The organism is Paracoccus broussonetiae, from assembly GCF_031854425.1.
Taxonomy (GTDB): domain Bacteria; phylum Pseudomonadota; class Alphaproteobacteria; order Rhodobacterales; family Rhodobacteraceae; genus Paracoccus; species Paracoccus broussonetiae.
Genome location: NZ_JAVRQI010000008.1, coordinates 168092 through 224206 on the forward strand (window position 1 = coordinate 168092; position 56115 = coordinate 224206).

At 63.8% G+C, this 56115-nt stretch carries 54 protein-coding genes (1 of these 54 running past the window's edge); 12 read left to right on the forward strand and 42 right to left on the reverse strand.

Annotation, left to right across the window (positions count from 1 at the left end):
- The first annotated feature begins 46 nt into the window (after window positions 1-46).
- Window positions 47-1435, forward strand: coding sequence for an MFS transporter (locus RM190_RS12045; RefSeq protein ID WP_311759695.1), 1389 nt, complete (start codon window positions 47-49; stop codon window positions 1433-1435).
- Window positions 1436-1599: 164 nt separating this feature from the next.
- Entirely contained in the window at window positions 1600-2055 is a 456-nt protein-coding gene (locus RM190_RS12050) for a universal stress protein (RefSeq protein ID WP_311759696.1), read from the forward strand.
- Between the two features lie 77 nt (window positions 2056-2132).
- Here RM190_RS12050 and RM190_RS12055 read toward each other — a convergent pair whose 3' ends face one another.
- The 8 genes from RM190_RS12055 to RM190_RS12090 all read right to left on the reverse strand — a co-directional run bounded on the left by RM190_RS12055 (window position 2133) and on the right by RM190_RS12090 (window position 10370).
- Window positions 2133-3380: an MFS transporter gene (locus RM190_RS12055; protein WP_311759697.1), complete on the reverse strand. Its 1248-nt coding sequence runs from the start codon at window positions 3378-3380 to the stop codon at window positions 2133-2135.
- 248 nt (window positions 3381-3628) lie between these two features.
- Window positions 3629-3940, reverse strand: coding sequence for a hypothetical protein (locus tag RM190_RS12060; protein ID WP_311759698.1), 312 nt, complete (start codon window positions 3938-3940; stop codon window positions 3629-3631).
- Between the two features lie 85 nt (window positions 3941-4025).
- Window positions 4026-4697, reverse strand: a complete 672-nt coding sequence (locus RM190_RS12065) for an orotate phosphoribosyltransferase (protein ID WP_311759699.1) — start codon at window positions 4695-4697, stop codon at window positions 4026-4028.
- 172 nt (window positions 4698-4869) lie between these two features.
- The gene (locus tag RM190_RS12070) at window positions 4870-6189 is read right to left on the reverse strand and encodes a Zn-dependent hydrolase (protein WP_311759700.1); all 1320 of its coding nucleotides are present in this window, start codon (window positions 6187-6189) and stop codon (window positions 4870-4872) included.
- A complete protein-coding gene (locus RM190_RS12075) occupies window positions 6162-7127 on the reverse strand; it encodes a dihydroorotate dehydrogenase (protein ID WP_311759701.1) in 966 nt (321 codons plus the stop codon). The genes RM190_RS12070 and RM190_RS12075 overlap by 28 nt, the downstream gene beginning before the upstream one ends.
- A complete protein-coding gene (locus tag RM190_RS12080) occupies window positions 7124-7990 on the reverse strand; it encodes a dihydroorotate dehydrogenase electron transfer subunit (protein WP_311759702.1) in 867 nt (288 codons plus the stop codon). Before RM190_RS12080 ends, RM190_RS12075 begins: the two co-directional genes overlap by 4 nt.
- 12 nt (window positions 7991-8002) lie before the next feature.
- Entirely contained in the window at window positions 8003-9247 is a 1245-nt protein-coding gene (locus RM190_RS12085; protein WP_311759703.1) for an MFS transporter, read from the reverse strand.
- A gap of 226 nt (window positions 9248-9473) precedes the next feature.
- Window positions 9474-10370 carry a helix-turn-helix domain-containing protein gene (locus RM190_RS12090; RefSeq protein ID WP_311759704.1) on the reverse strand — a complete coding sequence of 299 codons (897 nt, stop codon included), beginning with the start codon at window positions 10368-10370 and terminating at the stop codon, window positions 9474-9476.
- Between the two features lie 371 nt (window positions 10371-10741).
- Between RM190_RS12090 and RM190_RS12095 the strand changes: the two genes are divergently transcribed.
- Window positions 10742-12142 carry a DUF1254 domain-containing protein gene (locus tag RM190_RS12095; RefSeq protein WP_311759705.1) on the forward strand — a complete coding sequence of 467 codons (1401 nt, stop codon included), beginning with the start codon at window positions 10742-10744 and terminating at the stop codon, window positions 12140-12142.
- Between the two features lie 33 nt (window positions 12143-12175).
- Here the strand turns inward: RM190_RS12095 and RM190_RS12100 are convergent, their stop codons facing one another.
- Window positions 12176-13066 (reverse strand): LysR family transcriptional regulator, encoded by an 891-nt coding sequence (locus RM190_RS12100; RefSeq protein ID WP_311759706.1) that lies wholly within the window; start codon window positions 13064-13066, stop codon window positions 12176-12178.
- Window positions 13067-13236: 170 nt separating this feature from the next.
- On the opposite strand from RM190_RS12100, the gene RM190_RS12105 reads away from it, so the two are divergent.
- On the forward strand, window positions 13237-14133 hold the full coding sequence (locus tag RM190_RS12105) for a DMT family transporter (RefSeq protein WP_311759707.1): 897 nt from the start codon (window positions 13237-13239) through the stop codon (window positions 14131-14133).
- 52 nt (window positions 14134-14185) lie between these two features.
- Here the strand turns inward: RM190_RS12105 and RM190_RS12110 are convergent, their stop codons facing one another.
- Window positions 14186-14476 (reverse strand): hypothetical protein, encoded by a 291-nt coding sequence (locus RM190_RS12110; protein ID WP_311759708.1) that lies wholly within the window; start codon window positions 14474-14476, stop codon window positions 14186-14188.
- Window positions 14477-14583: 107 nt separating this feature from the next.
- Between RM190_RS12110 and RM190_RS12115 the strand changes: the two genes are divergently transcribed.
- The gene (locus RM190_RS12115) at window positions 14584-15513 is read left to right on the forward strand and encodes a LysR family transcriptional regulator (RefSeq protein WP_311759709.1); all 930 of its coding nucleotides are present in this window, start codon (window positions 14584-14586) and stop codon (window positions 15511-15513) included.
- On the opposite strand, the gene RM190_RS12120 is transcribed toward RM190_RS12115, so the two are convergent.
- From RM190_RS12120 to RM190_RS12130, 3 genes are read right to left on the reverse strand one after another with little or no spacing between them, the layout of a single operon-like run.
- Complete coding sequence (locus RM190_RS12120) at window positions 15510-16514, reverse strand: zinc-dependent alcohol dehydrogenase family protein (RefSeq protein WP_311759710.1); 1005 nt, start codon at window positions 16512-16514, stop codon at window positions 15510-15512. The genes RM190_RS12115 and RM190_RS12120 overlap by 4 nt on opposite strands.
- 32 nt (window positions 16515-16546) lie before the next feature.
- On the reverse strand, window positions 16547-16801 hold the full coding sequence (locus RM190_RS12125; RefSeq protein WP_390908330.1) for a helix-turn-helix transcriptional regulator: 255 nt from the start codon (window positions 16799-16801) through the stop codon (window positions 16547-16549).
- Window positions 16735-17388, reverse strand: a complete 654-nt coding sequence (locus RM190_RS12130; RefSeq protein ID WP_311759712.1) for a hypothetical protein — start codon at window positions 17386-17388, stop codon at window positions 16735-16737. The genes RM190_RS12125 and RM190_RS12130 overlap by 67 nt, the downstream gene beginning before the upstream one ends.
- A gap of 103 nt (window positions 17389-17491) precedes the next feature.
- Between RM190_RS12130 and RM190_RS12135 the strand changes: the two genes are divergently transcribed.
- Complete coding sequence (locus tag RM190_RS12135) at window positions 17492-18385, forward strand: DMT family transporter (RefSeq protein ID WP_311759713.1); 894 nt, start codon at window positions 17492-17494, stop codon at window positions 18383-18385.
- Between the two features lie 15 nt (window positions 18386-18400).
- On the opposite strand, the gene RM190_RS12140 is transcribed toward RM190_RS12135, so the two are convergent.
- Window positions 18401-19477, reverse strand: a complete 1077-nt coding sequence (locus RM190_RS12140) for an NAD(P)H-dependent flavin oxidoreductase (RefSeq protein WP_311759714.1) — start codon at window positions 19475-19477, stop codon at window positions 18401-18403.
- A gap of 194 nt (window positions 19478-19671) precedes the next feature.
- Here RM190_RS12140 and RM190_RS12145 point away from each other — a divergent pair, with 194 nt between their 5' ends.
- Window positions 19672-21279: an ABC-F family ATP-binding cassette domain-containing protein gene (locus RM190_RS12145; RefSeq protein ID WP_311759715.1), complete on the forward strand. Its 1608-nt coding sequence runs from the start codon at window positions 19672-19674 to the stop codon at window positions 21277-21279.
- Here the strand turns inward: RM190_RS12145 and RM190_RS12150 are convergent.
- Complete coding sequence (locus RM190_RS12150; RefSeq protein ID WP_311759716.1) at window positions 21269-21904, reverse strand: class I SAM-dependent methyltransferase; 636 nt, start codon at window positions 21902-21904, stop codon at window positions 21269-21271. The two genes, RM190_RS12145 and RM190_RS12150, sit on opposite strands and share 11 nt — an antisense overlap.
- A gap of 137 nt (window positions 21905-22041) precedes the next feature.
- Here RM190_RS12150 and RM190_RS12155 point away from each other — a divergent pair, with 137 nt between their 5' ends.
- On the forward strand, window positions 22042-22485 hold the full coding sequence (locus RM190_RS12155) for an RrF2 family transcriptional regulator (protein ID WP_311759717.1): 444 nt from the start codon (window positions 22042-22044) through the stop codon (window positions 22483-22485).
- Window positions 22486-22541: 56 nt separating this feature from the next.
- Here RM190_RS12155 and RM190_RS12160 read toward each other — a convergent pair whose 3' ends face one another.
- Genes RM190_RS12160 through RM190_RS12170 form a run of 3 tightly spaced genes read right to left on the reverse strand, consistent with a single transcriptional unit; the run spans window position 22542 to window position 25757 of the window.
- Window positions 22542-23489, reverse strand: a complete 948-nt coding sequence (locus tag RM190_RS12160) for a hypothetical protein (protein ID WP_311759718.1) — start codon at window positions 23487-23489, stop codon at window positions 22542-22544.
- Window positions 23490-23500: 11 nt separating this feature from the next.
- On the reverse strand, window positions 23501-24184 hold the full coding sequence (locus tag RM190_RS12165) for an iron-sulfur cluster-binding protein (protein ID WP_311759719.1): 684 nt from the start codon (window positions 24182-24184) through the stop codon (window positions 23501-23503).
- A 4-nt stretch (window positions 24185-24188) separates the two neighbouring features.
- Window positions 24189-25757 (reverse strand): AbgT family transporter, encoded by a 1569-nt coding sequence (locus RM190_RS12170; RefSeq protein WP_311759720.1) that lies wholly within the window; start codon window positions 25755-25757, stop codon window positions 24189-24191.
- 281 nt (window positions 25758-26038) lie between these two features.
- Between RM190_RS12170 and panB the strand changes: the two genes are divergently transcribed.
- A complete protein-coding gene (panB, locus tag RM190_RS12175; protein ID WP_311759721.1) occupies window positions 26039-26863 on the forward strand; it encodes a 3-methyl-2-oxobutanoate hydroxymethyltransferase in 825 nt (274 codons plus the stop codon).
- Entirely contained in the window at window positions 26860-27711 is an 852-nt protein-coding gene (gene panC, locus RM190_RS12180; protein ID WP_311759722.1) for a pantoate--beta-alanine ligase, read from the forward strand. Before panB ends, panC begins: the two co-directional genes overlap by 4 nt.
- Window positions 27712-27724: 13 nt before the next feature.
- Here panC and RM190_RS12185 read toward each other — a convergent pair whose 3' ends face one another.
- The 4 genes from RM190_RS12185 to RM190_RS12200 form a co-directional block, all read right to left on the reverse strand.
- Window positions 27725-28582: a sigma-70 family RNA polymerase sigma factor gene (locus RM190_RS12185; RefSeq protein ID WP_311759723.1), complete on the reverse strand. Its 858-nt coding sequence runs from the start codon at window positions 28580-28582 to the stop codon at window positions 27725-27727.
- Window positions 28572-29045 (reverse strand): carboxymuconolactone decarboxylase family protein, encoded by a 474-nt coding sequence (locus RM190_RS12190; RefSeq protein ID WP_311759724.1) that lies wholly within the window; start codon window positions 29043-29045, stop codon window positions 28572-28574. The genes RM190_RS12185 and RM190_RS12190 overlap by 11 nt, the downstream gene beginning before the upstream one ends.
- Before the next feature lie 114 nt (window positions 29046-29159).
- Window positions 29160-30332 carry an MFS transporter gene (locus RM190_RS12195; protein ID WP_311759725.1) on the reverse strand — a complete coding sequence of 391 codons (1173 nt, stop codon included), beginning with the start codon at window positions 30330-30332 and terminating at the stop codon, window positions 29160-29162.
- 1 nt (window position 30333) lies between these two features.
- Entirely contained in the window at window positions 30334-31245 is a 912-nt protein-coding gene (locus RM190_RS12200) for an aldo/keto reductase (RefSeq protein WP_311759726.1), read from the reverse strand.
- A gap of 40 nt (window positions 31246-31285) precedes the next feature.
- Here RM190_RS12200 and RM190_RS12205 point away from each other — a divergent pair, with 40 nt between their 5' ends.
- Window positions 31286-32194 carry a LysR family transcriptional regulator gene (locus RM190_RS12205; protein WP_311759727.1) on the forward strand — a complete coding sequence of 303 codons (909 nt, stop codon included), beginning with the start codon at window positions 31286-31288 and terminating at the stop codon, window positions 32192-32194.
- 3 nt (window positions 32195-32197) lie between these two features.
- Here the strand turns inward: RM190_RS12205 and RM190_RS12210 are convergent, their stop codons facing one another.
- Complete coding sequence (locus tag RM190_RS12210) at window positions 32198-33466, reverse strand: amidohydrolase family protein (RefSeq protein WP_311759728.1); 1269 nt, start codon at window positions 33464-33466, stop codon at window positions 32198-32200.
- 114 nt (window positions 33467-33580) lie between these two features.
- Here RM190_RS12210 and RM190_RS12215 point away from each other — a divergent pair, with 114 nt between their 5' ends.
- A complete protein-coding gene (locus tag RM190_RS12215; protein WP_311759729.1) occupies window positions 33581-33949 on the forward strand; it encodes a nuclear transport factor 2 family protein in 369 nt (122 codons plus the stop codon).
- Here the strand turns inward: RM190_RS12215 and RM190_RS12220 are convergent, their stop codons facing one another.
- The 19 genes from RM190_RS12220 to RM190_RS12310 form a co-directional block, all read right to left on the reverse strand.
- Window positions 33950-34657: a GntR family transcriptional regulator gene (locus RM190_RS12220; RefSeq protein ID WP_311759730.1), complete on the reverse strand. Its 708-nt coding sequence runs from the start codon at window positions 34655-34657 to the stop codon at window positions 33950-33952. It lies immediately after the preceding gene.
- Window positions 34658-35004: 347 nt separating this feature from the next.
- Window positions 35005-35883, reverse strand: a complete 879-nt coding sequence (locus RM190_RS12225) for an oxidoreductase (RefSeq protein ID WP_311759731.1) — start codon at window positions 35881-35883, stop codon at window positions 35005-35007.
- A gap of 84 nt (window positions 35884-35967) precedes the next feature.
- The gene (gene iolB / locus RM190_RS12230) at window positions 35968-36756 is read right to left on the reverse strand and encodes a 5-deoxy-glucuronate isomerase (RefSeq protein ID WP_311759732.1); all 789 of its coding nucleotides are present in this window, start codon (window positions 36754-36756) and stop codon (window positions 35968-35970) included.
- Window positions 36757-36772: 16 nt separating this feature from the next.
- The gene (gene iolE, locus RM190_RS12235) at window positions 36773-37690 is read right to left on the reverse strand and encodes a myo-inosose-2 dehydratase (RefSeq protein WP_311759733.1); all 918 of its coding nucleotides are present in this window, start codon (window positions 37688-37690) and stop codon (window positions 36773-36775) included.
- A gap of 11 nt (window positions 37691-37701) precedes the next feature.
- Complete coding sequence (iolD, locus tag RM190_RS12240) at window positions 37702-39534, reverse strand: 3D-(3,5/4)-trihydroxycyclohexane-1,2-dione acylhydrolase (decyclizing) (RefSeq protein WP_311759734.1); 1833 nt, start codon at window positions 39532-39534, stop codon at window positions 37702-37704.
- Complete coding sequence (locus RM190_RS12245) at window positions 39531-41444, reverse strand: bifunctional 5-dehydro-2-deoxygluconokinase/5-dehydro-2-deoxyphosphogluconate aldolase (RefSeq protein WP_311759735.1); 1914 nt, start codon at window positions 41442-41444, stop codon at window positions 39531-39533. Before RM190_RS12245 ends, iolD begins: the two co-directional genes overlap by 4 nt.
- 10 nt (window positions 41445-41454) lie before the next feature.
- On the reverse strand, window positions 41455-42567 hold the full coding sequence (locus RM190_RS12250) for a Gfo/Idh/MocA family protein (protein ID WP_311759736.1): 1113 nt from the start codon (window positions 42565-42567) through the stop codon (window positions 41455-41457).
- Between the two features lie 10 nt (window positions 42568-42577).
- Window positions 42578-43363, reverse strand: coding sequence for a TIM barrel protein (locus tag RM190_RS12255; RefSeq protein ID WP_311759737.1), 786 nt, complete (start codon window positions 43361-43363; stop codon window positions 42578-42580).
- Window positions 43364-43372: 9 nt separating this feature from the next.
- Window positions 43373-44383, reverse strand: coding sequence for a Gfo/Idh/MocA family protein (locus tag RM190_RS12260; RefSeq protein WP_311759738.1), 1011 nt, complete (start codon window positions 44381-44383; stop codon window positions 43373-43375).
- Between the two features lie 10 nt (window positions 44384-44393).
- Window positions 44394-45293, reverse strand: coding sequence for a sugar phosphate isomerase/epimerase family protein (locus RM190_RS12265; RefSeq protein WP_311759739.1), 900 nt, complete (start codon window positions 45291-45293; stop codon window positions 44394-44396).
- Between the two features lie 48 nt (window positions 45294-45341).
- Window positions 45342-46268, reverse strand: coding sequence for a substrate-binding domain-containing protein (locus RM190_RS12270; RefSeq protein WP_311759740.1), 927 nt, complete (start codon window positions 46266-46268; stop codon window positions 45342-45344).
- A 75-nt stretch (window positions 46269-46343) separates the two neighbouring features.
- A complete protein-coding gene (locus tag RM190_RS12275; RefSeq protein ID WP_311759741.1) occupies window positions 46344-47360 on the reverse strand; it encodes an ABC transporter permease in 1017 nt (338 codons plus the stop codon).
- 16 nt (window positions 47361-47376) lie between these two features.
- Window positions 47377-48915 carry a sugar ABC transporter ATP-binding protein gene (locus tag RM190_RS12280; RefSeq protein ID WP_311759742.1) on the reverse strand — a complete coding sequence of 513 codons (1539 nt, stop codon included), beginning with the start codon at window positions 48913-48915 and terminating at the stop codon, window positions 47377-47379.
- 71 nt (window positions 48916-48986) lie between these two features.
- On the reverse strand, window positions 48987-49931 hold the full coding sequence (locus RM190_RS12285) for a sugar ABC transporter substrate-binding protein (RefSeq protein ID WP_311759743.1): 945 nt from the start codon (window positions 49929-49931) through the stop codon (window positions 48987-48989).
- Between the two features lie 229 nt (window positions 49932-50160).
- Window positions 50161-51189: a LacI family DNA-binding transcriptional regulator gene (locus RM190_RS12290; protein ID WP_311759744.1), complete on the reverse strand. Its 1029-nt coding sequence runs from the start codon at window positions 51187-51189 to the stop codon at window positions 50161-50163.
- Between the two features lie 259 nt (window positions 51190-51448).
- Entirely contained in the window at window positions 51449-52360 is a 912-nt protein-coding gene (locus tag RM190_RS12295; protein ID WP_311759745.1) for a DUF2950 family protein, read from the reverse strand.
- A 1-nt stretch (window position 52361) separates the two neighbouring features.
- On the reverse strand, window positions 52362-54008 hold the full coding sequence (locus RM190_RS12300; RefSeq protein WP_311759746.1) for a DUF3300 domain-containing protein: 1647 nt from the start codon (window positions 54006-54008) through the stop codon (window positions 52362-52364).
- Between the two features lie 131 nt (window positions 54009-54139).
- Window positions 54140-55795, reverse strand: a complete 1656-nt coding sequence (locus tag RM190_RS12305; RefSeq protein ID WP_311759747.1) for a bifunctional aspartate transaminase/aspartate 4-decarboxylase — start codon at window positions 55793-55795, stop codon at window positions 54140-54142.
- Window positions 55796-55843: 48 nt separating this feature from the next.
- A protein-coding gene (locus tag RM190_RS12310; protein WP_311759748.1) for a potassium channel family protein crosses the window boundary here: on the reverse strand, window positions 55844-56115 show its 3' portion. It continues 103 nt past the right edge of the window; only the last 272 of its 375 coding nucleotides appear in the window; the start codon falls outside the window, past its right edge; its stop codon occupies window positions 55844-55846.

A 56115-nucleotide genomic window follows, 5' to 3' on the forward strand; every position in this document is an offset into this window, starting at 1 on the left:
CAGCCACAGCGCCTGAGGAGCCGGCGCCGCAATCTGGGAGGTTATCATGACCGCTTCAAACCCCGTGTCCGCGCGGGCCAAGAGCCAGTCGAGCAAGGCTGCGGCCAGCGGCTGGATCGGCTCGGCACTGGAGTATTACGACTTCTTCATCTACGCGACCGCCGCCTCGCTGGTGTTCCCGCAGATCTTCTTCCCGTCCGAAAATCAGCGCGTGGCGATCATCGCCTCGCTTGCGACCTATGGCGTGGGCTATGTCGCGCGGCCTATCGGCGCCTTCGTGCTGGGCCATTGGGGCGACACGCATGGGCGCAAGAACGTGCTGATCCTGTGCATGTTCATGATGGGTATCTCGACCCTGCTGGTCGGCCTGCTGCCGACCTACAGCCAGGTCGGAATTCTGGCGCCGATCCTGCTGGTCGTGCTGCGACTGGTCCAGGGCTTCGCCGTCGCGGGCGAGATTTCGGGGGCCAGTTCAATGGTGCTTGAACATGCGCCCTTCGGACGTCGCGGATTCTTTGCCAGCTTCACCCTGCAGGGCGTGCAGGCGGGCCAGATCCTGGCCGCGGCCGTCTTCCTGCCGCTGGCGCATTTCATGCCCGACGACGCCTTCAACAGCTGGGGTTGGCGCATTCCCTTCCTGCTGAGCTTCGTGGTCATCGTCGCCGGCTGGATCATCCGCCGCGAGGTCGACGAAACCCCGGCCTTCCAGAAGGAAGAAGCCCAGCAGGCGACCGCGCGCTCGCCCGTGGTCGAGGCGATCCGCACCAGCTGGCCCGACATGATCCGCGTGATCTGCATGGCGCTGATGAACACGATCCCTGTCGTCGCCACTGTCTTTGGCGCGGCCTATGCGGTGCAGGCGGCCTATGGCATCGGCTTCCACAAGGACGTCTATCTGTGGATCCCGGTCATGGGCAACATCCTGGCCTGTGCGGTGATCCCCTTTGTCGGCAACCTGTCGGACAAGATCGGCCGCCGGCCCCCGATCATCGTCGGCGCGCTGGGTTCGGGACTGCTGGCCTTTGGCTATCTTTACGCGATCTCGATCCATTCGGTGCCGCTGGCGATCCTGATGTCGCTGCTGATGTGGGGCATCGTCTATCAGGGCTATAACGCGATCTTCCCAAGCTTCTATCCCGAGCTGTTCCCGACCCGGACGCGCGTGTCCTCAATGGCGATCTCGCAGAATATCGGCACGACGATCACCGCCCTGCTGCCGGCGCTGTTCGCCACCGTCGCACCCCCCGGTTCGACCAACGTGCCGATGGTGGTGGGCTCGATCGCCTTCGCGATCACCGTGATCGCCGCCGCCGCCGCCTGGTCCGCGCGCGAGACCTATCGCGTCCGCATGGAGGATCTGGGCAACCCCGATGCCATCCCGGTGCCGCAAACCGAATATGTCCGCCTGCGCGGCGAGGCTCTGGCCAGCCGCTGACCCCGGGACATGTGGCCCCGCCCGGGGCCACCCATGCAGCGAACTTCCTCACCTGCCGGATCGTCGACCCCGACGGTCCGGCTTTTTCTTGGCGAATGCTTCGGGCGGCGTCTCCTGCAATTGCCTCTGCGTCCTCGAAACTCGGTGACAAACTGATCGGGCAGATGCAACACTTGCCCAGGGATTGGACCGAGGGAGAAATCAAGTTGATTGGCAAGGTTCTGACGACGACGGACGGAATGCCCCATTCCGACATCGCAATTCAATATGCAGCGCAACTGGCCGCGAAATATGGCGCGCCTTTGACCATCTGCGTGGTCAATATTGCGCATGGGGGACCGCGCGGCCCGATGATCCAACATTGGAGCGATCAGGAAATCGCCGGAATCTTCGACCATGCCGCTTCAATCGCGCGCGAAAATGGGGTCGCGGAACCCAAGCAGGTCAGCCTTGTCAGCCGTGAAGCAGCAGCCGGGATCGTCGCCTATGCCGAGGATAACGGCTACGACCAGATCGTCGTGGGCACCGGCAACAAGCGCGGATTGTCACGGCTGATGATCGGATCGGTCGCCGCCGACGTGGTCGCACGCGCCCATGTCACGGTCACGGTAGCGCGCTAGCAGCGACGGCGGGGGCAAAGCCGACTCGTCAGCGTCCGCTGTCAAACTACGGCGGCCGCGAGCGGTCGTCTTTGCCCTCAGCTGCCGTCCAGTCTTTCAACGCGGCGCAGGACCGGAAATGCGGTCATCCAGATCGCGACCACGGCAAGGGTTCCAAGCCCGCCGATCACACCTGCGGCGACCGGTCCCAGCCAGCCCGCCATCATGCCGCTTTCGAATTCGCCAAGCTGGTTCGACGTCCCGATGAAAAGCGAATTCACGGCATTGACCCTGCCCCGCATCTCGTCCGGCGTCATCAGCTGCACAAGGGATGAACGCACCACCACGCTGATATTGTCCGAGGCCCCGACGACCAGCAGCGCGAGAATTGAAACAGCGACGCTTTTCGACAGTGCGAAGAGGATGGTGGCCAGCCCGAAAACTGCGACTGCCGCGAACATCTTTCGGCCCGCGCCGCTCGTAATCGGGGCTCGCCCCAGATAGATCGACATGCCAAGTGCGCCAACCGCCGGCGCTGCACGCAGCAGGCCAAGGCCCAGCGGTCCCGCCTGCAGGATGTCCGAGGCAAAGATCGGCAGCAGCGCCGTTGCACCGCCCAGCAGAACCGCGAACAGGTCCAGCGAGATCATCCCCAGCACCGCCGGTGTCCGCCGGATAAAGCCTACCCCCGCAAACACCGTTCGCAGCGTGACCGGCGGTCGCGCGGCCTGCGCGACGTTCAACACCTTAATTGTGCCGACGCTGTAACCCGCCGCAAGAAACAGCACGCCTGAGAAGATGAAGGGCAGGATGTGCCAGAAGCCGTAGAGCACGCCACCCAAGGCCGGACCGACGATCAGCGCGGTCTGCATGAACGAGGTCGAAGTGGCGATTGCGCGTTGCAGCATTCCCGGCCCCACGATCCCCGGCACCAACGAGGCCATCGTCGGACGTTCGAATGCCTGAGCCGCCCCCAGAACTGCCACCGCGACTAGGATGCCGGTTGGGGTCAGGCTTTGCTGCCAGACCAGAAGTCCCAGGACGATTACCGTCGCCGCTTCGACCCATTGGCAGACAAGCCCGATGCGGCGGCGGTCATAGCGGTCGGCGACCGCGCCCACGACGAAGGTCAAGATGAGCATCGGCAGGAACTGGAAGAACCCGACCCATCCCAGCATCCAGGCCGAGCCCGTCAGCTCATAGATCATCCAGCCCATCGCGACCGTCAGGGACTGGAAAGCAAGCGATGAACAGGTCCGAGAGGCGATGAAATGCCGATAGTTCTGGTTTTGCAAAACCGATTGCGACTGCGCTTCATGCGCGCCCGCAAAATCCTGTGTCGTCATGCCGAGGTCCTGAAATGTCGCGATGCCTGTATGTCGCGACTCCGCATGCCGCGATAATCAAAATTGAAAGCCAGAGGCAAGGTGAAGTTCGCAGATCACGCGGGCTTGCACAGGATTGCCAGGAAATAACACCGCGGCCTTGAAGCGCGCAGGTGGGCGGATGCGCGCCGGCTATCGAGCGGATCAGGCAGCAGGTGGCGAGATTGAGGGGCGCGCCACCGATCGCGCGCCCCACAGGGGAGTTGGCGTCACTCGGGCGAGATCTCGGCAAGCGCGAGTTCATTGATCAGCGCAAGCTTGTCCTCGGCGCTGGCATTCTGGACAGCGATGATGCGCTCAAGCCAGGATTTCAGGATCTGCATGGCCGCGCGGTCGACGGCCGAGGGCAAGGGTTCGCGATCGACTGTTTCGACAAAGCGGCCGGTCAGTTCCGCCAGCAGGCGCGCGACGCCCGCATTCGCCGGATCACCCGGCAGCGCCTTCAGGATGCGCTCGTTCAGGGCGACATAGGTGCCGATGCCGCCGGGCTGGGTCTGCAGCCAGTTCAGGACTTCTTTCATGGGTCTATCCTTCCATCCTTCCGAAGTTTCCTTACCCGCCGGCTCCCCGGTCCGGGTGGAATGGTGTGCCCTGCCGCGCGGGGCCTCAGCCTGCCGGCCTGTCCGCCCGACCGCCGTGGCGCGCGGACCAGACCACCGGATCGGCAAGAAATTCTTCGACCACAGCGCGATGCGGGGCGGGCAAATTGCTCTTCAAGGCGAGCACATCCTGCCAGGTTGCAAGACTATGCAGGCCCAGACCGGCATTGGCCAGACGCTCACGCGTGCCTGGGAATGCGTCGTGATAGAAGATCGTGAGAACGTCCGTGACCACCGCGCCCGCGCTGCGCAGGCCGCGCGCAAAGCTAAGCTTGCTGCTGCCGTCGGTGGTCAGGTCATCCAGAAGCAGAACCCTGCGCCCGTCGACCGGGCCACCTTCGACCTGAGCATTGTGCCCCGCGCCCAAGGGCCGCTTGCGCACATGGCGCAAGTCCATGTCCAACCGATCGGCAAGGGTGGTCGCGAAGGGCATGCCCGCCGTCTCGGCCCCGGCAATGGCGTCAAATCCGTGCCCCGCCAGTGGTCCGGCAAGGAAATCTGCGGCAAGATCGGTCACGACGCGCCGTGTCGCCGCCGCACCGAAAAGCAGCCTTACATCCACATAGACCGGGCTGGCCCAGCCGGCGGCCAGAAAGAAGGGGCGATCCGTGCTGACATGAACGGCCCCGGCATCGATCAGCATTTCGGCGACGGTCCGACCAGCTTCCTGTGCGCTCATCGGCTTTCCTCCTGCAACGACCCGGACGGGACTGCGCCGCCCCCATAAACTACAATATCGCCCGCGAGACGCGGGACGCGCCCGGCAGGCCACACGGGGCGCGCAACCGGCCTAAGCCGGTCATTCGCGGGGCGCAAGGCACGGACTGCGCCACGATCAAGGATTTGGCGGATCATTGCAGCGCGTCGCGGATAGCGATGCGCATGACCGCGATCCCGGCCAGAAAATCGTCGATCTCCATCGCCTCTTGCGGGTTGTGCGAGCCATGTTCGTTGCGCACGAAGACCATTGCCGAGGGGATCCCCGCATTGGCGAAGACCGCCGCGTCATGCCCCGCCCCGCTGGGGATTTCCTCGGCAGGCAGGCCAAGCGCCTCGGCCGCAGATTTCAATCGCGCGATCCAGCCTGCATCCAGCAAAGCGGGTTTCGATTCAACCCGACGGTCGAACTCGAAGCTCACGCCGCGTTCCTCGCTGATCATGGCGCATTCCGAGCGGAAGATGTCGTAGAAGGTTTCCAGCGTCTCGGCATTCTGACTGCGCACCTCGAAGCTGAAACGGGTGGTGCCAGGAATGCGGGCAATGGCGTGTTCGCGCGGATCGGTCCCCATTTCACCGCAGGTGACGACAAGGTCACGCCCGCGCTCAAGCAGGGTGCGCCAATGTCGGTCCAGATGCCCGATAAGCTCGGCTGTCGCAAAGACCGCGTCACGCCGCAGCCAGCGCGGCACCGCCCCTGAATGCCCCGCCTCTCCACGGCACTCGACCGCGCGATGGCGCAGGTTGCCCCGGATCCCGGTCACGATTCCGACCGGCAGGTCGCGCGCGACCAGCACCGGGCCCTGTTCGATGTGCAGCTCGATCCAGCCTGCCACCTGTGCCGGGTCCAGCAGGTACTCGCCCCGCCGCACCCTTGCGACATCGATGCCAAGCGCGGCCATGCTGTCAGCCAGCGTGGCGCCGTGCCGGTCGCGAGCGTCAAGCTCTTCGGGGCGCAGCGCGCCCAGAAGCGCGCTCGACCCCATATATGCCCGACCAAAGCGCGAGCTTTCCTCTCCACGCAGTCCAAAGACCTTCAGGCTGCGGCGGGGGCGGAAGCCCTCGGCCTTGAACCCCGCAAGGATCGCGAGTCCCGCGATCACCCCGGCGGCACCGTCGTAGTTTCCACCCTGAGGGACGGAATCCAGATGCGACCCACAAGCAAGGAAAGGCAGCTCCGGTTCGGTCCCCTCCAGCGTGATCACAAGGTTCGCACCCGCATCGCGTTCCGTCGACAGGCCAAGCGCGCGGGCCTTATCCTCGACAATGTCCAGCGCCAGGGACTCGCGCGCGGAATAGGCTTCGCGCGTGATGCCGGTGCCGTCGAACGTGGCGGCTTGCAGGCTGTCGAACAGTTCGGATGCCAGGATGCGATCATCCTCGTCTCCGACAAAGACATTCCGACGGTCGTTCGTCGCCAGCAGGGTCATGATGCTGCGACCGGGTCGACCCATGCCAGGTCGGGTTCATCGGCCTCTTCGATCACGACGCCGCCGACCAGATCGGTGACGCGGGCAATCTCGCGGCGCATACAGAATGTGCGCAGCCCGTCGATGATCGTGGTCATGGCGGCGGGTTGCAGGAACGTGGCGGTTCCGACCTGCACCGCGCTTGCGCCGGCGAGCATGTATTCCACCGCATCCTCGGCGGTCGAGATGCCCCCGCAGCCGATGACCGGGATCCGCACTGCCCGCGCGCATTGGAAGACCTGTCGCAGCACGATGGGCTTGATCGCAGCGCCGGACAACCCACCCATGATATTCCCAAGACTGGGCTTGAAGGTCTTGAGGTCGATCGCCATCGCGAGGATCGTGTTCGAGACCACGACCGCATCCGCGCCGCTCGCCTCGGCGGCCAGTGCAATTTCGGGAACGTTCCCGGTGTTCGGGGTCAGCTTGACCCAAAGCGGCAGATGCGTCGCTGCGCGCAGCGCCTTGGTCACGCGTTCGGTCGAGTCGGCACGCATGGCGAAGGCCTTGCCGTCCTCCTCGATATTCGGGCACGAGATATTTGCCTCGATCGCGGCGATGCCCGGAACGGCGCTCAGTTCCGCGGCAAGGCTGGCAAACCCCTCGCTGGTCGGGGCCGAGATGCTGACGACCAGCGGCGTGTCAAAGGGCCGGTAATGCGGCAGGGTCGTATTCACGAAATACGGAACGCCCTTGGACGGAATGCCGATGGCGTTGATCAGGCTTCCGGGCTGCTCGACGACTCTCGGAAGCGGATTGCCGGTGCGCAGTTCGCGCGTGATCGTCTTGGTGACGAAAGCGCCCAGCCGGTTGAAATCCATGACCTTTTCCAGCCCTTCGGCAAAGGTGCCAGAGGCGGGCATCACCGGATTTCTAAGCCGCAGGCCGCCGATATCGACGGACAGGTCGACATTCATGCTCATGGCAGGGCCTCCATCAGGTCGAAGACCGGCCCGTCCCAACACACGCGGCGGTTGACGATCTCTCCGTTGACGTTGAAATCGCGGACGCAGCAATAGCACAGGCCAATGCCGCAGGCCATTTGCTGCTCCATCGCGACCTGGCCGGGCAAGCCGTATTCCTGCGCCAACCGCTGCTGCACCCGCATCAGGCGGCTGGAGCCGCAGGTGTAGAATGCGTCGCACCGCCCCTCGGCGATCAAGCCGCGAAGGATGCGTTCGACATTGGCGGGGCCGCTGGTCTGTTCCTGGTCCGTGACGACGACGACATCCGCGCCTTCGTCACGGAACAGGTCCACCGAGATCACCAGATCGGGGCGCCGGGCACTGAAGACAGCCGTCACCTTCGTACCGTTCAGGCGCGCCGCACGAGCCAGCGGTGCCAACGTGGCCAACCCCGCGCCGCGGCCAACGGCGACGATGTGGCGAAGACCGGGGTTCAGCGTGTAGCCGACGCCCAGCGGGCCCATGATGTCCAGCCGGTCCCCCGGCTTCAACATGTCCAGCCCTCGCGTTCCTGCGCCCGTGACCTTATAGAGAAACTCGACCTGCCCCTTGTCGGGGAACGCGCCATAAAGGCTCATGGGACGGCGAAGATAGGGCGCCTCGCCCGGCGGCTGCGGACACAGCAGCTGGAAGAACTGGCCCGGCTGCGCGGCGGCAGCCTCGGCGCTGCAACTCACCACCAGATGCCGGTATTCGCCATTGACGGGGTGATTGCGGATCACCTCGGCCAATTCGGCCACGATGCTGGGGGACCAGGGCGCGCAGGAGCACCCCCCGGTCGATTTGTCCATGGCGCCAGGCAAGGTCGTCGTCGATCCCATGACAGCCTCCGGTCAGTCCAGTTGCGCGCCGCGGCGCTCGGGGATCAGCAACCACATCGCAAAGAAGTCGAGCAGATACAGCGCCGCCAGCATCGCGATCGCTGCCTGGAAGCTCCAGGCCGCCGCAATGGCGCCGACGACCAGCGGGCCAAAACCGCCCACGGCACGGCCGATGTTGAACAGGACGTTCTGGGCCGTCGCTCGGGCAGAGGTCGGATAAAGCTCGCTGATAAGCGCGCCATAGCCACCGATCATGCCGTTGACGAAGAAGCCCATCACCGCGCCGACGACCAGCAATTCGTTGGGATTGCTCAGGCGCGAATAGATCAGCACCATCACGGTCGCCATCAGCATGTAAGTGAAGAAGGTCGGACGGCGGCCGATGCGGTCTGCCATGTGGCCAAAGCAGAAGATGCCCGCGACCATGCCCAGGATCGTGACCGAGGTCCAGATTGCCGACTGGGTCAGCGCAAACCCGAACTGGGTGGCGAGATAGTTCGGCATCCAGATCATCACGCCGTAATAGCCGAAGTTCTGGACCGAGCACAGGATGACCATGCCAAGGCTCAGCTTGGTCGTCTCCCTGTCTTTGATCAGCAGTTTCAGGGCGGATTCGCGCGGGGCGTCCTTGGATTTCGCGACGAAGACCTCGGGCTCGTGCAGCGAATGGCGGATCCAGTAGGCCGCGACCGCCGGGAAGATCCCAAGGGCGAACATGCCCCGCCACCCGATGGTCGGCAACAGCATCGGCGTCACCACCGCTGCGGCCAGCACGCCCGTCTGCCAGCCAAGCGCGACATAGGACGATGCCCGCGCCCGCTTGTTGGCGGGCCATGCCTCGGCCACCAGCGCCATGCCGATACCGAATTCACCGCCAAGACCGATGCCCGCAATCGTGCGATAGGCCAGCAGATCCCAATAGCCCTGCGCCAAGGCGCACAGTCCGGTGAAGACGGCAAACAGCACGATGGTCCAGGTCAGGACGCGAATACGCCCGACGCGATCCGACAGCATGCCGAAGCCGATCCCGCCCAGCACCGCGCCGACCAGCGTCGCCGTGACCAGCGAGGCGGCCTGCGCTTGCGAAAGCGCCAGATCGGCTGCGATGGATTTCAGCATGAAGCCAAGGATCAGCAGGTCGAAGCCGTCCATTGCATAGCCGATAGCCGCGCCCCACAGGGCCTTGCGGGCCTTGGCATCCACCTGCGTCGGTGGTGCGCCCGTGCGCTCTTGGCCCAGAATCTCGTTAGTCGCCATAGCGGCCCCCCCAGTAAAAATGGCAGAGCGAGCGTTCCCAAAAGGCGCGCCCGTCTTGTGCAGGGCCTTGCGGCGGCAATGAGGAAATGGCTGAAGCTCTGCTGATGCTTCTGGATCTGACGCTACTCTCAGCAAGTATCAAATTCAAGATCGCTCTCAAAATTGAGATTTCCTTGAAAAGCGTAATTCAGTCCGAAGGTTATGAATGCCCGCAAGGGCGTTCGCGTCAGCTGTCGAGAGCGGCGGTGCGGTCCAGTACGCCCCGCAGGATACGAATCGCAGATTCGCCCCGATGCGAACGGCGCCACATGTCTTCCGTCAGGCGTTCGTAAAGGCGCACCGGCTCGGCATCGCTGGTCACCATCGCCACACCCGAGCGAAGGTTGGGAAGATCACCAGTCAGGCGGAATGGACTTATGCAAACCAAGGCCTTGCCGCTGCGACGGAAGGTCTGGAACGTAAGGTTCGGCAGGGTCGAATCGATCACGCCGATCTGCACGCCCATCGGCTCGGTTTCAATCAGCGAGATCAGGTGCTCGACTTCGCGACGGGCGGCCAGACGGCGTTCGACCTGAATATCAGCGAGCAGGTCGAACCTTCCGACCACGCCGGTGCGCAACCAGCGTTCGACCTCGGGCGCGCTGACAAAGTTGATGACACTCAGCCTGCGCTTGGCGCGGGCACGTTTGCGTTCTTCAAGTATGGCCATGATCGCGTCGACCTCGGCCATTTCACCATGGGTCGGACTATTGCCCGATTCCGCTTCCAGCAACGCCTGTCGCAGCGGGGCCATATAGGCGTCCGAGGTCAGCAGATACGACGTCGGCGGGAAATAGGCGATGACCTGATCCGCGTCTTCCTCGGCCTGCCGCATCCGTTCGAAATAGCTGAGAACATTGTCGTAATACTCGACCCCCGCGCCGAGTAGCGAGGCGACGCTGGTTTCCAGCAGGCTCGCCAGCTTTTCCAGCGTCTCGATCTTGACGACTCCGCCACCCTCGATCCGATAGACCGCAGCGCGCGAGATGCCCAAGGCATCGGCCACCGCTTCGGCCGCAAGGCCCCGGCCCAAGCGATATGCCTTCAGTCGCTGGCCGATCTGGTGGAAGTCAATCGAGGTCATGTTCATCTCGCCCGTGAAACATGTCTCATTTTATAGACGAGCCGTGGCGATTGATAGGCATCTCCTCCCCAAAAGGAGCCCAGATACATCTCAACGGCATTGACCCGCCGAACTTCAGTACCGTGGGCGAGCTGGCGAGGAATGATCGACCCAAGGACCGCAGACAATTCCCCACATTTGGCCAAGGCGGGTCAGGTCCAAGAGAAATGAGAGGCTCATTCCTTCAGACAAGATCATGCGCGGCAAGAAGAAATCCATCTTGATAGGACAAAGCGAGAAAGCGCAGCTCTAACCCCGTCAGGATCATTCCAAGCGAATTGACTCGGTGCGCCCGGCACCCACAATAGTGCTGTCACCTGTGGAGGCTCGTCATGAAATACGCGTTTGCCGGCGCGCTGGCGTTGGGTTTCCTTGCACTCCCCGCCTGGTCCCAGAATGGGGCCTTGCCCCTGGATCAGCAGATGGTCGAACGGCGTGGGGTCGAGGCGATGATCTGGGGTATGCCGGCGGTCAACGCCGACCTGATGCGGCAAGAAATGCTGTCGCGCACCGAGGCAAAGCAGAACGACATCCTGTTCTGGTCGCGACCTGCTGACTGGCAGAACCAGACTCTGACACCGAACCCGGATTCAATCTATTTCATGTCCTTCTGGAACGTGAAGGACGGGCCGATCGTGATCGAGGTGCCGCCAGCCGATGGCGGCTCGATCGCGGGCAATATCGTCGATGCCTGGCAGATGCCGCTTGAGGATGCCGGCCCGGAAGGGGCCGACCAGGGCAAGGGCGGGAAATACCTGATCCTGCCGCCGGGCTATCAGGAAACCGTGCCCGAGGGCTACGTGGTCCTGCCCTCAGCCACGTTCACGGGCTTCACGCTTCTGCGGTCGAACATGACCAGCCATGCTGAGGAAGACATCGCCAAGGCCGTGGCCTATGGCAAGCGGATCGCCGTCTATCCGCTGACGCAGGCCGAGAACCCGCCCGCGACGAAATTCGTCGATGCGTCCGGCGCGATGTTCGATGCCACGATCCGTTATGACGCAAGCTTCTATGCCAATCTTGACCGCGTGGTGCAGACCGAGCCTTGGCTGGAGCGGGATCGCGCCATGATCGACCAGTTGCGCGCCATCGGCATCCAGAAGGGCAAGCCCTATGCACCCGACGCGGCAACGACCAAGGTCTTGGACCAGGCTGCCAAACAGGCGCATGCGTGGCTTTCGGCCGAATATGACAAGGGCTTTCCCGTCATGAACGAGGGCATCGGCTGGTTTCCAGCGGCCCGAGCAGATTTCGTGAAGGCAGTGCAAAGCAGCTATGGCGACCGCGACGAATACCCGGTCGATGCGCGCGGTGTTACCTATACGCTGGGATTTACCGGCATCAAGCGGATCGGCACCGCGCAATTCTACCTGATGACCAGCAAAGACAAGGACGGGGCGGCCCTTGATGGTGCGGGAACCTATCGCCTGACGGTTCCAGCCAACGCACCTGTCGAACACTACTGGTCGGTGACGGCCTATGACCGGGAAACCCATGCACTAATCCATGAAATGGACCGCGCCAGCATCGCTTCGATCACCGAGGGGGTGGAGACCAATGCCGACGGCTCGGTCGATGTCTATTTCGGCCCGGACGCACCTGAGGGCAAAGAGTCGAACTGGGTTCCCACCGACCCCAAGGGCAAGTTCGAGTTGCTTTTCCGCCTCTACGGACCGCAAAAACCGCTCTTCGACAAAAGCTGGAAACTGCCCGATGCCGAACGCCTTCAATAGCGCGAAGCACCGGGCAACGCCGGATCGGGATCTTCAAACCGCCAAAGAAAGCCCGCCATAGCGGCTGATCTCGGCCTCGATTCCCGTGACAAGGCTGTCGAGCGCCGGGTTTCTTGCCTTTCTCGCGCGCCGAATGACATAGGCCAGCGCGGGCGGGGCGGGAAAGCGGTCCGAGAGGATCTGCATTTCGGGACGCAGATGGCGTTCGTTCAGCAGCGCGACGCCAAGACCCGCACTGACGGCGGCGACGATCCCGGCCGCGCTTGTGCATTCGAAGACCGTTTCCAGCGCCGCCCCGCCATCCTGCCCAATATCCAGCGCCCAGCGGCGATAGAAGCAATCATCGTCGAAGGACAGGAACGGGATCATGCCATTCCCGGCAAGGACCAGCCCGGGCGACTTCACCCAATGAAGCGCCTCGCGGAACAGGACGATATCGGTCGGGCGCACCTCATGGGCAAAGACCTGGACGATGGCCGCGTCAAGTTCTCCCCGGTCCAGCATGGCGCGCAGCACCAGGCTCATACGGACCTTCGTGCGGACCGTAACCTGAGGATGCAACCTGCGGAACCGCCCCAGAATACGGGCAAGATCCGAGCAGCTTGTATCCTCGGTCAGGCCCAGAAGGATGCGCCCCGCAATCTCGGTCCGGGTCAGGCCAAGCAGCGCTTCGTCATGCAACGCCAGAATTCGCCCGGCATAGTCGAGCAGTTCTTCACCCAACGCGGTGAAGGTCGGCGCGCCTTGCCGGCGGTTCAGAAGCTCGCAATCAAGGCTGGCTTCCAGTCGCTTGATCTTGTGGCTGACCGCTGATTGCGTCAGGCCAAGCGCCTCGGCCGCGCGGGTGATCCCGCCATGCTGCCGGATCGCGCGAAGTGTCCGCAATGCGTCGATATCAAGGCGTCTGGTGTTCAAGTCCGTCATGACCATTCTCCTTGCCCGTATGGTTACAACATGACGACCTGAGTTGGATCGTGCAAGTCAATATGACCAGCTGTGCATATATATCATGCTAGCATCGAAATTTGTCATGTGCGAAGGGTGTGCATCTTCACTATGTCGGATCGGCAACCCCTGATGTGCGAGCCACGACCATGACCGACCTTGCCCCGACCTGCACGCCTCAAAGGCATCCGCTGCTGTGGCCTGCGATGGCGGCCCTGCTGATCTTTGGTTGGAGTTCGGGATTCATCGGGATCCGCTATGCGAATGAAGAGGCCAGCGTCTTCCTGCTGCTTTTCTGGCGCACGCTTTTGTCTGGGCTGATCCTGTTGCCTTTTGCGCTGGCCTTTGGCCCCCGGCTTGGCCTTCGCGCGGTGATGGCCCAGATGGGGTTCGGCGTTATGGCGGTATTCCTGTATCTGGGTGGCTTCGCGCTGGCGATCGAGCAGCGCGTGCCGACGGGCCTTGTCGCGTTGATCTCGGACCTGCTGCCGCTGGCGATCGCCGCTTTGTCCCAACCCTTGCTGAAAGAGCGGCTGACCGCCCGGCAATGGCTGGGGACGGGCATTGCGGTCGCTGGTGTCCTGACCGTCTCGTTCGACAGCCTGAGCTTTGGCGCAGCACCGCTTTGGGCCTATGGGATTACCGTCGGATCGATGCTGGTCTTTGCGTTTGCGTCTGTGCTGCACAAGGGCCGCAAGGCGCTGCATATCCCTGTCCACCAAAGCCTGTGCATCCACACCCTGACCGGGTCGGTCCTGTTCGGCATCTGCGCACTGCTGGCGGGGGACGGACTTTCCCCGCCGATGACGGGCAAGTTTGCCTTTGGCATCGCCTGGCTAGTGCTGATCGGAACCTTTGCCGCCTATTCCGTCTATTACACCAGCCTGAGGATGTTTCCCGCCGCCAAGGTCAGCGCCGCAATCTATCTCAGCCCGCCGGTCACGATGCTTTGGGCGTGGGCGCTGTTCGACGAACCGCTGACGGCAACGATGTTCGTGGGGCTTGCGATCACGCTGGCCGGGGTCTGGCTGACGTCGCGCGACTGAATCGCCGGGGCGGGCCGGGTTTTTTCCCGGCAACGCCCCGCCGGCACTGCCTTCAGTTCATCGCGGCTTGCGTGACGACAGGCGTTTGCGGCGCCGCGACCCAGCGCACCGCACCCGGAACGGCAAACCCACCCTGGGCATAGACACCGCGCATATCCGTCGCGCGGCCGACGGTTTTCAGCAACATCGCGTCGGTTGTCTTTACGACATGGATGGCCTGCGGCTGGGTCGCGGCGGGAACTTGACGCCCGTTCTGCTGCTCGGCCGCGAACGAGGCACCGGCGATAATCGGCGAAAGAGAGGCGGCAACGGCAACAACCGTCGCAAAATTGCGAATACGCATGATCTGGAATCCATCTGCTGAGGGGTAATCTGTGTCGTGTGGATATGTCGCTGGACACGGCATGAATCAAATTGATACGATTCATTGTGGATATCGATCACGTTCATTTGTCAGGTCTCGACCTGAATCTGCTGGTCACGCTGGACATCCTGCTGTCCGAACAAAGCGTGACCCGAGCCGCCGCGCGCATGGGCGTCACCCAATCCGCGATGAGCCATTCATTGGCGCGGCTACGACTGGTCTTCGGTGACGAGCTGCTGACGCGCGTGCCGCAGGGCATGCGGCCCACGCCGCGCGCACGCGAATTGCATGGCAGGCTGCGCGATGTCCTGAACGCCGTGCAGGGCCTGACGGCGCGGCCGCAGGCATTTGATCCGGCCACGGCGGATATCCTGTTCACCCTTGGCACGGCGGATTCGACCGAGGCGTTGATGATGCCGGGCCTGCTGGCGCGATTTCAGCAGACTGCACCGGGCGTCCGGTTCCTGCTTCGCAACATCGACCGGCAGCGTGTTCTGGAGGATCTGGACAGCGGCCGCATCGACATGGCCATTGGCGTTTTCGACGATGGCCGGATGCATCACAAGCGCCGCGTCCTGCACCGGGACCGCTACATGTGCGTCTATAACCCGCGCCTGCTGGACCTGCCGGACGGGATCACGCTTCAGGACTATGTCCGCCTGCCGCATCTTCTGACCAGTCTGGTCGAAACTCCTGTCGGCGTAGTCGATGATGCGCTGGCCAAGCTGGGCCTGACGCGGCGGGTGGTGATGACGACACCGCGCTTTGCCGCCATTCCCTTCGTCCTGCAACAGGCGCCGGTCATCGCGACCATGCATGCCCGAGTCGCCGCTTTCTTCGCGGAAAGCATTGGCCTGTGCCTGTGCCCGCCCCCGGTCGAACTGGAGGAGGTCGCGATCTCGATGATCTGGCACAGTTCAAACGACAATGTCCCGGCGCATCGCTGGCTGCGCGAGCAGATCGTCGACTTGCGCAAGACCGCGCAGGCGGCCGCGGCAGACCCGCTCCGCCCCTAGGTCGTGACCACGACCTTTCCGAATTGCTGGCCGCTTTCCAGATAGGCATGGGCCTCGGCAATCCGGTCCAACGGAAAGCTGCGGTCGATCCGCGGCGCGATGAAGCCCGCAGCGGCGCCCTTGGCAAGAAACTCCTGCGCGCGGGTCAGCGCGTCCGGATCATCCGTTACCTCGGTATACAGGTATCCGCGCAGGTTCAGGCTTTTGCGCAATGCGAGCTTCAGCGGAAAAGGCGTCGGATCGGGGCTAAGGGCGCCGTGAAGGATGATGGTGCCACGTGGCAGCATCGCCTCGGCGATTGCGGTGATCTGTGGACCACCCACCGCGTCGAAAGCGGCGTGGATCCCATCCGGCGCGATCGTCGCAAGGCTTTGGCCCAGATCCTCGTTCGTGGTGACGATCACAGCCTCGGCGCCAGCCTGCAGCAGCGGTTCCCGCAGGCTGTCCAGCAGGACCGTTCCAATCGGAACGGCCCCCACTGTCCGCGCGATCTGGATCGCCGCCAGCCCGACAGTCGTATTCGCGGCGGTGATCAGGACGCGCTGGCCCTTGGCGATGCGGCAGACTTCGATCAGCGCGCCGTAAGGCGTGCCATAGGACATCCACAGCGCAGCGGCCTGCAGATCGTCAAAGCCGGGCGGACAAGGCACGACACGCGTTGCCGGAACATTCGCCCAATCCGCGCAGACGCCATGCCGGGCAAGCGAAGCACCGGGGACAACATTCACCCGCTGTCCGACGCAAAAGCCGCTGACCTCTTCGCCGAGGCCAGTGATCTCGCCCACCGCCTCGAAACCCAGCCGGGATGGAAGCACGGCCTTTTCGATATAGGTGTTGCGGCGGAACATGACGTCGGCACGGTTCAGCCCGATCGCGCGGACCCGGATCGCGACCTCGCCCGGAGGCGGTGGCATGGGTGACATATGGTCGATGCGCAGCACGTCCGGCCCGCCAAACGCATGGATGCGGACGACCCGATCCGCGACCGGAACTGAACCCATTCGCCTTCCCCCCTCGTCCCGATTTCCTCTGCTTACATACCCGCACGCGCAAGGGCGCGATACTCGGCCGGAGTCCGGCCCGCCAGCTTGCGAAAGGCGCGGGTCAGATGACTTTGGCTGGAAAATCCGCAGGCAAACGCGACCTGCGCGATCGGCATCGCTCCGCGCAGCAAATGCCGGGCACGTCCGACCCGCCGCTCGGTGATCCAGGCATGGGGCGTCATGCCACGCGCCAGGTGGAACATCCGGTGGAAATGAAAGTCTGACAGTCCGGCAAGGTCCGCCATGTCCTCCAGATGGATGACCCGTCCAGATGAGCCTCGATCCAATCGTCGATCCGGCGCAGGACATGCGGGGAAAGTCCGCTGCGCAATGGCAGATTCTGGCGGGCAAAGCCGCCGATCATCGCGGCCAGCGCGGATTCCGCCAGCAAAGGGTCATCATTTTCCGCAGCGCGGGACAGTTGCCGCAGGCCGGATGCCAGTCCCGCATCCTCTGCAAAGGTTGCTTCGTGCAGGTCCATCAGGCGTGCGTCGCAGTCATGGGTTGCCGCGAACCCGCCGCGCAGCCGCGCATCCGAGATATACAGATGAACGAAACGGAACGGGGCCGTGATCTCCCATTCCGAACCGCAGCCTTCGGGCATCACGCAGACCGCGCCCGGACGACCCGAGATCCCGCCCGCGTCCAGCCGGCGCGTCCCGGTTCCGCCCTCCAGATACAGGCTGAAGGTGTGGTTTTCCGGCGCGTCATAGCGCACGCGACCGTGGCTGTTTTCCCAGACCGCAACCGAGCAGCCCGCCCCAAGATCAAGGCGCGCGATGGTATGTGCGGTGGGCGAGCGCCCAAGGAAATCGTGAACCGATTGACGCATGGGCCATGGTTAGCCCCAGCCGCCGCGTGACGAAAGAGCCAGGCACCATTTCACCGCAAGAACGTGCAAAACAGACGAGACGAAAATCGCTAATCGCAGCGGCATGAGCACGATTTTCCTTTTTGCCGCCACCGTCCTGATCTGGGGTTCGACATGGATCGCGATTTCCGCACAGGTCGGAAGCGTTCCCCTTGTCCAGTCGATCTTTCTGCGCTTCGCCGTTGCCGCCATCATCATGCTGGCGGGGCTGGCCGCATTGGGCCGGCTGAAACGCCCGGCCCAGTGGCGCTTCGTCATCGCACAGGCCCTGTGCCTGTTCTGTTTCAACTTCGTCGGCCTTTACCACGCTGCGGCCTTGATGCCTTCGGGGCTGGTGTCGGTCGTCTTCTCACTGGCTTCTATCCTGAACGCGGCCAATGCGCGCATCTTCTTCGGGGACCGGATCACCCCGCGCACGATCTGCGCCGGCGTGATCGGCGTTCTGGGACTGGCGCTTCTGTTCCGCGATGACCTCACCGGCACGGCAAACCTGCAGACCCTGCGCGGGATCGGCTGGGCACTGCTTGGGACCATGATGTTCTCGCTGGGCAACATGGCGTCGCGCCGCAATGCCCAGTTGGGCGTGACGCCGACGACGGCAAACGCCTGGGGCATGGGCATCGGGGCGCTGGTGCTGCTGGCGCTGGTCGGTCTGTCCGGGCAGGGCATGGTCTGGCCCGAAACCGGGCGTTACTGGGTTGCCTTGGCCTATCTGTCGGTGATCGGCACGGTGATCGGCTTCACGACCTATCTTCTGCTGGTCGCGCGGCTTGGATCGGCGCGCGCCGGATATGCGACCGTGGTGTTTCCGGTCGTGGCCCTGCTGCTGTCGACCTTTTACGAAGGCTATCACTGGACGCCAAGCGCAGCAGCCGGGCTATGCCTGACCTTGCTGGGCAATGTGGTGATGTTTGGCCGGGGACTGCCCCTGCCCCGAGGCATGAAGCGCGCGACCTAGCCGCGGAACTTGCCCTCAGGCAGGCAGGGACGATGCGCGCACGCCCATCTCTCTGACCAGCATCGCGACCAGATCCCGGGCGGGCAGGAAGCGGGCGCGCGATGCCTCGGCCCCCGACCATTGTGCGCCATACCCGCTTTCACCCCGCGCCTTCGCCGCCGCATTCAGCGCCTTGCCAAGGTCATAGGTGCATGGATAGGCCGGGATCTCTGCCGCGGGAATGTCCGAGGCCCAGTCGGTGAACCGGTTCGACAGGCAGCGTGCCGGTCGGCCGGAAATCGCGCGCACCATCCGGGTCGTGCCGCCCTGCCGCAGCCGTTCGCGATAGGGCTGGTCGGCCGCGGATTCCGGGCAGCCGACAAACGCCGTGCCAAGCTGCGCGGCAACGGCACCGGCGTCGAGCGCGCGGCGGACGTCCCCACCATCCATGATCCCCCCGGCCGCGATGACCGGCAATCGGATGTCCCGGACCAATTGGCGGGTCAGGTCGCGGGTGGACAGGCGCTCATCCAGCCCGTCCGGATCGAAGATGCCGCGATGACCGCCAGCCTCCCAGCCCTGGGCAATGACCGCGTGCAGGCCAGCCCGCTCGACCTGCCGCGCCTCGGCAAGCGAGGTTGCGCTGCCCATCAAGGTCAGCCCCGCCTCGCGCATGGCCGTGATCTGATGTGGCAGGGGAAGGCCGAAATGGAAGCTGACGACAGCGGGCCGAAGATCCAGCACCAGCCGCAGGAAATCATCCCCGTTGCGGAAGCTGTCATAGATTTCGTGCAATTCCGCGGGCGGCGCCGCCTCGAACTCTGCGAAAAGCGGCGCGGTCCGGCGAATCCATGCGTCCTCGACCTGGCGGTTGCGGCGCGCCGGCTCGTGACAAAAGAAGTTCACATTGAATGGCGCGCGGGTCCTGCCCTGCAACTCGACAATGGCATCACGGGCGGCGGCCGGGTCTGCGGCCCCCAGCCCAAGTGCCCCAAGTCCGCCCGCATCTGACACGGTGGCCGCAAGCCTTGGCGTGGACACCCCAGCCATCGGGGCCTGAAATATCGGCAGGTCGATGGGGACCAGGCGAGACAAGATGGCGGTCGGCGTCATGGAATGCTCCTTGCAGCTGAAACCGACCATGCGCTTGCGGTGGGGGGACATCAACCGCTGCTTGGCCGCGTTGCTCTTGCAATCCCGAGCGCAGTTCCTATCCTTGGCGTGATCTGCTGACCGGAGACACTTCGACATGGACATGACCCTCGCCGCCTTCACCCTTCCGGTATCGCTGCAAGAAGTCCTGTCCCATGCCCGCCTTCGTTTCCCTGTCCGCCCTGTCTTGGTCCAAGCCTGACGGCACCCCCCTTTTCACCGATCTCGACCTGAGTTTTGGTCCCGAACGCACTGGCGTCATCGGGCGAAACGGGACTGGAAAGACCACGCTGCTGCGCTTGCTCTCGGGTGAATTGCGCCCCGCGTCGGGGCAAGTCCAGGCCTCGGGTTCCGTCGCCATGATGCGCCAGGATGCGATGGGGCATCCCCGAGACACGATCGCCGACCTGTTCGGTGCGAGCGCCCAGCTGGATCTTATCGACCGGGCCGAAGCCGGGCGCGCCGCGCCAGATGAGCTGGTCCATGCCGACTGGACCCTGCCCGCGCGGATCGAGGCCGCACTTCTGCGCTGCGGGCTTTCGGTTCCCCCGGCGACGCCGCTTGCGTCGCTGTCGGGAGGCCAGCGCAGTCGCGCGGCACTGGCCGCGCTGATCCATGCCGAGCCGGACTTCCTGCTGCTGGACGAGCCGACCAACAATCTTGACCGGGCCGGGCGCGACCACGTCCTTGATCTGGTCCGCGGCTGGCGGCGGGGCATGATCGTCGTCAGCCACGACCGCGAACTGCTGGAGGAAATGGATGCCATCGTCGAACTGACCTCGCTGGGCGCCACCCGCTATGGCGGCAACTACAGCGTCTTCAGGTCGCGAAAGGACAGCGAGTTGAACGCGGCGCAGCAGGATCTGGCCCATGCCGAGAAGGCCCGCGCCGAGGCGCAGCGCCGTGCCCGCCAAGCAGCCGAACGCAAGGCGCGCAAGGACGGCGCGGGTCACAGGGCAAGGGCCAGGGGCGATCAGCCGAAAATCCTGCTGGATGCCGCGAAAGGGCGGTCCGAAGCATCAGGTGGCGCGGGCACCCGCCTGCGCGAAGCGCGGCAAGAGGCCGCCGAAGAGGCACTTTCAACCGCCCGCGCCCGTATCGAGGTGCTCAACCCCCTCGATATGGACATTCCCTCGACGGGGCTGCCATCGGGAAAACTGGTCCTGCGCCTCGAAAACGTCAGCGGCGGATATGACACGGGCCATCCCGTGATCCGCGACCTTTCGCTGGCCCTGACCGGGCCCGAGCGGATCGTCATCTCGGGACCGAATGGCAGTGGCAAATCGACGCTTCTGCGCCTGATCACAGGAGAGCTGGCACCTGAAAAGGGCCGGATCGACCTGGCGGTGCCGTTCGCGGTGCTGGACCAGCATCTTGGGCTGCTAGACCCCGACCGCACCCTGCGCGAGAATTTCCAGGTGCTGAACCCCAGGGAGAATGCCCATATGGCCCATGCGGCGCTGGCCCGGTTCGGATTCCGCGCCGCCGACGCCCTGCGGCTTGCCAGCACCCTAAGCGGCGGAGAACGTCTGCGCGCGGGCCTCGCATGCGCGTTGGGAGCCACGCCCCCGCCCATGCTGCTGATCCTGGACGAGCCGACCAACCATCTGGACCTTGACGGGATCGCGGCGCTTGAGGCCGCGCTGGAGTCCTATGACGGGGCAATTCTGGCGGTCAGCCATGACGCCGGCTTCCTTGCCTCGCTTTCTGCCGATCATGTTCTGGACCTGGCGGAAGCGGCGCCGCCCGGCTTCAGGGCCTGACCTTTTCGACGGCGATCACCGTATCCAGAACCGTTGCCCGGACGCCGTTCGGTCCGGTGGCCTCACGCTCGATCGGACCAACGAAGACCCGCCTCCACTCCGGCAGGTCCAGTACGGCCAGATCTTCTTCGGCGGTCGGATAGGCGGTTTCGGGATCGGCCCATGACCAGGGTGGGCAGGAACCATGCGCTGCGATCAGAAGCAGGCCGCCCGGCGCCACCCCCGCCGCCGCGCGGCGCAGTGCGCCCAGCCGGTCAAATTCGACGGGCGAGTGCATGAACATTGAAAAGGCCAGGTCGAACGTCCCCTCAGGGACGGTCGCAGACAGGTCGTGACATTCAAAGCGCGTCATGGAACCAACGCCCGCAGCCTGAGCCGAGGCGCGGGCGGCGGCCAGCGCCGTTTCCGAGACATCGGCCCCGGTTACATGCCAGCCCTGACCCGCAAGCCAGATCGCGTCGTCGCCACGCCCGCAGCCCAGATCCAGCGCGCGCCCAGGTGCGCGCCCAGCCACGAACCGCACCAGCATCGTAGAAGGTCGACCGTTCGACGGTGTCGTCATCTTGCCATAGTGGCGTTCCCAGAACGAGCGGGAGGTTTCATCCGGGTTCAGGACGGGTTTCATTCTCTGTCGCCTTTCGTCATGCCTGCAGCACGGCACTGGGACTGGCCGTGTCCGCGAATCTCATGTAACATCAAATGAACCATGAATGTGCCTGAGTCAATCTTTCGCACTTTCGTTTGATACGTGAAAGGATCCTCATGCGCCCCGACAGTCGCCTGCCCCGCGTTCTGCACGCGCTGCTGCACCTTGATCATCTGGACCGCCCGGCGACATCGGAAGAGATCGCGATGATGCTGGGAACCAACGCCGCAGTGGTGCGACGGACCATGGCGGGGCTGCGCGACGCGGGCATCTTGACCTCGTCCAAAGGACACGGCGGGGGATGGGCGCTGGCGCGCGGGCTGGATGAAATCTCGCTGCTGGCGCTTTACCAGGCCCTTGGCTCCCCTGCACTTTTCGCGATCGGGACGGACGAAGACACACCCTCGTGCCTGCTCGCGCGGGCGGCGAATGCCGCGACCAACGCGGCGCTTGCTGCAGCGCGGCGCGAGTTCGAGGCGGCCTTGCAGGCCGTTTCGGTCGCCCAGATCGTGTCCCTGCCGGCACCCCAACCGAGGGAATGCGGCCACGCCAAGAGCTGAAGCCGATGTGTGTTCGTGAAAGCGGGGGCCTCGGCGGCGCGCCCCGCCCGAAACGCTCAGACCGGGGCCGTTTCCACGCGCGCGCAGCCCCGGATCTCGTCAAGCGAGGCGATGCCCAGCCGCTCCAGCAATTCCCGGAGATCGTCAATAAGGCGCGGAAAGTAATCCGGCCTGCTCATGCTTGCCGCGCCGATCTGCACCAGATGGGCGCCTGCCATGATGTATTCGACAACGTCCTCGGCCGTGACGATTCCGCCCGCGCCGATCACCGGGCGGGTCGCGACCTGGGCCGCCTGCACGCAGCGCCACAGCGCGAAGGGCTTTACGCCCGATCCGGAATAACCGCCAAACCCGGTCGAGCCGCAGACAAATGCCCGGCGGTGGATGTCGATGCGCGCGCCGGGAATGGCGTTGAACAGTACCGTCCCGTCCGCCCCCCCGCGTTCCGAGGCCGAGACGAAATCCTCGATCACCATCTTGGCCGAGGTCGCGGCCTTGGACCACAGCACGACCTTGCCATCCGCCGCCGCGCTGAGGGCGCGGAACATGTCTTCGTTATTCGCGGGATTGTCCCAGTAGGACGGCTCATCCCGACCGGCATAGGGGAAGTTGCCATTGACCTCGACCCCTGCGATACGCCCGGAGGCGACGCAGGCGCGGATCATCTGCACCAGTTGCGCCCGCGTCGGCGCCTTGATGTCCACGAAGATCGGCACCTCTTCCGCGGGCAGGTGCGGCAAGATTTCCGCGATGAAGCGGTCAAGCGTCATGTTGTTGATGCCGAAGGCCGACAGATAGCCATGCTCGGTATGGGCAAAGCGGCGGCAGCGGTTCGGCTCTCCCTGCCAGGGCAGGAACGAGTTCGCGACGACCGCACCAAGCTGCGTGATATCGATCACGTCCATATATTCGATGATGTTCCCGAACGTGCCGGCGGCGGTCATGATCGGGTTGCGGAAGGTGACGTTGCGGGCACCCATCGGCACGGTGACGGAAAGATCCAAGCCTGACCTCCTCAGATGAAAGGTGCGGATGAGAATTGCAGCCGCACGAGGTCGACGCGCGGCAGCGCAAACCACGGACCGACGCGGCAGCTTGCCTCACCGTCCTTGTTGTCCCACAGGTTCACATGGCAGCTTCGGCAGGCACCGATGCCGCAGCTCATGTCCATATTGGCGAAAATGAACGGGTCGGCGGCAGGAAATTCCCTGACAAAACCCTGCAGCCGCAGCGGATCCAGCGCAAGAAAGACCGAGGGCCACGCCCGCCCCTGATCCGTACGCTGCCGCAATTCGGCCCACAGGTTCTGGTCCAGGTCTTCTTCGACCAGGATCTCGGCCCCTTCCGCTGCATACGGCGCAACGCGGTAATGAAAGGATCGCGTCGTCACGATCAGCGCCCCCGGACCAACGGGCACGGCGGGGGTCTCGTTCGACCAGACGGTCAAATCCGCACCGACGCAGGGCAGCACGTCCCCTGAGCCAAAGCGGGTCAGAAGGGCCGCACCACCGTCAGGCCGGGCATCCACGGTCGCGGTGCGGCAAAACGGGCTGTGGTGGTGGCCATCCTGGAAAACGACGGTCTGGCCTGGACGAGCCTCGGGCGGCAAGCCCGAGACATCAAGCGCGAGCCAGCGCCATTGTTCGTCCTGGCGGATGGACCGAACACCCGAGATGCGAATTTCGTTCAAGAATCGCATGGGCTTACCTGACCATCAGCGTGGCACCCGGACCCGGCGGCAGATCCCACAGCACCCAGAAGACTAGCTGGATCACCAGCACCGCCAGAATGGCCAGCGCATAGGGCATGGCCAGGACAAGTGGCGTCCCGACCTTGACCGGCTCGGTGCCTTTCGGCCGCCACTTGTTCAGCAGGCCGATCACAAGGATCAGGAAGGGATTGACCGGGCAAACCGCATTCAGCGGCGCGTCCCCGATACGATAGATCATCTGCGTTGCCGCAGGAGTATAGCCAAGCGCCAGCATCAGCGGAACGAAGATGGGCGCATACATCACCCACAGCACGCTGCCCGAGATGATGAACAGGTTCGATACCGAGACCAGCAGCAGGAACAGGAAGATCGCCACGCCCGGCGAGGCCTGGATGCCCTGCAGCATGACCACGCCATAGCTGCCGATATATTCGCCGATATGGCTGTCGTTGAAGAACTTCAGGAACACCACCGCCGCAGCCGAGACGACAAGGAAGAAGGACATCGACGAAATGCCGTTCTTCATCCAGTCGGCGGCCTGACCCAGCGATTTCATCCGTCCGGTGAACCAGCCAAAGACGATCCCCGACAACGCGAAATACAACGAGATCAGCACGACGATGCCACCCATGAAGGGCGATTTCGGCACGATCTGCCCGCCCTCTCCGCGCAGCGCGCCGCCTTCGGGCAGCAGCATGGCAAGGATGGCAGCAAGATACAGGACCGTAAAAATCCCCGCCGCAATCAGGCCGCGGCCCTCGTTGCCATGCTCGCTGGGGGTTTCCTCGACGATTTCGGGGGCGATTTCCAGTTCCCCGACCTTGTTCGGGGCCAGTTTCGACGGCACCAGGAAATAGGTCACGAGCACCATCGCAGCCGTCGCCGTCAAGGCACTGAACGCGTTGAAATACCAGTTCATGATTGGCGAGATGTTCGCCGCCTCGGCCACTTCCGGGGGCAGCACGCTGGCCGTAATGCCCGACAGCACGGTATCCGTCTGGTTGATGACCAGCGAGGCGGAAAAGCCCGCGGTATTCCCCACAAAGACAAGGATGATGCCCAGCCACGGGTTCAACCCCATCTGGAAGAACAGCGTCGCGGCCAGCGGCATCAGCACGAACATGGCGGCGTCGCCGAACACGTCGCCGTTGATCGCCAGAAATGACACGACGCTGATCACTGCGAACTTGGGCACGCGGCGCATCAGCCCGCGAATGACCGAGGACAGGAAGCCCGAATGTTCTGCGACCGAAATCCCCATCATCACGACGAGCGTCAAGGCGATCGGCGGGAAGCCGACCAGCAACTTGGGAAACTCGACCAGTAGGTTGGCGAAATAGGGCGCGGTCAGGATGTTCTCAATCGCCACGGTCTTGGCGACCTCTTGCCCGGTCACCGGATCGACGGTCGAGAAGGAAAGCGACACGCCCGCCAACGGCAGCGACAGCAACGCCGTCAGCGCGGCAAGCACGATCAGCAGCGTGAAGGGCTCCGGTAGTCGGTTGATGATGTTTTCGAGCCTGTCGAAAATATTGCTGCGCAGTGCGCGCGTCTCGTCCATCGGAATCCCCCCCACCGCGCCTGTCGGCGCATCAACAGGCTGTGCTTATTCCGCAAGCAACCGGGAAAAGGAAGCGCGGGTGCATCAATATTGGAAAACCTTTTCAGATTTCGCCTTTTGGGTTTCGCGCCATCACGCTGGCGACCAGCGGTCAGCCACAGCCCCTGCCTTTGGCCGATATGCGGCGGAAATTATTTCTCTTGCCTCGGCGGCGTGATCCAATAGTGCTTCGACCCCAGCAGCGCCCTGCCACAGGGGGCCCCGAGACAGGAGGCACGAAGATGAGCGCGACACCCGAGGCCAAGGGCCGACTGACGCCCGGCGATATCCTGGCCCGCAAGGGGGGCTCGCCGGTTGTGTGTCTGACCGCCTATACCACGCCCATGGCCCAGTTGGCCGATGCGTCCTGCGATCTCGTACTGGTCGGGGACAGTCTGGGAATGGTGCTGCATGGCCTGCCCTCGACCCTGGGGGTGACGATGGAGATGATGATCCTGCATGGCCGGGCGGTAGCGCGAGGATTGAATCGCGCCTGCATGGTCGTCGACATGCCCTTCGGCTCGTACGAGGAAGGACCCGAACAAGCCTTTCGCAATGCCGCCCGGCTGATGGCCGAAACCGGTTGCCAGGCGGTGAAGCTGGAAGGCGGGCAGCACATGGAAGCGACGATCCGCTTTCTGGTCCACCGCGGTATTCCGGTGATGGGCCATGTCGGCCTGACTCCGCAGTCGGTCAACACGCTTGGCGGCTACAAGGTACAGGGCCGGGGCGAAGACGGCGCGCGCGTGCTGGCCGATGCCCGCGCCGTGGCCGAGGCAGGCGCCTTTTCCGTCGTTCTGGAAAAGCTGCCGGGCACGCTCGGGGCCGAAATCACGGCCGCGCTTCCCATTCCGACGATCGGCATTGGCGCGGGTGCGGATTGTGACGGCCAGATTCTGGTCGTCGATGACATGCTGGGTCAGTTCGCAGGCTTTCGTCCGAAATTCGTCCGCCGCTATGCGGAACTGGGGAATGCAGCGGCGGACGCGATCGCGGCCTATGCGGCCGACGTCCGCGCGCGCCAGTTTCCCGGCCCCGAACATATCTTCGAGGGGAAAGCACGGTGACCACGCCCATTATCAGGCCGCTTGACGATTTGCGTGCCCAGGTCCGAGGCTGGAAGTCCCGCGGTGAAACCATCGGCGTCGTTCCGACCATGGGCGCGCTGCATGACGGGCACCTTAGCCTGGTCCATGCCGCAAAGGCCTCGTGCGACCGCGTGATCGTCACGCTGTTCGTGAATCCGCGCCAGTTCAACTCGGCCGAGGATTTCGCGAAATATCCCCGTACCGAGGTCGCCGATGCCGCCCTTCTGGCCCCGTTGGGCGTCGATGCCCTTTTCGTGCCCGATGCGGCCGAAGTCTATCCACCCGGCCACTCCACCGTGATCTCTGTCTCGGGCGTCAGCGAGCCGCTGGAAGGCGCGCATCGCCCCGGCCATTTCGATGGCGTAGCCACGGTGGTCGCGCTTCTGTTCAACATGACCGGGGCGGACCGGGCCTTCTTCGGGGAAAAGGACTGGCAGCAATTGCTGGTCGTTCAACGGCTGGTCCGGGACTTGAAGATGCCGGTCGAGATCGTCGCCTGCCCATCGGTCCGGGCCGGGGATGGCCTCGCGCTGTCCTCCCGCAACCAGCGTCTGTCGCCGGGCGCGCGCGGCCATGCAGCGACCCTGCCCGCAGTGATGTTTCGTGCCGCGAACGACATGGGTTCGGGCGCAGAGATCGACGCCACACTGGACGCAGCGCGCAGCGATCTGACAGGCGCGGGCTTCGGACCCGTCGAGTATCTTGAGCTGCGAGACGCCCTTACCTTGGGTGCTGCACTGCCGGGCCAACCCGCGCGACTACTGGCGGCGGCATGGCTGGACGGCGTCCGGCTGATCGACAACGTCGCCGTGACACTGCCGGACTAAGCCTGGCCTGCGCTCAGTGCTTCACCACGCCGTCCAGCTTGTCGGGATTGCGCGTGACGAAGATCGCGGTGATGCGGCTATCCTCTATCTCCAGCGCGGTGGTCTGCAGCGTGCCATTGACCCGGCTGACAAAGCCCGGCAGGCCATCGATCACCGTCGCACCCAGAAATTCGTTGTGCTCGCCAAACTTGCGGGCAAGCCCAAGAAACAGCCGGACAAGGTTGGGCGCGCCCTCGATCACGTTGGGATAGGACAGGACCTTGCCGCCACCGTCCGAGCGCAGGCTGGCCCCCTCGGCCAGCATCGCGCCAAGCTTTGCCGCGTCACCCGAGGAACAGGCGTCGAAAAAGGCGCGGGCGATTTCGTCTCCGGCATCGCGGGGAACGGCATAGCGGGGGCGGTCGATGCGGACATGTTCGCGGGCGCGCGCGGCAAGCTGGCGTGTCGCTGCCGGATTGCGCCCGATCGTGTCCGCGACCTCGTCCAGGGGACGGCCAAAAACGTCATGCAGCAGAAAGGCCGCGCGCTCCAACGGCGACAACCTTTCCAGCGCCATCATCAAGGATAGCGTCAGGTTATCGGGCCGAAGCGCGTCATCTTCCTCCTCGATCAGCGGTTCGGGCAGCCACGTGCCCGGATAGGTCTCGCGCCGGGCCCGGGCCGATTTCATCTGGTCAAGGCACAGCCGCGACACCACGCGGGTCAGCCAGGCCGCGGGTTCGATCACCGCCTCGCTGTCCGACCTGCTCCAGCGAAGCCATGCCTCTTGCACGATATCCTCGGCCTCGCCATGCGATCCGAGCATCCGATAGGCCAGACGCAGCAGCCGGGGCCGCTGCGCCTGAAACAAGGCAAGCGCGTCAGGCCGCATTGGCCCGCGCCTCGGGCAGGCTGGTCCCATGGGTGGCGCGGAAACCGACCTGGATGCGGTTCCACATGTTGATCGCCCCGATCGCCAGGGACAACCAGGCCCGTTCATCTTCGTTAAAGGCGGCAACCACTTCCGCCCAGTCCGCGTCCGGCGCGCCGGTGCTGGCGACCAGGGTCAACGCTTCGGTCCAAGCCAGCGCAGCGCGTTCGCGCGGGGAATAAAGGCTGCTTTCACGCCATGCGGGGAGCATGTGCAGGCGCAGTTGCGTCTCGCCATCCTTCAGCGCCTCGGCGACGTGCATCTGAATGCAAAAGGCACAACCGTTGATCTGGCTGGCGCGCAGTTTGACAAGGTGCAGCAGGCGCGGCTCAAGCGTGCTGCCCTTGATCGCCGTCTCAATCGCCATCAGCGGCTCGAACCCGGATTTGGCGCGTTTGAAATAGTCGGTCATGCGGGGGGTCATCATCGTCTCCTGTGTCATCTGATACTAGCTTGACGAGGCGACGGGGCCAGATGTGACACGCGGCGAAAGATTTATTCTTCGCCGCGTGTTTTCTTATCGCGCTGTAATGGCGCTTCAGCAGGTGGCTGCCAGCGGCGCGGCCCGGCGGCGACCCAACCATACAAGGCCCAGGCCAGCCGCCGCCAACAATCCGCCGGCGACCGGCACCGCAGCATAGCCGTAGCCCGCGCCGATCACGGCTCCGCCCAGGGCCGCGCCAACGGCATTGCCAAGGTTGAACGCCCCGATATTGATCGACGAGGCCAGACCCGGCGCTTCGGACGCGGCCTGCATGACCCGCATCTGGACCGGCGGGACGATGGCGAAGGCGGCAGCGCCCCAGAATAGCAGGGTCAGCGCGGCGCCGACTGTGGTACCAAGCAGCAGCGGCGCGGCCAGCATGATCGTCGCCAGCGCAGCCAGGAAGATCGCCGTAGCGCCCTCAAGCGACCAGTCGGCCAGCCGACCGCCAAGCCAGTTCCCGATGGTGAAGCCCAATCCGATCAGCACGAGGGACAGGGTCACGAACCCTTCCGAGGCGTTGGTCAGCGTCTGAAGCAGTGGCGCGACATAGGTATACAGCGTGAACATCGCGCCCGCACCCATCACCGTCGTCAGCATGGCAATCAGCACCTCGGGGCGAACCAGGACCTTCAGCTCGCGCCGGACATCGGGGCGCTCGCCGGGAATACCCTTGGGCAGCGCCAGCGCCAGCGCCGTGATCGTGACAAGGCCTAGGACCGCCGTGCCCGCGAAAGCCTCACGCCAGCCGATCTGTTGGCCGACCCATGTCGCGACCGGCACGCCACCGATATTGGCGATGGTCAGGCCCATGAACATCGTGGCCACCGCGCTTGCCTGCCGCTCACGCGGCACCACACTGGCCGCGACGACTGCGCCAAGACCAAAGAAGGCACCGTGGTTCAGACTGGTCACGATCCGCGACAGAAGCAACGTCCAGTAATCCGGGGACAACGCCGACATCAGGTTCCCGACGGTGAAAATCCCCATCAGCGCGATCAGCGCCGCGCGCTTTCCGAAGCGGGCGAACAGCAGAGTCATCACCGGCGCCCCGACCATCACGCCGATGGCATAGGCACTGACCAGAAGTCCCGCACGAGGGATCGAGACATCGACCCCTTGGGCGATCACGGGCAACAGACCCATGGGAGAGAACTCGGTCGTGCCAATGGCGAAGGCGCCGATCGCCAGGGCAAGAAGCGGCCAGCTTGAATTGCGGGTCTGCATGTTACGCGGTCCAATCGGGGGCAAGGCCCGCGGGATCAACCAGACGGCCATCCGCACGGGCAAGGCCCGAGATCGCCGCCATGTCGTCATCGCTGAGCGTGAAGTCGAAGATGTCGAAATTCTCGGCCACGCGGCCGGGCCGGGCGGTCTTGGACAGGGCGATATGCCCTTGCTGGATCAGCCAGCGCAATCCGACCTGGGCCGCAGTTTTGCCATGCGCCGCCGCGATCCGTCCGATGACCGTGTCACGCGGGACTGCTCCGTCGGCCATCCCGTAATAGGCCGTCAGCGCGGTTCCGGTTTCCGCTGCCAGCGCGGCAAGCGCCGACTGGTCCAGATAGGGATGCATCTCGACCTGATTGGTGACGATGGGCGCGGCACTGGCAGCGATCGCCTGGCGCAGCTGGCCCCGATTATAGTTGCTGACGCCGATGAACCGCGCCTTGCCAGAGGCATGGACCTCGTTCAGCCAGTCAACCTGCTTGGCCACCGACACCTGGTCGCCCGGCCAATGGGCCAGAAGCAGGTCGACATGATCGGTGCCCAGTTTCTCAAGGCTTTCCTCGACCGAAGCGGCAAAGCGGGTTTCGCTGTAGTTCGATACCCAGACCTTCGTGGTCAGGAAAAGCTCGTCCCGCTGTGCACCGGCCAGCGCAAGGGCGCGTCCAAGGGCAGCCTCATTCTCATAGATCTGGGCGGTGTCGAAATGGCGGAAACCCGCCTCAAGCGCGGCGGGAACGACCGCTTCAACCTCGGCATCGGACATGCGGAACACGCCAAAGCCAAGCGCGGGGATCCGGGCCCCGTGGGCATCCACATATTGCATCGTAAACTCCTGTTCGGCGCAGGCGCGCGCCCTGCGGTCATGAAAGGGCAAATAGCGCCCGCCCTGCCGCTTGATAATCGCGCGCATCGGCACATTATCTGTGAAGCAAATTCACAAGAGGCCATGAATGGACAACCGTGCGGGCGAAATGCAGGTTTTCCTGCGGGTGGTCGAAAGCGGCAGCTTTTCCGACGCGGCCCGGCAATTGCGGATGACGCCCTCGACCGTTTCGAAACTGATTGCGCGGATCGAGGCGCGGTTGGGCGTCCGGCTGCTGGAACGCTCGACCCGGCGGCTTGCCCTGACTGCCGAGGGCCGGATTTACTATCAACGCAGCCAGTCCCTGCTGACCGAGCTGGAAGAGATCGAACGCGACCTGTCGCATGGGGCGGCCAGTATCAGCGGCACGGTCCGGATCACCTGCTCGGTCGGTTTCGGGATCGTCGGGGTCGAGCCGCTGCTTCCCGCCTTTTGGGCTGCTTACCCAAATATCGTGATCGACCTGTCGCTGTCTGACGAGATCGTCGATCTTTATCTGGATCGCACCGATGTCGCGTTCCGGGTTGGGCAGTTGCCCAGTTCCGGCCTGATGGCACGCAAGCTGGGGACCGCGCCGCGCAAGATCGTGGCCTCGCCAGATTACCTGCGCCGGAATGGCACGCCGTCAAGTTTCGACGACCTGGCGCGGCACAGCTTCCTTGGCCTCAACTTCCGCCGCAGCGAGGTCATGGGTCCGTCGCGCGACGTCAGCCGTGTCCCGGATCGTGGCGTCGCCGGACCGCTTCAGACCAACAATGGCGAAACCTTGCGCCGCATGGCGGTGGCCGGGATGGGACTGGCGCGCATGGGGGAATTCCACGTGCGCGAGGATCTGAGGTCAGGGCGACTGGTGGAGATCCTTCCTGATGCCACGCGCGGCGACAACGAGGACGTCCATGCCCTGTTCCTGGGCGGGGAAAGAATGCCCCACCGCGTCCGCGCGCTGCTTGACTTCATGACTCCGAGACTGCGCAGCTTTCTGGACGCGGCAAATTAGCGATCAGCAATCCGGCAGTCCCGCGACAGTCGCAACGGCATCGCCCTTTGGACGGATCAACTTTGCGGGTGAGCGCTCAAAAGTCTTGCGGCCCCGCTTGTATCCCGCGACAGGCAGCGCGATGCCCGTAAAAGCCTCTGTCAGGTTGTCGGCGTCCAGCACCACAAGGTCAGCCTGATCGCCGATCCGAAGCCCATAGTCGCGAATGCCCAGCATCCGCGCCGGACCATGGGTCACCATGTCCAGACAGACCGGAAAATCAGCCGCGCCCAGATGCATGATATTGGCGTATAGATTGGCCATGCGCAGCAGCGAGCAGTCGCCATAGGGTGTAAAGGGGTTCATGACGTTGTTCGTGGCAACCGCCACCCCAACCCCCGCGCCCGCCAGCAGATGGACCGGCGCGACGCCACGCGGCGCGCGATGCCCCTGATCCATTCCATTCAGATAAAGATCGGTCGAGGGCAGGGCCACCACCGCAACGCCCGCCTCGGCCAGCCGCGCGGCATGGTGGCCGATCCGGTCATCCTCCATCACCGCCAGTTTCGTGGCATGACCGATCGTGACGCGGCCCTGCCAGCCGTGGCGCATGGTCGCATCGCAGACCGCATCCATATGCGTCCAACCGGGATCAAGGTCGAAATCAAGGTGGAAATCCAGGTCCACATCATGACGGACCGCCATGCCGAAAAGCCACTCGATCTGCCCGACCGGGTCGACATCGGTATAGGGACAGCCGCCCAGAAGATCGGCGCCCTGTGTCAGCGCCTGTTCCAACAGGGCTTTCCCCTCGGGGTCGTTGGTCAGCCCCTCTTGGGCGAAAGCGCAGATCTGGATGTCCATAGCGAAGGCATAGTCCTGCTGCAGCCGCCTGACCGCGTGAAAGCTGCGCAAACCGGCGCGCGTGTCCACTTCGACATGGCTGCGCATCCGCATGGTCCCCTGCGCGATCGCCGCCTCGACCACGCGGGCGCCGCGGGCATGGACATCCTCGATCGTAAATTCACGCTTTAGGCGCGAGACCTCTTCTACCGCCTCGCGCAGCCCCCCCGCCTGACCGCATCGGCAGATCAGTCCCGCCTTGTCCAAGTGGATATGCGCTTCGACAAAACCGGGAACGACGATCCGCCCACCCAGGTCATCGGTCAGGATGTCCGCGCCAGCGAGCGTGCCAAGGCCTGCGATCCGCCCATCCCGAATGCCGATATCGCAAGGCGCCTGCCCCCAGGGTCTGGCATTGCGGAGCATCAGGTCAAACGGCGCGGCGGTCATGATTCTTGAAACTGTCCAAATAGATTGCATCTATCTTCTGTATGCAGTTATTGCGCTCCATAGCAATGAACGAGGTGAATGATGGATCCCCGAGCCCAACGAGATCTTCAGGCGGTGAAAGATTATCTGGAGGCTTCGATGACACCCGACCCCGAGCGCGCCGCACGCTTCGTCGCTCCGGGCTTCCTCTGTCGCTTCACCGGCAACCGTCAGTTCGATACCGCAACTGGCCCGACTTCGTTCAACGCGGCACGCTATAAATGGGTGAAGAAGCGGATCGAGCGTTACGACGTCGTGCCGGGAACGCAGGAAACCACGGTCTATAGCCTTGGATTTCTGTTTGGCGAATGGCCCGATGGCACGGCCTTTGATCACAACCGCTATATCGACCGCTTTGTCGTCCGCGACGGGCTGATCCTGGAAACGGACGTCTGGAACGATAGCGCGGAATGGATTCTTGATCCGTCTGTGGGGCGGCGCTGATCAGCCCGTCGCGTAGGGGGTCAGGATGCTGACCAAATCGCGGCTGCGCCCCGCTTCTCCGTCCAGAAGGGCACGGGTGGAGACCGCCTCCAGATGCTCGGCCATCAGGGCCGCGGCCCGGTCGGCGGGCCCCGAGCGGATCACGCGTATCAGCTCAAGATGCTCGCTGATCGCGCAGTCCGACGAATAGGGCCGCCCCAATGCCGACAGCGAAAGCCCCGCCCTGTAACAGATTTCCGTGACATAGCGGATCAGGATCGGCTTGCCTGTCATCTCGGCCAGCCGGATGTGGAACTCGGTCGCAAGCCGGATCGAGGCACCCTCGGGGCCGCTTCGGGCGTCGTGTTCGCGCGTCACGATCCCCTGCAACTCTTTGGCCTGTGCCTCAGTCAGGCGTCCCGCAAGATGCTGAACCACCTGCCGTTCCAGCGCGACCCGGATGTCGAAGATGTCACGCGCATCTTCGGGCGTCGGCGTGGCGACGGTCGCAATCCGGTTGCGGCGCAAGTCGACCAGCCCCTCGGCCGCAAGCTGGCCCAGTGCATGGCGAGCAATCGTCCGACTGACGCCGAAGCTTTCGCCAAGCGAATCCTCGGGCAGGCGGTCGCCGGGCATCAAAGCCCCGTCGATGATCGCGTGGCGGATACCCTGACAGATGATGGAAACACGGTCACCCTCGGCCCGGGCTGTCTTGCGCGTCGTGGTCATGATCCCCTTTCCCGGCCCCAGTTGATCCTGGCCATGGGCTGCATTGAATTTGAACCAGAATCTGCATGCAGTTTATGCATGTGTCCTGGCATCAAACTTCACCCAACCCCTCCATCGCACACAGCGGGACAAAGCGAAAGTTTCCCAATGCCCGTCCGACCGAAGATTTTTTGTCTTTCGCAGGGATGAAAATACGCGGCGGCTACCTAACCCTTTTGACGGGAAACAAGGGACGGCGCGACGTGGTGGACGACGCGCGCTAAACCAGCTCGGCGGTAACGATTTCAAATGGTAGCAGTCACGCATGGGGGCGGCCGGCAGCTTGCGCCGGCCGCTTCCCATGCTCCCTAGGCTGCAGAAACCAGCGCGTCGAGCCGGGCCCGCTGATCCGCGGTAAAGCGGATTCCGGCGGCAGCGATATTCTCGCGCAGATGCCCGCGCGACGAGGTGCCGGGGATCAGCAGGATGTTCGGCGCGCGCGCCAGCAGCCAGGCCAACGCCACCTGCTGCGGGGTGAACCCCATCTCAGCCGCAATCGCCGACAGGCCCGAGGATTGCAAAGGATTGAACCCGCCAAGCGGGAAATAGGCCGCATAGCCGATCCCATCCGCCGCCAGTGCATCGATCAGTGCATCGTCATTGCGCTGGACCAGGTTGTAGTGGTTCTGCACGCAGACAATCGGGGCGATGTCGCGCGCGATTGCCAGCTGGTTCATGGTGACGGTACTGATGCCGATATGGGCGATCAGGCCCTCTTCCTGCAAGGCGCGCATGACCCGCATCGGTGTCGCGATATCATCCTCGCGGCCGCCCATGCGCAGGTTCACGATCTGCATCTGTTGCAGGCCCAGGCGTTTCAGGTTGTCCTCGACCGATTGGCGAAGGAAGTCCTCGCTCCGCTCAAGGATCCAGTCCCCCTTGTCGTCACGCCATGCCCCGATCTTGGTCACGATGACCAGTTCCTGCGGATAGGGGTGAAGCGCCTCTCGGATCAGGCGATTGGTGACATGGGGGCCGTAGAAATCGCTGGTATCGATGTGATCAACCCCCAGCGCCACGGCCTCGCGCAGGACCGCAAGCGCCTCGTCCACGTCCTTGGGGGGGCCAAAGACATGCTGGCCCGCAAGCTGCATCGCGCCATAGCCCATCCGGTTGACGCTAAGCGCGGTGCCCGGAAAGGTGAAGCGGCCCGCGGCCGCCGCTGGCAAGGATTGGGTCGATGTCATGAAAAGCACTCCCTTGGTGGATCGGCTCGTCACACCAATCTGGCACATGAACGCGCGATTGATAACCGGTCCGGAGAGGTTCCTTCAGCCCTCCATCTCGGGCGCGGCGACAAAGCGCCACTTGCGCAGGGGTCCGGCCATGACGTTCAGGTAGTAAAGCTCGAACCCGTGAGGCGCGCCGCAGGGATGATGGCCGCGGGGAACAAGAACGACGTCGCCGTCTCGGACTGCCATCGCCTCGTCCAGCGTCCCGTCATCGGTATAGACCCGCTGCAACCCCCAGCCCCGACCGGGATTGATGCGATGGTAATAGGTTTCCTCAAGATAGGTGATACGGGGAAAGTCGTCTTCGTCATGCCGGTGGCTGGGATAGCTTGACCAGTTGCCCGAAGGGGTGAAGACTTCGGTCACCAGCAGGCTGTCGCAGAAATCCTCTGCCTCCATCGCGATGTTGTTGATCCAGCGCGTGTTGCTGCCCTCGCCACGCTGGGTCAGGGTGATCCCTTCCGGACCGATCCGACGCGCAGGGTGGCCACCGCGCCCCGGCGCGCTGCATACCGCGACGACGCAGTCAGTTTCGGCCCGAACTTGCCAAGAACTGCCGTTCGGGACGTAAAGGCAATGCGGGGGGGTCTTTTCAAAGACATCCATCCGTTGCCCCAGGATACCCCAGTCGCGATCCGCAGCCGTGATCGCGGCCTTGCCCTGGACCATGACCAGAATGACCTCGCGGTCCCCGGTCTGCTCGGCCGCTTCCTCGCCGGCGCGCAGCTGATAAAGGCCAAAGCCGACATATCTCCAGCCCGCAGAAAGCGGAGAGATGTCATGCACCTTGCCGTGGCTGCCAAAAGGCTTTCGTAAAAGATCCGCCATGCGATCCCCTCCTTTCTCAGACAGCCTTGACCGACGTGCGGTCCAGACCGGCTTCGACCGCCGCCGCTTTCAGCGCGGCAAGTCCCATCGACTGGTATTTCAACGGATTGCGCAGCTTCGGGTCCTGCTCTGCCTCGATGACCAGCCAGCCGTCATAGCCCGCTTGCGCCAGGATGCGCAGCAAGGGCAGGAAGTCGATCCCACCCTCTGGATCACCGGGCACGGTAAAGGCTCCCGCCAGCACGCCCTGGATAAAGGACAGGCGTTCAGCCCGGACGCGTTCGGTCGCCGGGCGACGGATGTTCTTGGCATGGAAATGCGCGACCCGCCCGACATGTCGCGCCAACACCGTCGCCGGATCGCCCCCACCAAAGGTGCAATGACCGGAATCGAACAGCAGATGAGTGGCGGGGCCCGTGGCGGCCATGAAGGCGTCGATTTCCTCGGGGCTTTCGACCACGGTTCCCATGTGGTGATGATAGGCCAGCGTGATCCCCTGATCCGCCAGATACGCGGCGAAATCTTCGATCTTCGCGCCAAAGGCCGCCATCTCGTCAGCATTCAGCCGCGGGCGATCGTTCACCGGAACATCAGGGCGGCCATGGACGGTATTCGAGCATTCGCAGACGATGCAGACTTTGCACCCATTGGCTTTCAGCTTGGCCAGATGCGGCTGGACTGCGGCGATCTCATCCTTGACCGACCGCGTCAGAAGTTCTGTCGAATACCAGCCCGAGATGAAGTCCAGACCATATTTTCCCAGCAGTTCGCGCAGTGCGACCGGATCATCTGGCCAGCGGTGGCCATTCTCGATCCCGTCAAAGCCGATCACCTCGCCCGCCTCATGCAGGATCTGTTCCGTGGGAATGTCGGCGCCGATCGATTGGTCGTCGTCATTCGCCCAGGCGATCGGGTTGGTTCCGTAGCGGATCATGGACTTGTCCTTCAATTGACCAGCGCCTGCCGGCGCGCGTTTTCGATATAATCGGCATAGGCAGCGCGAAGCTTGTCGCTCTGCCCGGTTTCGGGGACGGCGACGTCCCACCAATGCCCGCCGCCCGCCTCTCCGGGGCCGTGGGTCGGATCGGTCTCGATGACGATGACGGTGGGAAGGTCGCGCGACCGGGCGGCGAGGATCTCGGCCTCAAGATCGGGAATGTCGCGCGCTTTCACTGCATGGGCGCCCATGCTGGCCGCGTGGGCGACATAGTCGATCCGGGGCTGACGTTCGATATTGCAGTCCTTGTAGAGGTTGTTGAACTCCTCTCCGCCCGTGCCCTGCTGCAGACGGTTGATGCAGCCGAAGCCGCGGTTGTCGGTCAGAACCACGGTAAAGGGCACGCGACGCATGACGGCGGTCGCAAGCTCGCTGTTCGCCATCATGTAGCTGCCGTCACCGACGAAGCAGATCACCTCGCGCTCGGGGCGGGCAAGCTTGATGCCCATTGCGCCGGCGATCTCGTAACCCATGCAGCTGTAGCCGTATTCCATGTGATAGCCGCCTTGGGCCGGTTGCCACAGCAACTTCAGCGCGCCGGGCATGGTCCCGGCCGCACACATGGCGATGCTGGCGGGCGTCGAGGCACGCTGGACCGCACCGATCACCTGCGCATCGGTGGGCAGGGCATTGCCAATGGCCGGGGCCGCGCAATGCGCATCGACCGTCGCCAACCAGTCGGCTCGGGATTTGGCGTCGACAGTCCCAAGGCGGTGATCGCCAAGCGCGGTCGACAGCCGTTCCAGCGCGACCCGCGCGTCCGATACCAGAGCGACCGCCCCATGCTTGGCCGCGTCATAAGACTGCACGTTGACTGAAACGAGCGGCGCCTCCGCGGCGAACAAAGTCCGCGACCCGGTGGTGAAGTCCTGAAACCGCGTCCCGATCCCGATCACAAGGTCCGCGCCCGTAACGCAGGCGTTTGCTGCCGCCGATCCGTCCACGCCAGCAGCCCCGAAGTTCAGGGGATGGGACTGTGGCAGCGCCGATTTTCCGGCCTGGGTTTCAACGACCGGAATGTTGTGGCGCGTGGCAAATTCGGCCAGCGCCCGTTCAGCCCCGGAATAGAACACTCCACCGCCGCAGATCAGGACCGGCTTGTTCGCGCCGCGGATCAGCTGGACAACCTCGGCCAGTTCGACAGCATCGGGCTCGGGGCGACGGATGCGCCAGACGCGCGGGGCAAAGAACGCCTCGGGCCAGTCACAGGCCTCGGCCTGGACATCCTGGCAGAAGGCCAGGCAGACCGGGCCGCAATCCGCAGGATCGGTCATCACCCGCAGGGCGCGCGGTAGCGCCGACAACAACTGCTGAGGACGCGTGATACGATCGAAATAGCGCACGACCGGGCGGAAGCAGTCATTCGCCCCGACCGTGCCGTCGTCGAAATCCTCGATCTGTTGCAGCACGGGATCTGGCCTGCGGCTGGCGAAGACGTCGCCGGGGATCAGCAGGACCGGAAGGCGATTCACATGCGCCAGCGCCGCCGCCGTCACCATGTTCGTGGCACCGGGCCCGATCGAGCTGGTCACAGCCTGTGCGCGCCTGCGACCCTTGGCCTTGGCATAGGCGATGGCGGCATGGGCCATCGTCTGCTCATTCTGGCCACGCCAGGTCGGGAAGGCGTCTGCAATCCCGTGCAGCGCCTCTCCCAGCCCAGCGACGTTGCCATGGCCAAAGATTGCCCAGCAGCCTTCGATGAACCGCTCACCCTCTTCGTTCATCTGGACGGATAGCCAGCGCACCATGGCCTGTGCAGCGGTCAGACGGATCGTTGTCATGCGGCTTCCTCCTGTGCGCGGGCGCGCGAGCCATCCCAGACGTCGCAAAGCCGGGCGAAACGCGCCGCCATTTCGGCGACGGCGGCCGCATCCTCGATCTCGCCCGCGAACCAGCGGCGCGCCGCTTCGGCAAAGATCGTGCGACCGACCGCGAACCCCTTGACCAGCGGAAAGCTGGCCGCGACGCGGAAGCTGGCGGCCAACGCGGTTTCCGGCGCGTCGAGGCCAAGGACGACGATCCCGCGGGTATGGCGGTCATTCTCCTCGATCGCGGCCACGGCGTTCCGCCACGCCTCGGGGGTGGCCATCGGCTCCAGCTTCCACCAGTCGGGGCGGATGCCGATTTCATAGAAGCGGCGGATCAGCGTCGCTGTGGTCAGGTCGTCGACCGGCCCGACCTTCGAGGGGATGATCTCCAGCAGAAACTCCAGATCGTTCCGGCGCGCTGCGGCGAACAGGCGCTGGACAGTGGCCTCTTGTGCGCTGCGGGTCGCGTCATCGTCGTCCGGATGGCAGAAGCACAACACCTTGACGACATTGTCGCGCGCCCAAACCTCCAACCCGCCGCAATCGGGACCAAGCGCAGGTTCGAGCTGCAAGGGGCGAGAGCCGGGCCATTCGCAGGGCCTCCCGACCCACAGCCCCGTGCCCGCTGCGGCATGCAGCGCGCGGCGACCAAGGCGGTCGTCGCACAGGATGCCATAGCCCGGCCGACCATCCTGAACCTGCAGGGCCGCGCGCAGGCAAAGCTGCTTGAAGGCACCCGCCTTGTCGGGGGTAAATCCTGCAAGTGACTCAAGCTGCATCCGGTGGTCGAATGCAAAGACCCGCATGACCGGCCAGTCGCCCTTGCGGTTTGTGGACCAGTGGATCTGCTCAAGCTCGGCGTCGTTGCGCAAGTCCGGGCGGATCACTCCGCGCTTCAGGAAAAATTCCAGCTCGGCGAGGCTGGGATAGGCCGGGGTGCAGCCATGTCGGCTGACCGCGAATGCGCCGCAGGCATTGGCGTATTCCAGCGCCCGAGGCCAGGCCTCGCCGTCCAACCACCCCTTGAGCAAACCGGAGAAGAAGCCGTCGCCCGCACCAAGGACGTTGAAGACCTCGATCGGGAAACCCGGCCCCGTTTCTCCCTTGTCCAGCGAATCCGGGATCGCGCCGGTCAGGGCCACGGCCCCCTTGGCCCCGCGCTTGCAGATCAAAACCGCATCCGTGACCGCGCGCACCGCGCGAAGCGCGTCCAGCGTATCGGTCGAGCCGCCAGCGATGTGAAATTCCTCTTCGGTTCCAACGATCAGGTCGAACAGATGCAGGGTGGATTGCAGCTTGGCCGTCACCTTGGCGCTTTCAACAAAGCGGCTTTCTCCGTCGCCATGTCCTGCGACACCCCACAGGTTCGGACGATAATCGATGTCCAGCGCCGTCCGCGCGCCATGTTGCCGCGCAAGGGTCAGCGCCTTCAGCACCGCCGCCTCGGTCCGCTGGTTGCTGAGATGGGTGCCGGTCACCAGGACGGAACGCGAATCCGCGATCAGGGCTTCGTCGATGTCATCTTCGCACAACGCCATATCGGCGCAGTTCTCGCGATAAAAGATCAGCGGGAACTGCTCTTCGTCCCGAATGCCCAGGATGACCAGCGCGGTCAGGCGTTCAGGATCGGTCTTGACGCCGCGCACGTCGACGCCTTCGCGAACCAGTTCTTCGCGGATGAAGCGGCCCATATGTTCATCACCGACGCGCGTGATCAGGGCCGATTTCAGCCCCAGCCGGGCGGCGCCGCAGGCGATGTTTGTGGGCGAGCCGCCGATATACTTGCGGAAGGAGCCCATGTCCTCAAGCCGCCCGCCGACCTGCGCGCCGTAAAGGTCGACGCCGGCGCGCCCGATGGTGATCACGTCAAGGTTCCTGGTCATTCCCTCATCCTCACAATTCAACCGGGCGGCCGTTCGAGGTCGCCATGGCATGGATTACGCGCTCGATCTTCAGGCCCGCCGCAAAGTCGGGCCCGCATGACGGCCCCCCGGCGATGGCCGAGATCAGGTCGCGCGCCTCGATCACCTTCTGCTCGTTGAAGCCGAAATTATGGCCGGGGGCGGGGCAGAAGGCGGCATAGTCGGGCTGGTCCGGGCCGGTCAGGTGGCGGGTAAAGCCAGCCTCGCCCGCGCGGTGAAGCCACAGCGCGTTCATGTTCTCCTGGTCGAAGGTGATGGTTCCACCCGACCCGTGCACCTCCCATTGCAGGCGGCACTTGCGGCCGCGAGCGACGCGCGAGGTGGCGAAAGATCCTTGCGCACCACTGGCGAAGCGGACCAGCGCCAGGGCAGAATCCTCGTTCTCGACCGGTTTGTCGCCCTCCGGCGCCGGCCGCATCGGGATCGAGATCTGGGTCATCGCCGTCACCTGCGTCACATCACCCATCAGTGCGACCATCTGGCTGACCAGATGACAGCCCAGATCGCCAAGTGCGCCAAGGCCACCCTCTTTGTGGGTCATGCGCCAGGACCAGGGCAGCGTCGGATCGGCCGAATAATCCTCGTCATAGACACCGCGGAATGCGTGCGGCGTGCCGATCGCGCCGGATCGGATCAGGTGCACCGCAGCCTGAAACGCGGGCGAACGCAGATAGTTGTAGCCCAGGATCGTCACCCGATCCGGATTCTGCGCGGCAAGCTGTGCCATCGCCTCGGCATCGGCCAGCGTCAGGGCCATCGGCTTTTCCAGCCAGACATGCTTGCCCGCACGAAGCGCTGCCTCGGCCATCGGCCGGTGCAGGCCATTCGGCGTGGTGATCGAAACCACGTCCACCGCGTCGTCGGCGATCGCCGCGTGCCAGTCTGCAGTCGCCCGCGCGAAACCGAACTGCCCGGCATAGGCATGGGCGCGGCTTTCGGGCGTGTCGCACAGGATCTCAAGCCGGGGATGCGCCCCCCCGAAAGTCGCGGCCACGGTGCGCCACGCCATCGCGTGGCATTTCCCCATGAAGCCGGTGCCGATCAAGGCGACGCCAAGGGGATTTTCGGGCATGGGACGGGTCATAGGGATTTCGTCAGACATGGGCGATCACATGGGACATGCTGTCACGCAGCGCGGTTTCGGGATCGGAAAGAGCGTGAACCTGAGGGGAGAAGGGTTCGAAGCTGAAGGGACCGTCATACCCCCCGGCAAGCAGCGTACGGATCTGGTCAAGGTTTCCCAGCCGATCGCGCGCATCGACCAGACCGCGATGGGGGTCCAGCATTGCATCGACGGCGATGTCGGGATCAGTCACGCCGGAGATATGGACAAGACCGGTCCATTCCGGAAAGAATTCACGCTCGCCAGCCAGGTGGTGGTGAAAGGTGTCATGGACCAGGCGATAAGTCTGCGCACCGCCCGCTGCCTCGATCGCGCTGATCGCCTGAGCCTTGCTGCGCAGCGACGAGACTGGAAAGCCCAGCGGCTCTACCAGCCCGGTCAGGCCCCGCGCCTCAAGCAACGGTTTCAACGCCGACAGCGCGGCGACAAGATCGTCAAAGGTCACCGTACGGCCATCGTTCAGCGGGCACATGACCAGCGCTTTTGCCCCGCAGGCGGCGGCGTAATCCGCCAGCGCCTCGGCCCGGTCGGGCAGATCGCCCGACCACTGGTTGAAGGGATAAAGTGCGTTGATCGAGATGATCCGGACACCGGCCGTGCTGGCCATATCCCGGACCTCGGACGCCGACAGCGTGGAGACGATATCCGGCAGGTCATTGCGGATCTCGACCTCGGCCGCGCCCAGTTTGCGTGCCATCGTGAAGAACGCCTCCAGCGACAGGCCGGGCGCCGCGATGTGGTTCATGGCAAATCGCATGGCGGTTCCTCAGCGATAAAGCGCGGGGCAATCGGGATAGGAGATGGACACCGCCTCGCCCTCGGCCTCTTGTGCGGCAACGCAGGCATCAGAGGTGACTGCCGCCATATAGCCATCCCAGGACGTTGGTCCTGTCGCCGTGCCCTTGGCCGCCGCCCGCAGGAAATCCTGCAATTCGACGTCATAGGACGCCACGAAGCGGTCCTTCCAGTCGGTCAGGATGTCATTCTGCAGGCTGGCGTTCAGCCGCATCTGGACGGCCACCGGCTCCGGCAGGCGCGCGATTCCGTCTTCGCCCACGACCTCGCACTGGATGTCATAGCCGTAGTGGCAGTTCACGAAGATCTCGGTATTGATGACCGTGCCCTTGGCCGTGGTCAGAGTCACGATTTGCGGATCGCGCAACTTGGCGTGGGTCCGGGCGCAGGAACGCGGAAAGGTCACACGGGCCGAGACGTAGTCATCCTCAAGCAGCCAGCGGAACACGTCGATTTCATGGATCAGGGTATCGTGGATCGCCATCGGCGTTACATAGGCCTGCGGCACCGTCGGATTGCGATGCGCGGCGTGGACTATGATCGGCGCGCCAATGCGGCTGTCCACGACCTTCTTCAGGGCGACATAGCCTTCGTCATAGCGACGCATGAAACCGACCTGCACAAGGCGCATGCCATGCGCGACCTCGGCATCGACGATGCGCTTTGCGCCTTCGGCCGTGGTGGCAAGGGGCTTTTCGCAGAAGCAGGGCTTGCCTGCGGCGATGGCGGCAAGGACATATTCCTCATGCGTCGCGCCCCACGAGGTGACCAGAACCGCATCGACATCGCCGGCGGCGATCAGCTCTTGCCCGGTCCCATAGACCACGGCGTCGGGCGCGATATCCGCCCGCACCGCCTCAGCCGAGGCGCGGTTCACGTCGCTCAACCCCACGATCTTGCCGCCGGACAGGACCTTTTCGATCCGTCGCGCGTGGTCGCGGCCAATCGCCCCGGTTCCAATGACACCAATTCTGACGGTCATGTTCTGGACCTCACTTCCAATACTGGTCGATGTATTTTTGCATTTCCGTGCGCATGAAGCGCCCCGAGTGGTCCGCCTTGTCTTCCCAGGCGAAGACACAGGCGGTCATGATCCCGTCAAAGCCGATCTCGGCCAGGGTGCCGAAGAAATCGTCCCACGGCACTTCACCCTGTCCGATGTTCAGGTGCTGGTGAACGCGCGCCTGCGTGCCCGGCGGGTTCAGGATATAGCGCAGGCCGGAACTGGCGCGGTGGTTGAAGGTGTCGCCGACATGGACATGCGCCAGCACGTCCTTGGCCTCGCGCAGCATGGCGCGCGTGTCGTCACCGAAATAAAAGGTATGCGGTGCACAATACAGGAACTTCACCCGAGGGCTGTTCACAGTGCGGATGATGTCCAGCGCGGGTTGCAATGTCTCGCACCAATCCTCGGGATGGGGCTCGACATGCAGGTTCACGCCTTCGCGCTCAAGAATCGGGACCAGCTCCTCCATGCTGCGCCACCATGCATCCTCGCAGGCCTCGATCATGCTGCCGGTATGGCAGCAATAGCAGCCGCCCTTGTCGGGATGCGGCCCTCGTCCGAACTCGCTGTTCAGGGTGTCGACGCCCAATTCGACCGCGATTTCGATCGCACGCTTCCAGTGACGGACGGCCGCCTGACGCTCGTCCTCGTCGGGCGAGGCCCAGCGATACATGGGCAGCAGGCTGGCGATGCCGACTTCGGCATCCTTCAACGCCCGTTTCAGCGACCTGACGCGTTCGGGAAACACCCGTGGCGCCTTGAACCATTCCAGGAAGTCGGCGCGGGGGCTAAGCTCGATCCAGTCATAGCCAAGCTCACGCGCCTTGGCAGGAATGTCCTCCAGCGACAGATGGCGGTGCATGAAGGGATCAAGGGCGATGCGCATGGCGCGGTTCCTTATCTTGGGCGGATGGGGCAGCGCCCGTCCCGGTGATCACTTGAGGTATTCAGCCATGTTTTCCTTGGTGACCGGCTGGAAGGGGATCCATGTCTCTGGCTGAAGCGCGCCGCCACTGGCGGCGGCCACGGCGGCCTTGACCGCATCCTCGCCCTGCCCGGTCGCATCCTGGAAAACGGTGACGTCCATCTGCCCCGATTGCATCGCGGCAAGCCCATCGGCGGTGGCGTCGATCCCGGCGATGATGATGTCGCCCTTGCCCGTTGCCGCTTGCAGCGCCTGCGCCGCGCCGATCGCCATTTCGTCATTGTTCGAAACCACGGCGTCGAATTGCAGTCCGGCCGTCAGCCATTGGCCCATCAGGTCCTGCGCTTGCACACGGTTCCAGCCTGCGGTCTGTTTCTCGATCACCTCGACCTTGCAATCGGGCTGCGCGAAGGCATCCTCGACCATCTTAGTGCGGACCAGCGCCGCGTGATTCTCCAGCGGGCCCATCAGGATGACAGCCTTGGGATCGCTACGGCCCTTAAGAAGCGCGCAGACGGCGTCGGCCTGCAGCTTGCCCGCATCGGTTTCCTGTGATCCGACATAGGCGGTGCCAGCGGGCATTCCGGTATCCAGCTCGGCCGGAGGATGGTTCACATAGACCAGCGGGATACCCGCCCCCGTTGCCGCCGCCGTGATCGCGGCCGTCGAGTCCCCGTCCACCGCGTTGACGATGATCGCATCGACACCGTTCGCGACGAAGTTTTGGACCTGGTTCAGTTGCTTCGCCACATCAAGCTGGGCATCCTCGACTGACAGGGTGACGCCTTCGCTGCGCTCGGCCTCGGCCCGGATACCGTTCAGCACGACGGTCAGGAAGGGATTGTCGAACGAGGTCATGCTGACGCCGATCCGCGTCTCGGCAAGGGCGGATCCGGCGATCAGGCACAGCGCGGTAGTGGCAATCAGGCGTTTCATCATGGCTCCTCGGGTTGGATCTGGACAGGCGGGGCCAGCCCGGTGGCCCGGCCCAACGATCTGGGGGATATGGATTCAGCCTTTTCGGCGCTTCTTCTGGCGATAGGTGTCGGCAACGACAGCGGCGGCAATGATCACGCCCTTGATCATTTCCTGATAATAGGCGTCGAGCCGCAGGAAGGTGAAACCCGAGATGATGACACCGAAGATGACCATCCCGATCGCGGTACCCAGGACCGAGCCCCGCCCACCGGCAAGCGACACTCCCCCGATCACGGCCATGGCGATGGCGTCAAGTTCATAGGCAAGGCCCATCCCGGCCTGCGCGGTCTGGCCCCGCGCGGCGACCACCATCCCGGCCAGCGCGGCCAGCATCGCGGCGATTACATAGACCTTGACCAAGTGACGCTCGACGTTGATGCCCGAGACGCGGGCGGCCTGTGCATTGGCGCCAATGGCATAGGTGAACTTGCCGTAGCGCGTGTATTTCATCGCGACATGGAAGACGAGCGCGACAAGGACGAAGATCAGGACGGGCATCATCCCCTTGCCAAGCGCCGCGAAGCCGTCGGTCGGAAAGCTGATCGGCTGGCCCTTGGTGTACCATTTCGCGAAGCCACGCACGGTGACCATGGTGCCCAGCGTCGCGATGAAGGGCGGGATCTTGGTATAGGCGATCAGCCAGCCGTTCACGAAGCCCACCAGCGCACCGCAGGCCAGACCGATTAGCAAGGGCACGATCATCGGCAGGTCGGTCAGCGCAGGATAGACAGCGCGCGCATAGGTCGAGACCTGCGCAAAAGACATCGCGACCATCGCAACCGCACCCACGACCGAGCCCGATGACAGGTCGATCCCGCCCGAGATGATAACCTGCGTCACCCCGACCGCGATGATCCCGATGACCGAGACCTGCAGGATCATGATCTTCAGCCGGTTCAGCGAAAACAGGAAGCTTTGCCCCTGAAAGATCCAGCCCAGGATCTCGAAGACCAGCGCGATCCCCAGCAGGACCATCAGGATATTGATCTCGGCCGGCATGCGTCGCTGTCTGGTTGGGGCCGAAACCGCGCTGATGCTTTGAGTGTTCATGAACGCTTCCCCCGGTTTACTTTGCCGCCAGTTCCATGACCCGGACCTGGTTCGCTTCGGCGCGATCCAGGAAGCCCGAGACATGGCCCTCATGCATGACCATGATCCGGTCTGACATGCCCAGGACCTCGGGCAACTCGGACGAGATCATCAGGACGGCGACCCCCTGTCCCGCAAGCTGCGTGATCAGGCGGTGAATTTCGGACTTGGCCCCGACATCGATGCCTCGCGTCGGCTCGTCGAGGATCAGGATGCGCGGACGGGTCAGAAGCCAGCGCGCAATCAGCAACTTCTGCTGGTTGCCGCCCGAAAGGTTCTCGACCGTTTCAAAAAGGCTGGGCGTCTTGACGCGCAACTGCGCCGCCATATCCCCGGCAAGCCGCGTCACCGCCTTCTGGTCGATGAATCCCGCCTTCACATGGTCGCGGGTAATCAGCGCGGACTGGATGTTCTCCAGGCAGTTCAGGACCAGGAAGCAGCCGGTTTCCTTGCGATCCTCGGTCAGGAAGGCCAGCCCATGCTGCATGGCAACCTGCGGACTGGTGATCTGGACCGGCTGGCCGTCGATCAGGATATCTCCGCTTGCGGCCGGATGGACGCCGAAGATCGCCTCGGCCACATTCGAACGCTTGGACCCAACCAGCCCCGCCAAGCCAAGGATCTCGCCCTTGCGCAACTGGAAGCTGACATCTTCGAAGACACCCGGCCGGGTCAGATTGCGCACCTCAAGCACGACATCCCCGATCGCGCAGTCGATCTTGGGGAACATCTCGGTGATCTCGCGCCCGACCATCATGCGGATGATGTCATCGCGGGTCACGGTCGAGGCGTCATGGGTACCGACATACTTGCCGTCGCGAAAGACCGTGACCTCGTCCGCAATCTCGAACAATTCGTTCATCTTGTGGGTGATATAGACGATGCCCACACCACGGTCGCGCAGGTCACGGATGATGGCGAAAAGATGCGCGACCTCGGATTCCGTGATGGCCGAGGTTGGCTCGTCCATGATCAACACATCGGAATTGTGGCTGACGGCCTTGGCGATCTCGATCATCTGCTTTTGGGCCACGGTCAGGTCGCCAACCTGAGACAGCGGGTCAAGGCGGATGTTCAGCCGGTCGAAAAGCTCTTGCGTCATTGCGGCCATCCGGCCGTGATCGATCAGGCCGAAACGGGTCCGCGGTTCGCGCCGGATCCAGATGTTCTCGGCCACGGTCATCGGATTCATCAGCAGCAGTTCCTGATGGATCATCGAGATCCCCTGCTCGAGCGCATCAAGCGGGGAGTTCAGGGTCACCGGCTGGCCGCGCAGGCGGATTTCTCCCGCGTCCGGTTGGTAGATCCCGGCGATGATCTTCATCAGCGTGGATTTGCCTGCGCCATTCTCGCCCATCAGCGCATGAACGCTGCCGGGACGGATACGCAGTTGCACGTCATCCAGCGCGACCACGCCGGGAAACTCCTTGCGGATCCCGCGGATGGACAGGACGCCGTCCTGCGCGATGTTCTGCTTGACGCGATCGATGGCGCGCCGTGTCGTCGCAGTGATCATCCTGCATCTTCCTGCAAGTGACGGGGCTGGCAGGGAATCGGAAACCCCCTGCCGGTTCGGTAGAGGCCGGATCAGTTCTTGCTTTGATACGTGGCCAGGTTGTCGGGAGTGACCAGTTCGAAGGGGATCGAGGTGTTCTTTTCGACCGCCTCGCCTTTGGTCAGTTTCAGCGCCGTATCGACCGCCCCCTGGCCTTGGCCCGCAGCGTTCTGGAAGACGGTCACATCCAGATCACCCGCACCCATTGCAGCCAGCGCGTCCTGCGTCGCATCGATGCCGCCGACGATCACGTCCTTCATGTCGCGACCCGCGCCTTTCAGCGCCTGGATCGCGCCGATCGCCATTTCATCGTTGTTCGAGATGACGGCATCGAACTCCAACCCGGCGGTGATCCAGTTGGTCATCAGGTCCGCGCCCTGCGTCCGGGACCAGTTGGCCGTCTGCTCTTCGGCGATGGTGATGAAGGAACAGTCGGGCGTGGCGATCACGTCCTTGATGTCCTGGGTGCGCTGGCGGGCGGCCTGGTTCGACAATTCGCCCATCAGCACCACGGCCTTGGCCTCGGTCTTGCCTGCGGCCTTCAGCAAGCGACAGATTTCCTGCGTCTGAAGCGTTCCCGATTCACGCTCGTCCGAGGCCACGAAGGCCTGCTTGTCTGGCAGCGAGTCCAGGTTCACCGGCTGGCGGTTGACATAGACCAGCGGGATACCCGCCGCTGCCGCCGCATCCGACATCGCCACCGTCGCATCAGTATCGACCGGGTTCACGATGATCGCATCAACGCCCGAGGCGACGAAGTTCTGGATCTGGTTCAGTTGCTTGCCGACGTCGTTCTGCGCGTCCTCGATCTGCAGCGTCACCCCGTCCTTGGTCTTGGCATAGTCGACCATGCCGTTGCGCAGGACAGTCAGGAAGTTGTCGTCAAAAAGCGCCATCGACACGCCGATATTCTCGGCATGAACAGCGGAAGCCATCAGCGCCGAGCCAAGGGCGCTGGCCATCAGAAATGCCTTCATTCTTTTCCTCCCCAGCGGGCGTCCGGCTCGCCCTTTACGCAGAAGGCTACAGGCGACCGGAATGCGGTCCGGCAGCCAGCCCTCCAGCCGGCTTCTGTGGAGTGGCATCGCTCCTCAGTCCCGCCACCCAGGGGCAGCTTTGTGCATGGGAATGCTTCCGGTCAACAGGGACAAGCGCCCCGCTTCCATCATTCATGATAGATATTAATCATCCAATGATGGATTTCCATCAGATGCTTTCGGGCGTCCACAGCGTCGGGACCACGAAGCGCTGGCCGGGGTTTTCTGCCATGCCATTCTCGATCGTATGGACGATCGTCGCCATCAGTTCAGTGCAAAGCTCCTTGAGCGGGGTTTGGAACACGCCCGAAATCCGCCGTTCCAGCAAAGCCTGCCGGGATTCGGGCGTGATCTCGTGGACAAGGCAGGAAATGCGCTCTCCTGCGCCGACTTCGCGCAGTGCAGCGATTGCACCTTCCATCCCGCCGCCAGCGCAATAGACGCCAACCAGATCGGGATGCCGCGCCATGACGCCCAATAGTGCTTCCTGCGTCAACTGCCTCGCCTCAAGGTTGACAAGAGCATCCAGCACCTCGAATTGCGGGGCATATTCCCGGATATAGGCCCGGAAGCCCGCCTCACGCAGCGCGTGACCATGATATCGATGCCCGCCCACGAACAGCGCCATCTTGCCGGGACGGGGCGCGACCTTGGACAAAAGCCACGCGGCGGTGCGCCCTACCTTCATGTTATTGGTGCCGAAATACCCCTCACGCTCGCCCTGGGCGAAATCGGACAGCAGTGAGAATGTGGGAACACCCCGGCCACGCAGGCGGGAAACGGCATCGGTCACGTCGTGATGGTCCAAACCGGTCGCCGCCACCGCATGCACCTTTCCCGCAGCCTGCTGGAGAAGATGCGCAACCTCTGCAGGTTCGGCAGACTGGGCAAAACTGACCGAAACGCGGATTCGCCGGTCATGCACACCCGCCGCGGCCTGCGCCAGATTTGCCGCGAAGCTTTGATAAAAGGCATGCCGTTCCTTCTGCAGGACAATGCCCACATGATACTCTGGCTGATCTGCCAGGATGCGCTGCCGGATGACATTGGCCGCGTGATAGCCGATCCGCTCGGCCGCTTCCGAGACCTTGCGCGCGGTTTCCTCGCGCACGCGCAACCGTCCGTTCAGCACGCGATCCACGGTCGCAACACTGACGCCCGCGGCTGTGGCAAGGTCGTTGATGGTCGGGCGTTTCATTCTGAAGCCTGCAAACTTTCTGTCCGATTTGGTCATGAATGATAGAATCCATCACCAAGATCGGAAAGCCCGCCGAAGGTGGAAGACTTGGGCCGTGATGCAGGCAGCAAACGCCGGGGCAAATGGTCGGCTTCCGCTTGTTGATCCCAAGGATCAGGCGCGGCAAGCCCGTTACCACAGACGATCTGCGAAAGCCGGGGGCCGACTTTCGCAGAACCTTATCGGCCCCACCGATGGCGGGTGCCGGTCTTTTGGGACATCACTTGACGGGGGTCCAGTCTGGACCGGGATCGAACTGGTCGATCGCAGCGGCGCGCGTCAGCGTCTCCTCTCCCAGATCAGCCTGGTAGACGATTCCGCCTTCGCCGACCATGAAGCTCATGATCCCGGTGTCTCCATAGACGGCCGGATAGGCGACCAACGCATGCCCGGCAACCATGTTGCCGGCGATCATATAGCTGTAGGCCCCGCCCGGAGCTGCAGCACCCTGACCTTGTAGGATACGGAAATAATACCCCTCGAATGGCTCGGGATCATGGTCCTGCCCGTCCTCGTTAAAGCCCGAGAAGCTGGCGCGGGCCAGTGTCTCGTCAAAGGGGCTTGGATCGGCACCGGGCTCGGTTGGCCAGTACAGGCCGTCGCGCTGGTCGGGGCTGGACAGGATCGTCGCCGCAAACTCCTTGACGCCGTCGCCGTCATGATCCGTCCGGCGATAGGTGGCCTGAACCTCGCCCGCGTGGTTCATGATCTCGATCACCTGCAGCTCGTTGCGGCCGATGCGTCGCGCCAGCACCTCGTCACGGGCGGAATCGGCATCAAAATGCCACTTGCCGTTGCTGCGACGGATCTCGGCCGGGAAAGGCCACAGGTCGCGCCCGGCCAGCAGGATAGCGCGGTCGGGATCCTGGGTGTCGATGCGGCTGAATTCCAGCACATTGTCCAGGAACTCGCCCCAAATCTCGCGATCGTCGGCGGGATCGCCGGAACTGATGACGTCCTCGTTCTCGGGACCAAAGATGGCCAGAACAGCGGCCTTGTCCTTCGCCTCAAGCGCCGAGGTCAGGGCCGCTACCGCCGCATCGGGTGTGTCGAACGCCTGCGGCGCGGCAACCGCCGCCCCGGTCGAGGCCAGCAGCGCAAGCACACAGCGCATGGATGCATATCCGTTCATGTCAGCGTCTCCCTCTGCCGCCACCACCGCCACCGCGACCGCCGCCGCGACCACCCATGCTGGACTTGCCCCGGCTGCTTGAGACCGAGGCCCGAGGTCCGCCCGGTGGCTTGCGGAAGGCGTTGTTCGACCGGCTTGGCGAGCGCGCCTGCGGGCTGCGCTGCCCCGAGGGTCGTGACACCTTCTGGCTTGCGCGCGGCGCGCTGCGCGCTCCGGCCGAGGGCCGGTCTGCCTTGGGCCGAGCCTGCTGGTTCGATGGCCGGGTCGCCTTGGATGGTGTGCGCGCGGTGGCCTTGCGGGTGGTATCCAGCTTTGCGGGTCCGGCACCCTTGGCCTTGCGGGTCTCGATCTTCTGGCGCGCGACTTCTCGATCTGCGGGAGAGGAGATCGACTTGCGCTCGGGCCGACCTGCGGCACCTGGCCGGTTCGCCCCGGCCTCGCGCACCCCGTCCGCCCGCGCCGCGCGGTCACCGCGATTGACCTGGGCACGATCATTATCGCCGATGCTGATACGTCCGCCACCATTTGTCGTCCGGTCGCGGTCGATATTCACGGTTCGGTCCCCCCGATCGATATTGCGGTCGCCGCGGTCAATATTGCGGTCGCCGCGATCGATGGTGATATCGCCGCGATCCCAATCGATTTCGTCGTCTCCGTCCCAGCCGTTCCAGTCGTCATCATCGAAGATCTCGTCCAGCAGGACCGCCCCGCCCAGGATAATGCCCCCGGTCACCAGCGCATCATCCCAGCCATACCAATCATCGCCATAGGTATGCCCATAGTGATAGGTCGGCGCAGTGGTGATCGGCGTCGTATAGACCACCTGGCTGTCATAGGTCGGCACCTGCACCACATTCGGGACGGCTGGTGAAATGACGATCCGGTTGTTGACCGTCTCAACCTTCTGCGCCTCGTTATCGACGAGATAGCCGTTGGTCTGGGCCTTGGCACGCAGCCGCTGGATCGAGGCCAGCACGTCGTCGGTCTGCGCGACCACCACCTCGCCCGCCTGCTCGGTCCAGTCGATATTGTCGTTCATCCGGGTGACGATGTCCGGGAACCCGGCGGCAAGTTCGCGCACGCTGTCGTCCCAAGGCTCTGCCGCGGCCTTCTGCGCGCGCTCCTTGTCGGAAAGCTCGGAACTCTCATCAACGAAGCGAGCGGCCTTGACGACGTCCAGTGGAAACGTCACAGCCACCAGAACGGGGGTCAAAACTTTGTCGGGAAACAGGGCGACCGGGCCGAACAGCGTATCAAGCTGCTCGGCGCTGAGGGTGCCCTCGGCCGCGACCGCGGCCTTCATCGCCGCCTTCTGCCCCTCAGTGCCAGCCTGCCCGCCGCCTTCCAGGCAGGGAATTTCCAAGCTCATCCCGACGGCGATACGGCTGGGGTCACCGCCAAGCGAAGCCTCGTTCGCATCGGCAATCGTTTGATAAAGGGACGGATCGCCATAGGCGCTTTCGGCCAACTTGCTCAGCGTGTCACCGCTGGCAACGACATGGGGCGTCCCGCAGGGAATACCACCCCCTTGCGCCAATGCGGCACCGGGCGGCGCCCCGACGAACAACCCGGCGGCAAGACCACCCAAAGCGACCGCGCGAAACCGCCGCGACGACCAAAGATGCAGGGATTCATGCGAGTATGTCATGCCCGACGCTCCTTCCCGGACAGGCGAGGAAACGACGCGATTTCTGTTGCCATCTTACAGAGTTCAGCCGCGTCGTCACAGAGATATCTTCCCGCCCCGGCACCCGGGGCGAGGCTTTGCGGGGTCGCGTTTCACCCGGTAATGTCTTCTCCTTTGGAGGCTTGCCATGCCTGAACATAACCCCGGGCAATCGAGCGCACGGCGCGCCCGATCTGGGTGTAGGCCGCATCGTCGAGGTTGGCAAAGGACACGCGCGCCGACCAATTTGGCGCAGCAAAACCCGAACCGTTCAGCAGGACGATCCCGTGCTGCTCGGCCAGACGGAACGGGATGTCGAGCGGGTGTATGTTTTCCTTGACCCAAGTGACGACCTCTTCGCCCACGTATTTCCGGATCCAGAACTCCAGATCGATAATGCCGTAGTAGTGGTCGTAATAGGCGCCGGTGTTCGTCTCGACCCCCATCCCCTCGACCAGGTTGTTGAAACGCCGGGTGCAGATGTCGATACACGCCTTCTGATAGATCTTGTCCTTGTCCATCAGCTCGACCACCCCGAAAAGCGTCATCATCACCTGTTGGGGCAAGGACAGACCCGCCGTATGGTTCAGCGCCACGTCGCGGCTATCCGCGACGATGCGGTCGATGAATTTCAGCTCACGCGGCTTCGGGGTCAGCGCCTTGTAGCGTTTCTCGATCACCTTCTGGATCGGCTCGGGATGATCCTTGATGTTCTGGTCGAAGATATTGTCCTGCGCGACCGCGATCACCCCCAGCCGCCAACCGGTACATCCGAAATACTTGGAATAGGAATAGACGCCGATGGTGTTCCTTGGCAGATGCCCGAGGATCGATTCAAATCCCGGCACGAATGTCCCATAGACGTCGTCGGTCAGGATCATCAGATCCGGTCGCCGGGTGTTCACGAAATTGACCAGCCGCCGGATCGTGTCCGGCGTCATTGCCACCGCTGAAGGGTTGCCGGGATTCACCAGGAACAGCGCCTTGACGGCGGGGTCGGCCAAGGCCTCGAAATCCTCGTCGGTGAACTGGAACTTGTCTTCCTGCTCGGCACTGACGCGGATGATGTGCAGCCCGTAATCCTCAAGCTCCGGCATCTCCAGATAGGGCGTGAAGATCGGCGTCCCCAGTGCAATCGTATCGCCCGCGTTCAGCAGGCGCTGGTTCTTCAGCGCCTTGAAGATATAGCACATGGCCGCGGTGCCGCCTTCGACCGGATACAGGTCGAACTTCACATCGGGACGGTGGCCCACGCACATCGCCCACATCAGATATTCGTGGGTGACGATCTCGTTGTGATACAGCGCGCGATCCGGCACCGGATAATTGTCGCCGATGATCGAGTCGGTCAGCTCATGGACAAAGGCATCGGGGTCAAAGCTGAAACGCTCGATGGCAAAGGCGACCGCGTCGCGCAGCGTCCGCGCAGGGGGCGGCCCTTCTTCTTCAAGCCAGCCCTGTTCCTGTTCCTGAAGACGTTTCCCGACCCATTTCTGGAAACGCAGGTGGCAGCCATCGCGCGGGGGCATCCCAGCCACACCTGCCTCGGGGTCGTCATGGCTGCGCCGCGCCTCGGTCAGGGCGAACTGACCCAGCAGGAAGAACGCCTCGCGCGCCCGCGTTGCGATCCAGTTGGGGTTGCCCCGTCCCGCATTCAGAAATGCGCGGGCCGAGCTTTCGGCGCCCGACCGCGCCAGCTTGATCAACTCATCCTTGATCTCGAACGGGCTGAGATCCGAGAGGCTTTCGAAGTATTCCCGTTGCAGCATCGTCCAGTCTCCTTCTGATATGGGTTTGGCGGCACAATTTGGCCCGGATCACAAAGAGTCGGCATCGTCCGGCTCCTTGGTCCCCGTGGGGTGGCGCTCTGAAAGGGAAAGTTCTCGCAAGATCGTCTGGGCGATCGTTGAAACGGTCAGGACGAAGACCCCGATCCCGACCAGCAGAAAGGCCATTGCGGCAATCTTGCCCAGCGATGTCTTGGGCGCGAAATCGCCGTAACCCACAGTCGCCATGCTAACGACCGAAAAGTAGAAGGCGTCCAGGAAGCGCCAGCCCTCAATCCTGGCGAAGACCGTGGCCTGGGCCA

Bases quoted from the DNA above. Each gene is read 5' to 3' on its own strand.
- RM190_RS12045 (WP_311759695.1), top strand. From the start codon at position 47: ATGACCGCTTCAAACCCCGTGTCCGCGCGGGCCAAGAGCCAGTCGAGC.
- RM190_RS12050 (WP_311759696.1), top strand. From the start codon at position 1,600: ATGCAACACTTGCCCAGGGATTGGACCGAGGGAGAAATCAAGTTGATT.
- RM190_RS12055 (WP_311759697.1), bottom strand. From the start codon at position 3,380: ATGACGACACAGGATTTTGCGGGCGCGCATGAAGCGCAGTCGCAATCG.
- RM190_RS12060 (WP_311759698.1), bottom strand. From the start codon at position 3,940: ATGAAAGAAGTCCTGAACTGGCTGCAGACCCAGCCCGGCGGCATCGGC.
- RM190_RS12065 (WP_311759699.1), bottom strand. From the start codon at position 4,697: ATGAGCGCACAGGAAGCTGGTCGGACCGTCGCCGAAATGCTGATCGAT.
- RM190_RS12070 (WP_311759700.1), bottom strand. From the start codon at position 6,189: ATGGGTCGACCCGGTCGCAGCATCATGACCCTGCTGGCGACGAACGAC.
- RM190_RS12075 (WP_311759701.1), bottom strand. From the start codon at position 7,127: ATGAGCATGAATGTCGACCTGTCCGTCGATATCGGCGGCCTGCGGCTT.
- RM190_RS12080 (WP_311759702.1), bottom strand. From the start codon at position 7,990: ATGGGATCGACGACGACCTTGCCTGGCGCCATGGACAAATCGACCGGG.
- RM190_RS12085 (WP_311759703.1), bottom strand. From the start codon at position 9,247: ATGGCGACTAACGAGATTCTGGGCCAAGAGCGCACGGGCGCACCACCG.
- RM190_RS12090 (WP_311759704.1), bottom strand. From the start codon at position 10,370: ATGACCTCGATTGACTTCCACCAGATCGGCCAGCGACTGAAGGCATAT.
- RM190_RS12095 (WP_311759705.1), top strand. From the start codon at position 10,742: ATGAAATACGCGTTTGCCGGCGCGCTGGCGTTGGGTTTCCTTGCACTC.
- RM190_RS12100 (WP_311759706.1), bottom strand. From the start codon at position 13,066: ATGACGGACTTGAACACCAGACGCCTTGATATCGACGCATTGCGGACA.
- RM190_RS12105 (WP_311759707.1), top strand. From the start codon at position 13,237: ATGACCGACCTTGCCCCGACCTGCACGCCTCAAAGGCATCCGCTGCTG.
- RM190_RS12110 (WP_311759708.1), bottom strand. From the start codon at position 14,476: ATGCGTATTCGCAATTTTGCGACGGTTGTTGCCGTTGCCGCCTCTCTT.
- RM190_RS12120 (WP_311759710.1), bottom strand. From the start codon at position 16,514: ATGGGTTCAGTTCCGGTCGCGGATCGGGTCGTCCGCATCCATGCGTTT.
- RM190_RS12125 (WP_390908330.1), bottom strand. From the start codon at position 16,801: ATGGCGGACCTTGCCGGACTGTCAGACTTTCATTTCCACCGGATGTTC.
- RM190_RS12130 (WP_311759712.1), bottom strand. From the start codon at position 17,388: ATGCGTCAATCGGTTCACGATTTCCTTGGGCGCTCGCCCACCGCACAT.
- RM190_RS12135 (WP_311759713.1), top strand. From the start codon at position 17,492: ATGAGCACGATTTTCCTTTTTGCCGCCACCGTCCTGATCTGGGGTTCG.
- RM190_RS12140 (WP_311759714.1), bottom strand. From the start codon at position 19,477: ATGACGCCGACCGCCATCTTGTCTCGCCTGGTCCCCATCGACCTGCCG.
- RM190_RS12145 (WP_311759715.1), top strand. From the start codon at position 19,672: ATGCCCGCCTTCGTTTCCCTGTCCGCCCTGTCTTGGTCCAAGCCTGAC.
- RM190_RS12150 (WP_311759716.1), bottom strand. From the start codon at position 21,904: ATGAAACCCGTCCTGAACCCGGATGAAACCTCCCGCTCGTTCTGGGAA.
- RM190_RS12155 (WP_311759717.1), top strand. From the start codon at position 22,042: ATGCGCCCCGACAGTCGCCTGCCCCGCGTTCTGCACGCGCTGCTGCAC.
- RM190_RS12165 (WP_311759719.1), bottom strand. From the start codon at position 24,184: ATGCGATTCTTGAACGAAATTCGCATCTCGGGTGTTCGGTCCATCCGC.
- RM190_RS12170 (WP_311759720.1), bottom strand. From the start codon at position 25,757: ATGGACGAGACGCGCGCACTGCGCAGCAATATTTTCGACAGGCTCGAA.
- panB (WP_311759721.1), top strand. From the start codon at position 26,039: ATGAGCGCGACACCCGAGGCCAAGGGCCGACTGACGCCCGGCGATATC.
- RM190_RS12185 (WP_311759723.1), bottom strand. From the start codon at position 28,582: ATGCGGCCTGACGCGCTTGCCTTGTTTCAGGCGCAGCGGCCCCGGCTG.
- RM190_RS12190 (WP_311759724.1), bottom strand. From the start codon at position 29,045: ATGACCCCCCGCATGACCGACTATTTCAAACGCGCCAAATCCGGGTTC.
- RM190_RS12195 (WP_311759725.1), bottom strand. From the start codon at position 30,332: ATGCAGACCCGCAATTCAAGCTGGCCGCTTCTTGCCCTGGCGATCGGC.
- RM190_RS12200 (WP_311759726.1), bottom strand. From the start codon at position 31,245: ATGCGCGCGATTATCAAGCGGCAGGGCGGGCGCTATTTGCCCTTTCAT.
- RM190_RS12205 (WP_311759727.1), top strand. From the start codon at position 31,286: ATGGACAACCGTGCGGGCGAAATGCAGGTTTTCCTGCGGGTGGTCGAA.
- RM190_RS12210 (WP_311759728.1), bottom strand. From the start codon at position 33,466: ATGACCGCCGCGCCGTTTGACCTGATGCTCCGCAATGCCAGACCCTGG.
- RM190_RS12220 (WP_311759730.1), bottom strand. From the start codon at position 34,657: ATGACCACGACGCGCAAGACAGCCCGGGCCGAGGGTGACCGTGTTTCC.
- RM190_RS12225 (WP_311759731.1), bottom strand. From the start codon at position 35,883: ATGACATCGACCCAATCCTTGCCAGCGGCGGCCGCGGGCCGCTTCACC.
- iolB (WP_311759732.1), bottom strand. From the start codon at position 36,756: ATGGCGGATCTTTTACGAAAGCCTTTTGGCAGCCACGGCAAGGTGCAT.
- iolE (WP_311759733.1), bottom strand. From the start codon at position 37,690: ATGATCCGCTACGGAACCAACCCGATCGCCTGGGCGAATGACGACGAC.
- iolD (WP_311759734.1), bottom strand. From the start codon at position 39,534: ATGACAACGATCCGTCTGACCGCTGCACAGGCCATGGTGCGCTGGCTA.
- RM190_RS12245 (WP_311759735.1), bottom strand. From the start codon at position 41,444: ATGACCAGGAACCTTGACGTGATCACCATCGGGCGCGCCGGCGTCGAC.
- RM190_RS12250 (WP_311759736.1), bottom strand. From the start codon at position 42,567: ATGACCCGTCCCATGCCCGAAAATCCCCTTGGCGTCGCCTTGATCGGC.
- RM190_RS12255 (WP_311759737.1), bottom strand. From the start codon at position 43,363: ATGCGATTTGCCATGAACCACATCGCGGCGCCCGGCCTGTCGCTGGAG.
- RM190_RS12260 (WP_311759738.1), bottom strand. From the start codon at position 44,383: ATGACCGTCAGAATTGGTGTCATTGGAACCGGGGCGATTGGCCGCGAC.
- RM190_RS12265 (WP_311759739.1), bottom strand. From the start codon at position 45,293: ATGCGCATCGCCCTTGATCCCTTCATGCACCGCCATCTGTCGCTGGAG.
- RM190_RS12270 (WP_311759740.1), bottom strand. From the start codon at position 46,268: ATGAAACGCCTGATTGCCACTACCGCGCTGTGCCTGATCGCCGGATCC.
- RM190_RS12275 (WP_311759741.1), bottom strand. From the start codon at position 47,360: ATGAACACTCAAAGCATCAGCGCGGTTTCGGCCCCAACCAGACAGCGA.
- RM190_RS12280 (WP_311759742.1), bottom strand. From the start codon at position 48,915: ATGATCACTGCGACGACACGGCGCGCCATCGATCGCGTCAAGCAGAAC.
- RM190_RS12285 (WP_311759743.1), bottom strand. From the start codon at position 49,931: ATGAAGGCATTTCTGATGGCCAGCGCCCTTGGCTCGGCGCTGATGGCT.
- RM190_RS12290 (WP_311759744.1), bottom strand. From the start codon at position 51,189: ATGAAACGCCCGACCATCAACGACCTTGCCACAGCCGCGGGCGTCAGT.
- RM190_RS12295 (WP_311759745.1), bottom strand. From the start codon at position 52,360: ATGAACGGATATGCATCCATGCGCTGTGTGCTTGCGCTGCTGGCCTCG.
- RM190_RS12300 (WP_311759746.1), bottom strand. From the start codon at position 54,008: ATGACATACTCGCATGAATCCCTGCATCTTTGGTCGTCGCGGCGGTTT.
- RM190_RS12305 (WP_311759747.1), bottom strand. From the start codon at position 55,795: ATGCTGCAACGGGAATACTTCGAAAGCCTCTCGGATCTCAGCCCGTTC.